The 57671-nt window shown below is 69.9% G+C and carries 54 protein-coding genes and 4 tRNA genes (2 of these 58 running past the window's edge); 43 read left to right on the forward strand and 15 right to left on the reverse strand.

Translation table 11 applies throughout. The features are described 5' to 3' along the window. Nucleotides 1-528 carry the 3' end of an alkaline phosphatase family protein gene (locus IFT51_RS06435; RefSeq protein WP_192060268.1) on the forward strand. It extends 612 nt beyond the left edge of the window, so the window shows 528 of its 1140 coding nt (coding positions 613-1140); the start codon falls outside the window, past its left edge; its stop codon occupies nt 526-528. A gap of 22 nt (nt 529-550) precedes the next feature. Here the strand turns inward: IFT51_RS06435 and sepH are convergent, their stop codons facing one another. After that, entirely contained in the window at nt 551-1717 is a 1167-nt protein-coding gene (gene sepH / locus IFT51_RS06440) for a septation protein SepH (protein ID WP_192060269.1), read from the reverse strand. Between the two features lie 197 nt (nt 1718-1914). On the opposite strand from sepH, the gene IFT51_RS06445 reads away from it, so the two are divergent. Continuing rightward, a complete protein-coding gene (locus IFT51_RS06445) occupies nt 1915-2205 on the forward strand; it encodes a DUF4193 domain-containing protein (protein ID WP_192060270.1) in 291 nt (96 codons plus the stop codon). On the opposite strand, the gene IFT51_RS06450 is transcribed toward IFT51_RS06445, so the two are convergent. After that, complete coding sequence (locus IFT51_RS06450; RefSeq protein WP_192060271.1) at nt 2180-2635, reverse strand: DUF3093 domain-containing protein; 456 nt, start codon at nt 2633-2635, stop codon at nt 2180-2182. The two genes, IFT51_RS06445 and IFT51_RS06450, sit on opposite strands and share 26 nt — an antisense overlap. Before the next feature lie 38 nt (nt 2636-2673). Here IFT51_RS06450 and dut point away from each other — a divergent pair, with 38 nt between their 5' ends. The 5 genes from dut to dxs all read left to right on the forward strand — a co-directional run bounded on the left by dut (nt 2674) and on the right by dxs (nt 9683). After that, entirely contained in the window at nt 2674-3150 is a 477-nt protein-coding gene (gene dut / locus IFT51_RS06455) for a dUTP diphosphatase (protein WP_192060272.1), read from the forward strand. Further along, on the forward strand, nt 3147-3857 hold the full coding sequence (locus IFT51_RS06460) for a DUF3710 domain-containing protein (protein WP_192060273.1): 711 nt from the start codon (nt 3147-3149) through the stop codon (nt 3855-3857). Before dut ends, IFT51_RS06460 begins: the two co-directional genes overlap by 4 nt. 7 nt (nt 3858-3864) lie before the next feature. Beyond that, nucleotides 3865-4617 (forward strand): DUF3159 domain-containing protein, encoded by a 753-nt coding sequence (locus IFT51_RS06465; protein ID WP_192060274.1) that lies wholly within the window; start codon nt 3865-3867, stop codon nt 4615-4617. Nucleotides 4618-4775: 158 nt separating this feature from the next. After that, entirely contained in the window at nt 4776-7604 is a 2829-nt protein-coding gene (gene acnA / locus IFT51_RS06470) for an aconitate hydratase AcnA (RefSeq protein ID WP_192060275.1), read from the forward strand. Nucleotides 7605-7730: 126 nt separating this feature from the next. Beyond that, nucleotides 7731-9683, forward strand: a complete 1953-nt coding sequence (dxs, locus tag IFT51_RS06475) for a 1-deoxy-D-xylulose-5-phosphate synthase (protein WP_192060276.1) — start codon at nt 7731-7733, stop codon at nt 9681-9683. Between the two features lie 82 nt (nt 9684-9765). On the opposite strand, the gene IFT51_RS06480 is transcribed toward dxs, so the two are convergent. The 4 genes from IFT51_RS06480 to IFT51_RS06495 form a co-directional block, all read right to left on the reverse strand. Then, nucleotides 9766-11892: a 3-hydroxyacyl-CoA dehydrogenase NAD-binding domain-containing protein gene (locus IFT51_RS06480; protein WP_192060277.1), complete on the reverse strand. Its 2127-nt coding sequence runs from the start codon at nt 11890-11892 to the stop codon at nt 9766-9768. After that, the gene (locus IFT51_RS06485) at nt 11889-13094 is read right to left on the reverse strand and encodes an acetyl-CoA C-acyltransferase (RefSeq protein ID WP_192060278.1); all 1206 of its coding nucleotides are present in this window, start codon (nt 13092-13094) and stop codon (nt 11889-11891) included. The genes IFT51_RS06480 and IFT51_RS06485 overlap by 4 nt, the downstream gene beginning before the upstream one ends. A 73-nt stretch (nt 13095-13167) precedes the next feature. After that, nucleotides 13168-14496, reverse strand: coding sequence for an HRDC domain-containing protein (locus tag IFT51_RS06490; protein ID WP_192060279.1), 1329 nt, complete (start codon nt 14494-14496; stop codon nt 13168-13170). Nucleotides 14497-14513: 17 nt separating this feature from the next. After that, a complete protein-coding gene (locus tag IFT51_RS06495; RefSeq protein ID WP_192060280.1) occupies nt 14514-15110 on the reverse strand; it encodes a DUF3000 domain-containing protein in 597 nt (198 codons plus the stop codon). A 121-nt stretch (nt 15111-15231) separates the two neighbouring features. Here IFT51_RS06495 and IFT51_RS06500 point away from each other — a divergent pair, with 121 nt between their 5' ends. Next, nucleotides 15232-16470, forward strand: coding sequence for an alpha/beta hydrolase family protein (locus tag IFT51_RS06500; protein WP_371740718.1), 1239 nt, complete (start codon nt 15232-15234; stop codon nt 16468-16470). Here the strand turns inward: IFT51_RS06500 and IFT51_RS06505 are convergent. Genes IFT51_RS06505 through IFT51_RS06515 form a run of 3 tightly spaced genes read right to left on the reverse strand, consistent with a single transcriptional unit; the run spans nt 16391 to nt 18485 of the window. Next, nucleotides 16391-17149 carry a dihydrofolate reductase family protein gene (locus IFT51_RS06505; RefSeq protein ID WP_192060281.1) on the reverse strand — a complete coding sequence of 253 codons (759 nt, stop codon included), beginning with the start codon at nt 17147-17149 and terminating at the stop codon, nt 16391-16393. The genes IFT51_RS06500 and IFT51_RS06505 overlap by 80 nt on opposite strands. Beyond that, on the reverse strand, nt 17146-17589 hold the full coding sequence (locus IFT51_RS06510) for a SufE family protein (RefSeq protein WP_243215059.1): 444 nt from the start codon (nt 17587-17589) through the stop codon (nt 17146-17148). Before IFT51_RS06510 ends, IFT51_RS06505 begins: the two co-directional genes overlap by 4 nt. Beyond that, entirely contained in the window at nt 17586-18485 is a 900-nt protein-coding gene (locus IFT51_RS06515) for a sulfurtransferase (protein ID WP_192060283.1), read from the reverse strand. Before IFT51_RS06515 ends, IFT51_RS06510 begins: the two co-directional genes overlap by 4 nt. Nucleotides 18486-18708: 223 nt before the next feature. On the opposite strand from IFT51_RS06515, the gene zapE reads away from it, so the two are divergent. After that, on the forward strand, nt 18709-19725 hold the full coding sequence (gene zapE / locus IFT51_RS06520; protein WP_192060284.1) for a cell division protein ZapE: 1017 nt from the start codon (nt 18709-18711) through the stop codon (nt 19723-19725). A 234-nt stretch (nt 19726-19959) separates the two neighbouring features. Further along, nucleotides 19960-21243, forward strand: a complete 1284-nt coding sequence (locus IFT51_RS06525; protein WP_192060285.1) for an ammonium transporter — start codon at nt 19960-19962, stop codon at nt 21241-21243. A 180-nt stretch (nt 21244-21423) separates the two neighbouring features. Here the strand turns inward: IFT51_RS06525 and IFT51_RS06530 are convergent. Continuing rightward, a tRNA-Val gene (locus tag IFT51_RS06530) sits at nt 21424-21499 on the reverse strand. Nucleotides 21500-21673: 174 nt separating this feature from the next. Here IFT51_RS06530 and IFT51_RS06535 point away from each other — a divergent pair. The 3 genes from IFT51_RS06535 to IFT51_RS06545 all read left to right on the forward strand — a co-directional run bounded on the left by IFT51_RS06535 (nt 21674) and on the right by IFT51_RS06545 (nt 22019). Next, nucleotides 21674-21745 (forward strand) — tRNA-Gly (locus IFT51_RS06535). Between the two features lie 66 nt (nt 21746-21811). Further along, nucleotides 21812-21885 (forward strand) — tRNA-Cys (locus IFT51_RS06540). Nucleotides 21886-21947: 62 nt separating this feature from the next. Further along, nucleotides 21948-22019, forward strand: a tRNA-Val gene (locus IFT51_RS06545). Between the two features lie 208 nt (nt 22020-22227). On the opposite strand, the gene coaBC is transcribed toward IFT51_RS06545, so the two are convergent. Beyond that, nucleotides 22228-23481 carry a bifunctional phosphopantothenoylcysteine decarboxylase/phosphopantothenate--cysteine ligase CoaBC gene (gene coaBC / locus IFT51_RS06550; RefSeq protein WP_192060578.1) on the reverse strand — a complete coding sequence of 418 codons (1254 nt, stop codon included), beginning with the start codon at nt 23479-23481 and terminating at the stop codon, nt 22228-22230. A gap of 242 nt (nt 23482-23723) precedes the next feature. Between coaBC and IFT51_RS06555 the strand changes: the two genes are divergently transcribed. From IFT51_RS06555 to IFT51_RS06570, 4 genes are all read left to right on the forward strand, one after another. Continuing rightward, complete coding sequence (locus tag IFT51_RS06555) at nt 23724-24482, forward strand: NRDE family protein (RefSeq protein ID WP_192060286.1); 759 nt, start codon at nt 23724-23726, stop codon at nt 24480-24482. A gap of 158 nt (nt 24483-24640) precedes the next feature. Continuing rightward, nucleotides 24641-25501 (forward strand): transporter substrate-binding domain-containing protein, encoded by an 861-nt coding sequence (locus tag IFT51_RS06560; protein ID WP_371740719.1) that lies wholly within the window; start codon nt 24641-24643, stop codon nt 25499-25501. A 2-nt stretch (nt 25502-25503) separates the two neighbouring features. Continuing rightward, nucleotides 25504-26169, forward strand: coding sequence for an ABC transporter permease subunit (locus IFT51_RS06565; protein ID WP_192060287.1), 666 nt, complete (start codon nt 25504-25506; stop codon nt 26167-26169). Then, nucleotides 26159-26959 (forward strand): amino acid ABC transporter ATP-binding protein, encoded by an 801-nt coding sequence (locus IFT51_RS06570; protein ID WP_192060288.1) that lies wholly within the window; start codon nt 26159-26161, stop codon nt 26957-26959. The genes IFT51_RS06565 and IFT51_RS06570 overlap by 11 nt, the downstream gene beginning before the upstream one ends. A gap of 80 nt (nt 26960-27039) precedes the next feature. Here IFT51_RS06570 and IFT51_RS06575 read toward each other — a convergent pair whose 3' ends face one another. Next, entirely contained in the window at nt 27040-28260 is a 1221-nt protein-coding gene (locus IFT51_RS06575) for a cobalamin-independent methionine synthase II family protein (RefSeq protein ID WP_192060289.1), read from the reverse strand. A gap of 290 nt (nt 28261-28550) precedes the next feature. On the opposite strand from IFT51_RS06575, the gene IFT51_RS06580 reads away from it, so the two are divergent. From IFT51_RS06580 to IFT51_RS06650, 15 genes are all read left to right on the forward strand, one after another. Continuing rightward, nucleotides 28551-29816 carry an aminotransferase class V-fold PLP-dependent enzyme gene (locus tag IFT51_RS06580; RefSeq protein ID WP_371740740.1) on the forward strand — a complete coding sequence of 422 codons (1266 nt, stop codon included), beginning with the start codon at nt 28551-28553 and terminating at the stop codon, nt 29814-29816. After that, nucleotides 29813-30319: a Fe-S cluster assembly sulfur transfer protein SufU gene (sufU, locus tag IFT51_RS06585; protein WP_192060291.1), complete on the forward strand. Its 507-nt coding sequence runs from the start codon at nt 29813-29815 to the stop codon at nt 30317-30319. The genes IFT51_RS06580 and sufU overlap by 4 nt, the downstream gene beginning before the upstream one ends. 95 nt (nt 30320-30414) lie before the next feature. After that, nucleotides 30415-32379, forward strand: a complete 1965-nt coding sequence (gene thrS / locus IFT51_RS06590) for a threonine--tRNA ligase (RefSeq protein ID WP_371740741.1) — start codon at nt 30415-30417, stop codon at nt 32377-32379. 2 nt (nt 32380-32381) lie between these two features. Continuing rightward, nucleotides 32382-32960, forward strand: coding sequence for an HIT domain-containing protein (locus IFT51_RS06595; RefSeq protein ID WP_371740720.1), 579 nt, complete (start codon nt 32382-32384; stop codon nt 32958-32960). A gap of 23 nt (nt 32961-32983) precedes the next feature. Next, a complete protein-coding gene (gene pdxS, locus IFT51_RS06600) occupies nt 32984-33898 on the forward strand; it encodes a pyridoxal 5'-phosphate synthase lyase subunit PdxS (RefSeq protein ID WP_192060292.1) in 915 nt (304 codons plus the stop codon). Next, a complete protein-coding gene (gene pdxT / locus IFT51_RS06605; RefSeq protein ID WP_371740721.1) occupies nt 33888-34514 on the forward strand; it encodes a pyridoxal 5'-phosphate synthase glutaminase subunit PdxT in 627 nt (208 codons plus the stop codon). The genes pdxS and pdxT overlap by 11 nt, the downstream gene beginning before the upstream one ends. Nucleotides 34515-34551: 37 nt before the next feature. Next, the gene (locus IFT51_RS06610; protein WP_192060293.1) at nt 34552-35316 is read left to right on the forward strand and encodes a YebC/PmpR family DNA-binding transcriptional regulator; all 765 of its coding nucleotides are present in this window, start codon (nt 34552-34554) and stop codon (nt 35314-35316) included. A gap of 9 nt (nt 35317-35325) precedes the next feature. After that, nucleotides 35326-35925, forward strand: a complete 600-nt coding sequence (gene ruvC, locus IFT51_RS06615) for a crossover junction endodeoxyribonuclease RuvC (RefSeq protein ID WP_192060294.1) — start codon at nt 35326-35328, stop codon at nt 35923-35925. Beyond that, the gene (gene ruvA / locus IFT51_RS06620) at nt 35922-36536 is read left to right on the forward strand and encodes a Holliday junction branch migration protein RuvA (RefSeq protein ID WP_192060295.1); all 615 of its coding nucleotides are present in this window, start codon (nt 35922-35924) and stop codon (nt 36534-36536) included. Before ruvC ends, ruvA begins: the two co-directional genes overlap by 4 nt. Beyond that, nucleotides 36533-37558, forward strand: coding sequence for a Holliday junction branch migration DNA helicase RuvB (ruvB, locus tag IFT51_RS06625; protein WP_192060296.1), 1026 nt, complete (start codon nt 36533-36535; stop codon nt 37556-37558). The genes ruvA and ruvB overlap by 4 nt, the downstream gene beginning before the upstream one ends. A gap of 79 nt (nt 37559-37637) precedes the next feature. Beyond that, on the forward strand, nt 37638-38066 hold the full coding sequence (yajC, locus tag IFT51_RS06630) for a preprotein translocase subunit YajC (RefSeq protein WP_192060297.1): 429 nt from the start codon (nt 37638-37640) through the stop codon (nt 38064-38066). A 90-nt stretch (nt 38067-38156) separates the two neighbouring features. Continuing rightward, nucleotides 38157-39932 (forward strand): protein translocase subunit SecD, encoded by a 1776-nt coding sequence (secD, locus tag IFT51_RS06635; protein WP_192060298.1) that lies wholly within the window; start codon nt 38157-38159, stop codon nt 39930-39932. Continuing rightward, on the forward strand, nt 39932-40927 hold the full coding sequence (gene secF, locus IFT51_RS06640) for a protein translocase subunit SecF (RefSeq protein ID WP_192060299.1): 996 nt from the start codon (nt 39932-39934) through the stop codon (nt 40925-40927). Before secD ends, secF begins: the two co-directional genes overlap by 1 nt. Next, the gene (locus IFT51_RS06645) at nt 40924-41271 is read left to right on the forward strand and encodes a rhodanese-like domain-containing protein (protein WP_192060300.1); all 348 of its coding nucleotides are present in this window, start codon (nt 40924-40926) and stop codon (nt 41269-41271) included. The genes secF and IFT51_RS06645 overlap by 4 nt, the downstream gene beginning before the upstream one ends. A gap of 90 nt (nt 41272-41361) precedes the next feature. Next, nucleotides 41362-43650, forward strand: a complete 2289-nt coding sequence (locus tag IFT51_RS06650) for a bifunctional (p)ppGpp synthetase/guanosine-3',5'-bis(diphosphate) 3'-pyrophosphohydrolase (protein ID WP_371740722.1) — start codon at nt 41362-41364, stop codon at nt 43648-43650. A 4-nt stretch (nt 43651-43654) separates the two neighbouring features. Here the strand turns inward: IFT51_RS06650 and IFT51_RS06655 are convergent, their stop codons facing one another. From IFT51_RS06655 to IFT51_RS06665, 3 genes are all read right to left on the reverse strand, one after another. Beyond that, a complete protein-coding gene (locus IFT51_RS06655) occupies nt 43655-44209 on the reverse strand; it encodes a type IV toxin-antitoxin system AbiEi family antitoxin (protein ID WP_192060301.1) in 555 nt (184 codons plus the stop codon). Between the two features lie 93 nt (nt 44210-44302). Continuing rightward, a complete protein-coding gene (locus IFT51_RS06660) occupies nt 44303-45535 on the reverse strand; it encodes a DUF349 domain-containing protein (RefSeq protein WP_192060302.1) in 1233 nt (410 codons plus the stop codon). A 90-nt stretch (nt 45536-45625) separates the two neighbouring features. Beyond that, on the reverse strand, nt 45626-46414 hold the full coding sequence (locus tag IFT51_RS06665; RefSeq protein WP_192060303.1) for a peptidylprolyl isomerase: 789 nt from the start codon (nt 46412-46414) through the stop codon (nt 45626-45628). A gap of 91 nt (nt 46415-46505) precedes the next feature. Between IFT51_RS06665 and IFT51_RS06670 the strand changes: the two genes are divergently transcribed. The 11 genes from IFT51_RS06670 to nusB all read left to right on the forward strand — a co-directional run. Beyond that, complete coding sequence (locus IFT51_RS06670; RefSeq protein ID WP_192060304.1) at nt 46506-47909, forward strand: replication-associated recombination protein A; 1404 nt, start codon at nt 46506-46508, stop codon at nt 47907-47909. Between the two features lie 236 nt (nt 47910-48145). Next, complete coding sequence (gene rpsD / locus IFT51_RS06675; protein WP_192060305.1) at nt 48146-48775, forward strand: 30S ribosomal protein S4; 630 nt, start codon at nt 48146-48148, stop codon at nt 48773-48775. 141 nt (nt 48776-48916) lie between these two features. Next, nucleotides 48917-49105: a hypothetical protein gene (locus IFT51_RS06680; RefSeq protein WP_192060306.1), complete on the forward strand. Its 189-nt coding sequence runs from the start codon at nt 48917-48919 to the stop codon at nt 49103-49105. 65 nt (nt 49106-49170) lie between these two features. Continuing rightward, nucleotides 49171-51840: an alanine--tRNA ligase gene (gene alaS, locus IFT51_RS06685; RefSeq protein WP_192060307.1), complete on the forward strand. Its 2670-nt coding sequence runs from the start codon at nt 49171-49173 to the stop codon at nt 51838-51840. Between the two features lie 9 nt (nt 51841-51849). Next, a complete protein-coding gene (gene ruvX / locus IFT51_RS06690) occupies nt 51850-52359 on the forward strand; it encodes a Holliday junction resolvase RuvX (protein WP_192060308.1) in 510 nt (169 codons plus the stop codon). A gap of 3 nt (nt 52360-52362) precedes the next feature. Next, nucleotides 52363-53793: an endolytic transglycosylase MltG gene (mltG, locus tag IFT51_RS15545; protein ID WP_192060309.1), complete on the forward strand. Its 1431-nt coding sequence runs from the start codon at nt 52363-52365 to the stop codon at nt 53791-53793. A gap of 73 nt (nt 53794-53866) precedes the next feature. Beyond that, the gene (aroC, locus tag IFT51_RS06700; RefSeq protein ID WP_192060310.1) at nt 53867-55087 is read left to right on the forward strand and encodes a chorismate synthase; all 1221 of its coding nucleotides are present in this window, start codon (nt 53867-53869) and stop codon (nt 55085-55087) included. After that, on the forward strand, nt 55084-55596 hold the full coding sequence (locus IFT51_RS06705) for a shikimate kinase (protein WP_320477173.1): 513 nt from the start codon (nt 55084-55086) through the stop codon (nt 55594-55596). The genes aroC and IFT51_RS06705 overlap by 4 nt, the downstream gene beginning before the upstream one ends. Further along, nucleotides 55593-56681 (forward strand): 3-dehydroquinate synthase, encoded by a 1089-nt coding sequence (gene aroB / locus IFT51_RS06710; protein WP_192060311.1) that lies wholly within the window; start codon nt 55593-55595, stop codon nt 56679-56681. The genes IFT51_RS06705 and aroB overlap by 4 nt, the downstream gene beginning before the upstream one ends. Before the next feature lie 103 nt (nt 56682-56784). Continuing rightward, on the forward strand, nt 56785-57345 hold the full coding sequence (gene efp, locus IFT51_RS06715) for an elongation factor P (RefSeq protein WP_055797347.1): 561 nt from the start codon (nt 56785-56787) through the stop codon (nt 57343-57345). An 18-nt stretch (nt 57346-57363) separates the two neighbouring features. Then, nucleotides 57364-57671: the 5' portion of a transcription antitermination factor NusB gene (gene nusB, locus IFT51_RS06720; protein ID WP_192060312.1), read on the forward strand. It continues 103 nt past the right edge of the window; the window shows 308 of its 411 coding nt (coding positions 1-308); the start codon lies at nt 57364-57366; its stop codon lies beyond the right edge, outside the window.

Raw genomic sequence — 57671 nt, forward strand, 5'->3', positions numbered from 1 at the left:
CGCGCCGGCTGGGAGTCGCCGGAGTGGACGACGGCGCTCGAGCAGGTGGACGCCGAGATCCGCCGCCTCGACGCCGGGCTCGGGCACGACACCGGGCTGCTCGTCACGGCGGACCACGGGGTGCTCGACATCGGCGAACGCCGTCGCATCGTCTTCGGCGGGAGACCCGAGCTCGTCGACGGTGTGCGGCACGTGGCGGGCGAGCCGCGCTGCCTGCAGCTGCATTTCGGCGACGAGGTGACGGACGACCGGCGAGCGGCCACACTCGCGGCCTGGCGCGAGGCGGAGGGCGAACGGGCCTGGGTGATCACGCGCGAGGAGGCCGTCGAGGCGGGCTGGTTCGGACCGGTCGACGCCGAGGTGCTGCCCCGGATCGGCGACATCCTCGTCGCCGCGCGTCGCGGCGTCGTCTACTACGACGGGCGCGGTACCGGCGGTCTGGCCGGCTCGATGATCGGGCAGCACGGCAGCTGGTCGACGGACGAGACGCAGGTCCCGCTCAGACGATTCGGCGCCTACGCGCGCTGACGCCCCCCGGTGGTCGGACCACTCACTTGTCGTCGTCCGAACGCGCTCCGAAGACGATGTCGTCCCAGCTCGGCATCGACGCCCGGCCGCGGCCCTTCTTGCCGCTCGACGAGAGCGGCGTGACCACGGGGGGCATCGGGTTGGCACGGCGGGGTCGGCCGGTGCGGGCTGCGCCCGACAGGGGATGCGCAGCAGCCGACGAGTCGTCGTCGCGGCCCTGCTCGGCGTCGGGTCGGGCGGCGGTCGTGTCCGTCGAGCCCTCGGGCAGTCCGAAGTCGTCGAGAGGCACGTCGATGACGCGGATGGATCCCGCGGCCGGGTGCTGCGGGGCGTCGTCGTCTGAGAAGCGCGCGGACTCCCGCTCGCCCCGTCGGCGACGGAGGGCCTCGAGCAGATCGGCCGTCTGGTTGTGCGAGGTGGCCGGGTCGGGCGAGCGGTTCGTGGCCGCGAGCGAGGCGGCCGAGCGGGCTTCGCTTCGATGACGCTCGGGCTCGACGACCCGGGGGGCCTCGATCTCCACGTCGGCCTCGGGGGTCGTGTCGACCATGAACGCGCCACTGTCGAAGCGACCCGGGGTCGATCCCGAGTCGCGGTCGACGGCCCGGAGGCGCGGTGCGAGAGGGCCGACGTCCTCGCGATGCTGAGAGAGGGTGTTGGCGTCTCCGCCGGCGGGGGCGAGGAGGAGCTTCTTGGGGTCGAACCGCCAGGTCGCGTCTCGCGAGACCTCGCGGGTCACGTACGAGACGTGGACCAGCCAGCCCTGCTCGACGTCCTTGTAGCTGGTCCACGAGCGGTCCGATGCCTCCGCCGTGTCCAGGCGGGCTTCGATCACCCCTCCGAAGGTGGACGGGCCCGAGTCGCCGTCGTCGTCGCCGGCCACCGTCACCGGGACGGCCATCGCGGTCTCGAGCACGAACGCGCGCTCGGCGAGGACGGGACCCTCGAATCGACGGATGTAGTCGAGGTCGGCTCCGGTGACCGCGGAGGTCTGCTCGGACGAGAGGCCGGCGCGGATGTGCGCCTGGATCTCGCGAGGTGGCGCCTTGCGCTGGGCGGGGGAGCCGTCGGGCGCGGCGGCGCGCAGATGCGTGTGGAGCGAATGCGTGACCGGGAGGCGGTACTCGCTTCCGCCGTCGGTCGCCACGAGCAGCGCACCGCTCTCGACTCCGATGACCCTCAGATCCTGCATGTAGCACGCCTTTCGCCGTCGTGATTCGCCCGTAAGACTCGCACGTCGAGGGCCTCCGACCGGGGAATAGAACGGGCGTGCCGCCAGTTCTTTCGAGGCGCCCGGGAGGCCCTGCCGACCGGTTTGCTATTCGGGAACGAGTCATGCAAACTGTGCGCGCCGAATTGGGTACACGAACGTAATAGAACTGGATGGGCATGGCAACCGACTACGACGCACCTCGCAAGAACGACGACGACTCGGAGTCGATCGAGGGGCTCAAAGAGCGGGTCCCCGACAAGATGACCGGTGTCGTCGACGACGACGCCGACAACCCGGGCTCGTTCGAGCTCGCCGGTCAGGATCTCTCCGACCTCGATCTCGACGTCGTCGTCCTGCCCCCGCAGCTCGACGAGTTCACCTGCGTCGAGTGCTTCCTGGTCAAGCACCGTTCGCAGCTCGACCACGAGACCAAGCTCGGGGCTATCTGCCGGGAGTGCGCCGCCTGACGGCCGTCAGCCGGTCGACGATCTCGTCGGGCCGACGGGTCGAGACCAGCCAGTAGGGAGCCGGGTCCGACACGTCGGTCAATTCGATCCTGACGACCGGCTTCACCCATCCCCGGAAGAGGGTCCATGCTCGTGCATCGAGCAGGGGCCCTCTTTGTGCTGTGGCGGCGGCCCCGCGGTAGGCGGTCACGTCTCCGATCTCGTGGGCGTGGAGGCGCGCGCGACCCGCCGAGAACCCCTCGTCGTCGATGGTCAGCACGGGCGAGCCGAGGAGCAGCGCCAGCACGGCCGCCACGTAGAAGACGATCGCCATGACCACGCCCACCCCGACATTGATGGGCAGGAAGACCAGGAGCGTCGCCGGCAGCAGGAGCGCCGAGGCCAGGAAGACGGTGACCGGCGGCGACAGCCGCTCGCGGTAGTTGTGCATGGGTCCATTCGACCAGACTTCTGGACTACCCTCGACACGTGACTCAGACCCTCGACGTCCAGATCGCGGTCGACGGGGCCCTCGGCTCCGCGTTCGTCCCGCGCTATTCGCACCCCGGCGACGCCGGCGCGGACCTCCTGTCCACCGAGGCGATCACCCTCCGGGCCGGTCGCCGGGCTGTCGTCGGAACGGGGGTCCGGATCGCCCTCCCCGACGGCCACGCCGCCTTCGTCGTCCCGCGCAGCGGCCTCGCGGCCAAGCACGGCATCACGGTGGTGAACAGCCCCGGAACGGTCGACGCCGGCTACCGCGGCGAGATCAAGGTCGCTCTGCTCAACACGGATCTCGACGCCGATCACGAGATAGCGGTCGGCGACAAGATCGCCCAGCTCGTGATCGTGCCGGTCGTCCGAGCGGACTTCCTCACGGTCGAGACCCTCCCGGAGAGCGTCAGGGGCGACGGCGGCTTCGGATCCACGGGATACGCACACGAGACAGGAACGGCATCAGCATGAGGAAGTCCAAGCGCGCGCAGCAGGCCGCCGAGGTCGCCATCGACATCGAGCAGGTCGACGGAGACGACGTCGAGATCGATGTGAGCGGTCTCGACGAGGTCGAGGTCTTCGACGACTCGAAGTCCGCACCGGCCGATCGCGCCGAAGAGGGTCCGCTCGACGAGACCGAGGCGAATCCGGTCAGGCCCTACGTCGATCTCGGCGGTGTCAAGATCGTGCCCCGTGAGGGCCTCCACCTCCGCCTCGAGGTCGAGGAGGGCAGCAAGCGGGTCGTGGCCGTCGGGCTCGACTTCGCGAAGTCGACCCTGCAGGTGCAGCCGTTCGCGGCCCCGCGCAGCGCAGGTCTCTGGAACGAGATCCGCGGTCAGATCTCCGAGCAGATCCAACGCCAAGGAGGCGCGACCACCGAGATCGACGGACCCTTCGGTCCCGAGGTGCGCGCCGAGATCCCGGTCATGGGCGGCGACGCCGGGCACACGCGTCTCGCGCGCTTCGTCGGGGTCGACGGCCCCCGCTGGTTCCTCCGAGGGGTCATCGCCGGCGAAGCGACCGTCGACGACGACGCCGCGGCCAAGATCGAAGAGCTCTTCCGCAGCATCGTCGTGGTGCGCGGCTCGAACCCGATGGCGCCCCGCGACCTCATCCCGTTGTCGATGCCCAAGGCCGGGCCGACCGACGCACCGGGCACCACGCCCTCCCAGGTCTGAGGCCGGCATGACCGACGACGACCGCACCGGGATCGGCGCGGAGTCCCCGTCCGACGATCCCCGCGTCTCCCTCGCCGCGCAGCTGCGGGCGGCGGCGAGCAAGGCCGGCATCGGCCAGGTCGCGCCGGGCGAGGTCCCCACGGCTGGAGCCCTGCTCTCGGCCATCGGAGGCGTCCGCGGGCTCGCCGAGTCGATCCTGCCGGGTCTCGGATTCGTGGTCGTCTACACGCTGACGGGGAGCCTCGTACCCTCCGTGCTCATCCCGGTCGGCGTCGCGGTCCTGTTCGTCGTCGCCCGCATCGTGCAGCGCGGCCCCGTGGCCCAGGCTCTGGCCGGCGTGTTCGGGATCGCGATCTCGGCCGCCATCGCCCTCCTCAGCGGACGGGCCGAGGGCAACTTCATCCCCGGTCTCGTCGTGAACGTCGTGTCCCTCCTGGCATTGCTGGTGAGCATCGCGGTGCGGTGGCCCGTCATCGGCGTGATCGTCGGGCTGCTGACGAACGAGGGGAGCGCCTGGCGAGACGACAAGGCCAAGCGCCGGGTCCTGGTGCTGACCACGTGGCTCTGGTGCGGGCTGTTCGCGGCACGACTCGCCGTGCAGCTGCCCCTCTTCTTCGCCGGGCAGATCACCGCCCTGGCGACGACGAAGCTCGTCATGGGCGTCCCGCTGTACGCGGCGGTCCTCTGGGTCACCTGGCTGCTCGTGCGGACGGTCTACCGGGCGCGTCTCGAGGCCGACGCGGCCCCGGGCAGGCTCTGAGCGCCGGCCGCTCAGCTACTCGGTGGTAGCTTTATCTTGACATCGAGATAAATCGACGACGTCGGTCATCGGACGGTCCGCGGACTTAGGCTTGCCTCGCTGGTGCGGTATCAGCCCAGCGACCATGATGACGACGGAGTCAGCAAGGGAGACGGCACGTGTCTGCAATCAACAGTTTCGGTTCGAAGGATTCACTGAGGGTCGGCGACACCGACTACGAGGTCTACCGCATCGACGCGGTCGACGGGGCCGACAAGCTCCCGTTCAGCCTCAAGGTCCTTCTCGAGAACCTGCTCCGCACCGAAGACGGTGCCAACGTCACAGGCGACCAGATCCGCGCCCTGGGCTCGTGGCAGCCCTCGGCCGAGCCCGACACGGAGATCCAGTTCTCACCCGCACGCGTGGTGATGCAGGACTTCACCGGGGTCCCCTGCATCGTCGACCTCGCGACCATGCGCGAGGCCGTGTCGGCTCTCGGCGGTGATCCGACCAAGATCAACCCCCTCGCTCCGGCCGAGCTCGTGATCGACCACTCGGTCATCGCCGACCTCTTCGGCAGCGAGAACGCCCTCGAGCGCAACGTCGAGATCGAGTACGAGCGCAACGGCGAGCGGTACCAGTTCCTCCGCTGGGGGCAGACGGCGTTCGACGACTTCAAGGTCGTCCCGCCCGGAACGGGCATCGTCCACCAGGTCAACATCGAGTACCTGGCCCGTGTCACCTACAGCCGCACGGTCTCCACGGCGGACGGCGGCAGCGTGCTGCAGGCCTACCCCGACACGCTCGTCGGAACCGACTCGCACACCACCATGGTCAACGGCCTCGGCGTGCTCGGCTGGGGCGTCGGTGGCATCGAGGCCGAGGCCGCGATGCTGGGTCAGCCGGTGTCGATGCTCATCCCGCGCGTCGTCGGCTTCAAGCTGAGCGGCTCGATCCCCACCGGCGTCACCGCGACGGACGTCGTCCTCACCATCACGCAGCAGCTGCGGAAGCACGGGGTCGTCGGCAAGTTCGTCGAGTTCTACGGCGAAGGGGTCGCGCAGGTGCCCCTGGCCAACCGAGCCACGATCGGCAACATGAGCCCCGAGTTCGGCTCGACCGCGGCCATCTTCCCGATCGACGACGTGACGCTCGACTACCTGCGTCTCACCGGTCGCAGCGAGGAGCAGATCGAACTCGTCGAGAAGTACGCCAAGCTGCAGGGGCTCTGGCACGACCCGTCGACCGAGCCCGTCTTCAGCGAGTACCTCGAGCTGGATCTCGCGACCGTGGTCCCGTCGATCGCCGGGCCGAAGCGCCCCCAGGACCGCATCGAGCTGACCGAGTCGAAGTCGCAGTTCGAGATCGACCTGGGCTCGTACGCGACCACCGACCACACGAGCGTCGACGCCGCGGTCGAGGGCACCTTCCCGGCCTCCGACCCGGTCGGTCTCACGGCGGAGGACGACGCGACGGAGCCCCCGACGCACATCCACACCTCGCACGCCCCCGCCAAGACCTCGAAGCCCACGCCGGTGACGCTCGAAGACGGTCGCGAGTTCACCCTCGATCACGGCGCCGTCGCGATCGCGGCCATCACGTCGTGCACGAACACGTCGAACCCCTCCGTCATGCTGGCCGCGGGTCTCCTGGCACGCAACGCAAGCCAGAAGGGCCTGAAGGCGAAGCCGTGGGTCAAGACCACCCTCGCACCGGGTTCGAAGGTCGTCACCGACTACTACGAGAAGGCCGGTCTCACGACCTACCTCGAAGACCTCGGCTTCTACACGGTCGGCTACGGCTGCACGACCTGCATCGGCAACTCGGGCCCCCTGATCGACGAGATCTCGTCGGCCGTGCAAGACAACGACCTCGCCGTGACGGCGGTCCTGTCGGGCAACCGCAACTTCGAGGGGCGGATCAACCCCGATGTGAAGATGAACTACCTGGCGAGCCCGCCGCTCGTCATCGCCTACGCGCTGGCCGGGTCGATGAACTTCGACTTCGAGAACGACGCCCTCGGCACCGACGAGGCCGGCGGAGACGTCTTCCTCCGAGACATCTGGCCCGATGCCGCCGAGGTCCAGAAGACCATCGACGAGTCGATCGACACCGACATGTTCACCCACGAGTACTCCGGGGTCTTCGACGGGGACGAGCGCTGGCGTTCGCTTCCGACGCCCACCGGCGCCACGTTCGAGTGGGACGACGAGTCGACCTACGTGCGGAAGCCCCCGTACTTCGACGGCATGACGATCGAGACCACGCCGGTCACCGACATCGTCGATGCTCGCGTCCTCGCCAAGCTCGGCGACTCGGTCACGACCGATCACATCAGCCCGGCGGGCTCGATCAAGGTCGACAGCCCGGCGGGTCACTACCTCGCGGAGCACGGCGTCGACCGCAAGGACTTCAACTCCTACGGATCGCGTCGTGGCAACCACGAGGTGATGATCCGCGGCACCTTCGCCAACATCCGTCTGAAGAACCAGCTGCTCGACGGCGTCGAGGGCGGGTACACGCGCGACTTCACGCAGCCCGACGCCCCGCAGTCGTTCATCTACGACGCGAGCGCCCGCTACCAGGATGCCGGCACGCCGCTCGTCATCCTGGGCGGCAAGGAGTACGGCTCGGGTTCGTCGCGCGACTGGGCGGCGAAGGGCACGAGCCTCCTGGGCGTCAAGGCCGTCATCACCGAGAGCTTCGAGCGCATCCACCGCTCGAACCTGATCGGCATGGGTGTCGTCCCCCTGCAGTTCCCGGCGGGTGAGAGCTGGGAGTCCCTCGGGCTCGACGGCACGGAGTCGATCAGCATCTCGGGGCTCACCGAGCTCAACGAGGGCACGACGCCCAAGACCGTCCACGTGGTCGCGACGCCGAGCGACCACTCGCCCGAGGGCAAGTCGGTCGTCGAGTTCGACGCCGTCGTCCGGATCGACACCCCCGGCGAGGCGGACTACTACCGCAACGGCGGCATCCTGCAGTACGTGCTGCGCAGTCTGGTCTGATCCCTCGCCCCGCGAGACCCCCGGGCCGCCGCCGATCCGCGGCGGCCCGGGGGTCTTTCCACGCTCCGCACACCCCTCGTGCCTAGACTGGACCGATGCCCTCCGGGGCGTGGAAGGGAAGCCGGTATGAGCCTGCTCGAAACGATCAGAGGACCTCGCGACCTCGACCGCTTGACCGACGACGAGATGATCGAGCTCGCGGGCGAGATCCGCAGATTCCTCGTCGCAGAGGTCTCCAAGACCGGCGGTCATCTCGGCCCCAACCTCGGGGTCGTCGAGCTCACGTTGGCTCTGCACCGGGTCTTCCACTCGCCGCATGACGCCATCGTCTTCGACACCGGCCACCAGTCGTACGTGCACAAGCTCCTCACCGGGCGCCAGGACTTCAGCATGCTGCGCCTCCGGGGCGGTCTCGCGGGCTATCCGCAGCGCTCCGAGTCCGAGCACGACATCGTCGAGAGCTCGCACGCCTCCAGCTCGCTCTCGTGGGCGGACGGCATCTCGCGCGCCTTCCAGCTCACCGGGCAGTCCGATCGTCACGTCGTCGCCGTCGTCGGCGACGGCGCTCTGACCGGAGGCATGACGTGGGAGGCCCTCAACAACATCTCCGACGACAACGACCGCCGTCTGATCATCGTCGTGAACGACAACGGCCGGTCGTACGCGCCCACCATCGGCGGCATGGCGCGGTTCCTCAACACGGTGCGGACGAGGAGCACGTATCGCGACATGCATCGGGGCAGCCGTGCCGTCTTCGATCACCTCGGGCACCCCGGTCGCGCGTTCTACCGCGGGGTGAGGGGCGGGCTGCACGGATTCCTCAGCCGGTTCACCAACAACGAGGCGCTGTACTCGAACCTCGACATCAAGTACGTCGGCCCGGTCGACGGACACGACCAGTCGGCGATGGAGGAGGCCCTCCAGCAGGCCAAGAACTACGGCACCCCGGTGATCGTGCATGCCATCACCGAGAAGGGCCGGGGCTACGATCCCGCGCGGGCCGACGTGGCCGACCAGTTCCACGCGGTGGGGCAGATCGACCCCGAGACGGGTGAGCCGCTCGCTTCGACGGGCGCCCCGTCGTGGACGTCCGTCTTCGCCGAGGAGATCGTCTCGATCGCCGAGCGGGACGAGACGGTGGTGGGCATCACGGCGGCCATGCTCCGACCGGTGGGTCTGCATCTCCTCGCCGAGCGGTTCCCCGGCCGGGTGCTCGACGTCGGCATCGCCGAGCAGCACGCGGTCACCAGCGCCGCCGGGCTCGCGTTCGGCGGGCTGCACCCGGTGGTCGCGCTCTACGCGACCTTCGTCAACCGGGCGTTCGACCAGATCCTCATGGACGTCGGGCTGCACCAGGCCGGCGTCACGTTCGTCCTCGATCGGGCGGGTGTCACGGGCCCCGATGGGCCGAGCCACCACGGCATGTGGGATCTCGCGCTGCTGCAGATCGTGCCGCACATCCGTCTGGCGGCCCCGAGAGATGCGACGCGCCTCCGCGAAGAGCTCCGCGAGGCCGTGGCCGTCACCGACGCGCCCACCGTGGTCCGTTTCTCCAAGGGCAGCGTCGGCACCGAGCACGACGCGATCGAACGACTCCACGACGGTGTCGACGTGCTGCATCGCGGTGATCGGGCCGACGTCCTGCTCGTCTGCGTCGGCCCGATGGCCTCCGTCGGTCTCGACGTCGCCGCGCGCCTCGCCGATCAGGGAATCGGCGCCACGGTCGTCGACCCGCGGTGGGTCGTCCCCGTGGCGCGTTCGGTGATCGATCTCGCGGCGGAGCATCGACTCGTCGTGACCATCGAGGACGGCGTGCGCGTCGGCGGCATCGGGACGCGCATCCGACAGGATCTCCGTCAGGCAGGCGTCGACACTGCGGTCACCGAGCTGGGTCTCCCCGACGAGTTCCTGGCGCACGGTTCACGAGCCGAGATCCTCGAGGAGGTGGGGCTCACCCCGCAGGCCATCGCCCGCGACGTGGTGGCTCAGGTCCTCGGGAGCAAGATCCCCGTGGCCCGACCGCTGACGGACGGTGCGCAGGCCGACGCCACCGGTTCCGGTCGCCTCCGCGACCAGTAAGCGACACGCGGGCGTCCCCGCCTCGACCGACGACGGCCCCGCTGCTCGAGAGCAGCGGGGCCGTCGTCGTCGACGCGGAGGCTCAGCCGGCCACGCCGCGGATCACGGGTGAGTGGAACGTCGTGCCCCGGACGCGCTCGGTGGCGCCGACCCGGTCGAGGTACGGCGTGAGCCCGCCCATCTGGAACGGGTAGCCCGCCCCGAGGATCAGACACAGATCGATGTCCTCGGCTGCGGAGACCACGCCGTCGTCGAGCATGCGCCCGACCTCGTCGGCCAGGCCGTCCTCGATGCGGATCCGGAGCTCGTCGGCGGACAGCGCTGTGCCCTTCCCCGCTGTCAGCGCGACGGCCTTCTTGTCGAACCCCTGGCGTCGGCCCTTGGAATCGCGGTCGAGGATCCGCCCGTGGTCCGCCAGCCGGTGGAGGGCCTCGCTGGCGTGGAACCTGTCCGGGAACGCGGCGTGATGGGTGTCGAGCACGTGCGCGCCGACGGTCAGCCCGACGAGCTCGAGCAGCTCGAACGGGGTCATCGGGAGCCCGAAGGGATCCATCGACCGGTCGACGACCTCGAAGGGGGTGCCCGTCTCGACCGCGTGCATGGCCTCGCCGAGGACCTTCGCGAGTATGCGGTTCACGACGAACCCCGGGGTGTCCGCCGTGATGACAGCGTTCTTGCGGAGGGCCTTGGCCGTCACCATCGCGGTGCTGAGCGTCGCCTCGTCGGTCTTCGGGGTCTTGACGACCTCGATGAGCGGCATGACGGCGACCGGGTTGAAGAAGTGGAAGCCGACCAGACGCTCGGGGTGCTGCAGCTCGGCGCCGATGGCCTCGACGCTCAACGACGACGTGTTCGTCGCGAGGATCGTCGTGTCGGAGACGATCGCCTCGACGTCGGCGAAGACCTTCTGCTTGACGGAGAGCTCTTCGAAGACGGCCTCGATGACCCAGTCGCAGTCGGCGAAGTCGCGGAGGTCGGTGGTGCCGGTGACCAGCGCCTCCAACCGGTTCGACTCATCGCTCGTGATCCGGCCCTTCGTCGCCAACTCGGCGATGTCGGCTCGGATCCGTGCTACACCGGCGTCGACGCGCCCCTGGTCGAGGTCGGTGATGACGACGGGCACGCGCAGACGTCGGACGAAGAGGAGGGCGAACTGGCTGGCCATGAGCCCCGCACCCACGACCCCGACCTTCCCGATCGCGCGGGCGACCTCGGGGGAGGGGGCCCCGGCGGGCTTCTTCGCGCGCTTCTGGACGAGGTCGAACGCGTACATGCTCGCCTGGAACTGATCGCCCGAGACGAGATCGGCCAGCGCCTCGTCCTCCGCCGCGAAGCCGGTCGCCCGGTCGGTGTTCTTGGCGGCCTTGAGCAGGTCGAGGGCCGCGTAGGGCGAGGCCGCCACGGTGCCGATCTTCGACTGCAGCGACTTGCGGGCGATCGAGATGGCGGCATCCCATTTGACGGCCCTCTCGAGCCGCCCGGGGGCGTTCGGACGCTTGACCGCGATGCGCCCGGTCACCACGCCGTCGGCCCAGCGGATGCTGTCTTCGAGGAACGACGCGGGTCCGAACATCTCGTCGACGATGCCGAGCTCGAGAGCCTGCGCGGGCTTGAGGGTGCGGTTGTTCTTGAGGGGGTTCTCGACGATCACGCGCAGGGCGTTCTCGATCCCGATGAGGTTGGGCAGGAGCCACGCGCCGCCCCAGCCGGGGATGAGCCCCAGGAACACCTCGGGCAGCGCGATCGCCGCCGCCGACGAGTCGACGGTGCGGTAGTCGGCATGCAGCGCGATCTCCACCCCGCCGCCGAGCGCCAGTCCGTTCACGAACACGAACGTGGGCACGCCAGCGTCGTGCAGCTTGCCGAGCACCGCGTGGCCCTGCCGGGCCAGCTCGAGCCCGACCTCGCGGCTCGGGATCTGCCCGACCTTGCTGAGGTCCGCCCCCGCGGCGAGGAAGTACGGCTTGCCGGTCACGGCGATGGCGGCGATCTCACCCCGGGAGGCGCGGGCCCGGAGGGCGTCGAGGGTCGCGCCGTACTCGGCCAGCGTCGCCGGTCCGAGGGTGCTCGGTCGGGTGTGGTCGCGGCCGTTGTCGAGGGTGACGAGGGCCAGCACGCCACCGGACGGCATCGGCACGTCGCGGACGTGCGAGTGCGTCACGACCTCGTCGGCGGACAGGGCTGTCAGGGTCTCGAGGGCCGTCGTCATGCGCGGGCCGCCTTTCGCGAGTAGTGCGGGTTCTCCCAGATGACGCTGCCGCCCTGACCGAGACCCACGCACATGGCCGTCAGGCCGTAGCGGACGTCGGGTCGCTGCTCGAACTGGCGCGCGAGCTGGATCATCAGGCGGACCCCGCTGGAGGCCAACGGGTGCCCCACCGCGATCGCACCGCCCCACGGGTTGACCCGCGGGTCGTCGTCGTCGATGCCGAAGTGGTCGAGGAGCGACAGCACCTGCACCGCGAAGGCCTCGTTCAGTTCGAAGAGCCCGATGTCGTCGATCGACAGGCCCGCCTTGCGGAGGGCCTTCTCGGTGGAGGGGACGGGTCCGATGCCCATGATCTCGGGTTCGACGCCGGCGTAGGCGAAGCTCACGAGTCGCATCTTGGGGGTGAGGTCGAGCTCGTCGGCCGCCTGCTGCGAGGCGAGGAGGCTGACGGTCGCTCCGTCGTTCAGCCCGGAGGAGTTGCCGGCGGTGACGCGGCCGTGCGGCCGGAACGGCGTGCGGAGCGCGGCGAGACCCTCGAGGGTCGTCTCGGGGCGAGGCGCCTCGTCACGGGTGGCGAGACCCCAGCCCTCGTCGGTGGCCACGGCCACGGGCACGAGGTCGGGTTGGATGTGGCCGGCGTCGTAGGCCGCGGCCAGCTTCTGCTGAGACCGCATGGCGTAGCGGTCCGACCGCTCCTTCGTCAGCTGCGGGAACCGATCGTGGATCCGCTCAGCCGTGTTTCCCATGTTGAGGGCCTCGCCGCTGACGATCCTCTCGGCGACGAACCGCGGGTTCGGGTCGGCGTTGAAGCCCATCGGGTGGCGGCCCATGTGCTCGACGCCCCCGGCGATGGCGACGTCGTAGGCGCCGAACGCGATGCCCCCGGCGAGAGTCGTGACGCTCGTCATGGCCCCGGCGCACATCCGGTCGATCGCGAAACCGGGGACGGACTTCGGCAGACCGGCCAGGAGCGCGGTCGTCCGCCCGAGGGTCAGACCCTGATCGCCCTGCTGGGTCGTCGCCGCGATGGCGACGTCGTCGACGCGGTCGAGCGGCAGGGACGGGTTGCGTTCGAGCAGACCCCTCATCGCCTTGACGACGAGATCGTCCGCCCGGGTCTTCCAGTACATGCCTTTGTCGCCGGCCCGCCCGAACGGGGTGCGTACCCCGTCGACGAAGACGACATCTGTTCTCTCGGCCACATTGCCTCCAGTGCTCGGATCTGGTCCGATCCTAGGGACGACGCCTGCCGGGCGGAGAATCCTTCGCGGATGTCTACGAAGTCGCGCCGTCGCCGTCCTCGGGCTCTTGGTGGGCGTCGACAAAGGCCTCGGCGAGCGGTTCGGCCACGGCGTCGATCTGCCAGCGTCGGGCGCCGAGCGCCTCGAGCGCCGCCGCGACGGCGTCGGTCTCGAACGGGATGGGCGGCTCCCAGGCGAGACGCCGCAGGTGCTCGGGGGTCAGCAGGTTCTCGACGGGCATGTCGAACGTCTCGGCGATCTCGGCGATGCGCGGGCGCGCGAACCGGTAGCGGGCGTCGGCCATCGGGTTCTTGTCGGCCCAGCTGCGGGGCGGCGGCAGCGTCTCCGCCGCGGGACCGCGGGTCGACGGGAGGTCGGTCGTCGCGAGGCCGCGCTCGATGGCGCCCCACCAGCGGTCGAGCTCGCTCCGGCTCGCGCGTCCGACGAACTCCCGCAGACCCGCCAGGGCGCGCTTGTCGGCGGGCATCGCCTTGGTCGCCGCCACCAGCGACGAGTCGGGCACGAGTCGACCGGGTGCGGTGTCGATCTGCCGCGCGTACTCGTCGCGGGCCAGCCACAGCTCCCGGGCGACGGCCAGACCGCGCGTGCCCCGCACGGTGTGCAGTCCGGTGAGACGACGCCAGGGGTCGACCTTCGGCGGCTTCGCCTCGCGCGCGACCGTGGCGGCGAACTCCTCACGCGCGATCTCGAGCTTGCCGGCGTCGACGAGCCGCGCCTCCATGGCGTCCCGCAGGTCGACGAGCAGCTCGACGTCGAGGGCGGCGTAGACGAGCCAGCTCTGCGGAAGCGGACGCGTCGACCAGTCGGCGGCGGAGTGCTCCTTCGCCAGGTGGATGCCCAGCAGCTGCTCGACCACGGCACCGAGCCCCACCTTGGGCAGCCCCGCGATCCGGGCCCCGAGCTCGGTGTCGAAGACGGTCGCGGGGTCGAGCCCCACCTCGCGGAGGCACGCGAGGTCCTGGCTGGCGGCGTGCAGCACCCACTCCTCGTGGCCGATGACCTCCTGCAGCTCGGCGAACGAGCCGATCGCGGGCGGGTCGAAGAGGAAGACCCCGGCGCCGCGACGGAACACCTGGATGAGATAGGCCCGCTGCGAGTACCGGAAGCCGGAGGCGCGCTCGGCGTCGATCGACACCGGCCCCGTGCCGGAGCGGATCGCCTCGACCGCTGCGAGGTACCCCGGCCGGTCGGCGATGACGTCGACCCTGCCGTGGAGGTCGTCGGCGGTCGTCAGGACGCTCGGCGACACGGAGACCACGGGCTGATCGCCCCCGGACGGGTCGCCTGCGCTGCCGACGACGCCGGAGTCGACGCTGCGGGATTCGGATGCGGCGGGGTTCATGGTCGTGTCCTTCTGGTTCAGTCCCGACCGACACGCCGCGACGCGAGGAGGGTGACGCCCTCGACGGTCGGCGGGAGGCCCGCGAGCGTGCAGATCAGTTCGCCCCAGGCCTCGATGTGGGGGCCGAGGTCGGTGCTGGTGGGGCTCCACGAGGCGCGCAGCTCGAGCAGGGCGCCGTCGCCGTGACGGGCCAGCTCGCCGTAGCCGGTCGAGAGCAGCTTCGTGGCAGTGCCCGAGGCCGAATCGTAGGCGGCGCCGCGGGCGTCGAGCGAGTCGACCAGCCACGACCAGGCGACGTCGGCGACGAAGGGGTCGAGGGCGAGGTCGGTCTCGAGGGGAGCCTGGGCGAAGCAGACGACCCGGAAGGGCCCGCCCCAGGCCTCCGGTTCGGACGCGTCGTGGAGGAGGGTGAAGCGTCCGGTGCCGAGGTCGGAGTCGGCCCGGCCGTTCGCCCCGACCACGTCGCCGGCGAGAGCCAGCGAGTTCGGAGCGATGCCGCCGGGTGCGGGGATCTCGGTCACGGCGAGGTCGTCGCGGGTGGCTGCTCGACGCACCGCGTCGACGGCGTCGAGGAACGCGGGCGCAGGCGACGGCGTCGAGGGATTGTCGGACACGTGTGCAGACTAGGCTCCGAGCAGACCGTCAGGCAGACGGCACGCCGCGTCGGGCTGCACGACGGGCGTCGGCCGTCCGCGCCGGTCGCCCCGTGCCCGCGTCGAGTGTCCGGAGTCCGTCGTGACCAGCAGAGCGTCCCGTCCACCCGCCGGGGGATCGAGGGCCGCCCTGGCCGTCACCGCGATCGTGGTCGGTTCGTCCGTCACGCTCTCTCTCGTCGCCATCGGCGGGGGCGTCGTGGCCGTGATGCGCAAGATCGTCACGCCCGAGCGCCGGCGCCGCGACGACCTGCGCATCGTCGGTCACGATGCCGCCTCGTCGACCGTGAGCCTGACCTCGACGGCCGACACGCGCCTCCCGGGCCGCTACAGCCTCTGGTTCGACGGCGGTCGTGGTCATGCGCGTCTGGGCGAGGTGCTGAGCGACGACGGGCGGGTCGTCGTCCGGCGGGTCGAGCAGGCGACCGCCGGCTCGCTCGACGGGGCCCGTTCGGGGCGCATCGGCGGCTGGCTGTGGTCGGACCCCGGCGAGGCCGGTCTCGAAGCCGAGGAGGTGCGGGTCGACACCGAGGTCGGCCCGGCCCCCGCCTGGCTGGTGCCGGCCGAGGGCGGGGAACCGGGCCCCTGGATGATCGGCGTGCACGGTCGCGGCGTCACCCGCGCCGAGACGATCCGGTCGGTGCCCGTGTTCCGCCGGCACGGCTACACGTCGTTGCTCGTCTCGTACCGGAACGACGGCGACGCGCCCCGATCGCTTGATGGCCGCTACGCCCTGGGCGACGACGAGTGGGCGGACGTCGAGTCGGCGATGGCCTACGCCCTGCTGCACGGGGCGACGTCGCTGGTGCTGATGGGCTGGTCGATGGGCGGGGCGCTCGTGCTGCAGGCGGCCACGCGGTCGACGCTGGCCGGTCGGGTGTCGGGCGTCGTGCTCGAGTCACCGGTCGTCGACTGGCGCACCACCCTCCGATTCCAAGGGGCGGCCATGCACGTGCCGCGGGTCGTCCAGGATCTCGTGCTGCGCCTCCTGATGTCTCCCGCGCTCTCGCGTCTGAGCGGGCGGCGCGGCCCGATCGATCTCGATCGACTCGACCTGGTGGCCGGCGCCGACGCCCTCGACGTGCCCGTCCTGCTGCTGCACAGCGACGACGACGGGTTCGTCCCGTCGACGGCGTCGCACGCCCTCGCGGATGCACGACCCGATCTCGTGCGTCTCGAGGTGTTCCGCACCGCTCGCCACACGAAGCTCTACAACTTCGACCCGCAGCGCTTCGAGGGGGTCATCGACGGGTGGCTGGGCCGTCTTCCACGAGCCAGCGGGCGTACAGCGCGCTCTGCTCGTCCATCAGCAGCTGACTGAGCGTCAGACGCGACGGGTCGAAGCGCTCGCGTCCGAAGACCGGCAGACCGCTGCCGATCACGATCGGCGAGGTGGAGAGGCAGAGCTCGTCGACCAGTCCGTCGTGCAGGAACTGCCCCGCGAGCGACGGCCCGCCCTCGCAGACGAGCGACAGCAGGCCGTGGGCGTGCAGCCGGTCGAGCACCGCGGCGGGCTCGAGGCGGCGGGACTCGTCGGCGCAGGTCAGGACGGTCGCGGCGCGGGCGACCTCGCCGCCGAGCGTGCGCCGGACCTCCGCCACCGCGGCCTCGGGGCAGACGACGACGACACGCTCGGCGGCCTCAGGGTCCATCCGGTGCCCGGAGAGGTCGCCCGAAGACGTCACGACGACGAGCCGGGAGGTCTTGGGCACCCGGTAGCCTTCGGCACGGACGCTGGCCGCCCCGACGACGACCCCGTCGGCGACCGCTCGGATCGCCGCGAGGATGGTGCGGTCCGTCGGATTGCTGAGCGTCTCGGAGGTGCCGTCCGACCCGGCGGCGTCGCCGCTGACCGCGGTGATGAGGTTGAGGCGGGTCCAGGTCGCGGCCGGAGGCGCGTACAGGTCGCGCAGGCGACCGGGCGTCGCCTCGTGCTCGATGTCGAGCTCGAGACCGGTCTCGAGGGGACGCCCGGTCGTGTGCAGCACGCGCAGGGTCACGCGGTGGCGATCCTGTCGCGGATCTGACGCTTGGCGCGCGCGAGGAGGGCGGTCATGCCCCGGATGCGCAGCGGGCTGACGGCCTCGGTCAGGCCGATCGTCTGCGGGTAGTCGTCGGGCACGGCGTCGAGCACCTCGTCGACGGTCAGGCCGTCGAGACCCTGAGCGAGGATCGAGGCGAAGCCGCGGGTCGTCGGGGCCTCCCGCGGGGCGGTGGCGTGCAGGTGGACGCGACCGTCGACGACCTCGACGAAGAGGTAGACGGGGCTCTGGCACTCCACCACCCGTTCGAGCAGGTCGGGGTGGTCGGCGAAGCGGGCCGGCAGGTCGGGCAGTTCGTTCGAGAACTCGAGCAGCAGCTGCAGGCGGTCGCGCACCTCCAGCGCCGTGAACTCCTCGCGGATCTCGACGAGCGCGGCGGGCAGCGTCGTCCCGGTCACCGGGCGGGGACCTCTCCGGGTTCGCTGCCCTGCACGATGGGCACACGGACGGCGCTGCCCCATTCGGTCCACGAGCCGTCGTAGTTGCGGACGTTCTCGAAGCCCATCAGGTGGTGCAGCACGAACCAGGTGTGGCTCGACCGCTCGCCGATGCGGCAGTAGGCGACGACCTCGTCGCCGGTCTCGAGGCCGGCGCCGTCGCGGTAGATGGCGTCGAGCTCGGCGACGGGACGGAACCGCCCGTCCTCCGCCGCGGCCTTGCCCCAGGGGACGTTCGCGGCCGAGGGGATGTGCCCGGCGCGGAGGGCTCCCTCGTCGGGGTAGGCGGGGGCGGTGGTCCGCTCGCCCGAGTACTCCTCGGGGGAACGGACGTCGATCAGGGGCTTGCCGAGGTGCTCGAGCACGTCGTCCTTGTAGGCGCGGATGACCGTGTCGTCGCGCTCCACGACCGGGTAGTCGCTCGTCTCGGGCTCGGGGGAGTCCGTCGTGTACTCGCGTCCCTCGGCCTCCCAGGCGGCGCGGCCGCCGTCGAGCAGCCGCACGTCGTCGTGACCGAACAGCGAGAACACCCAGAGCGCGTAGGCGGCCCACCAGTTGTTCTTGTCGCCGTAGACGACGATCGTCGTGTCGCGTCCGATGCCCTTCGACGACATCAGCCGGGCGAATCCCTCGCCGTCGATGTAGTCGCGGCGGACGGGGTCGTTGAGGTCGAGGTGCCAGTCGATCTTGACGGCGCCCGGGATGTGGCCCGTCTCGTAGAGCAGGACGTCCTCGTCGGACTCGACGACGACGAGACCGGGGGAGCCGAGGTGCTGCGCCAGCCAGTCGGTGCTCACCAGGCGTTCGGGGTGCGCGTAGTCGCTGAAACGGGCGGACGTGTCGTGCTCGACGACCATGGACTTACCTCCGGGTGTGTGTCTCCGCCTGCTGCGGAGCGCCGCGTGAGCGGCTGATGTTCGGGTTGCCGGTGAGCACTAAACTCAGGGGCAGTACGACCCCGTCGAGGCTACGCACCGCGCTTTGGCCTCGCACAGGGACTCCAGAGACTCTTCCACACATCGCTCGGCGGACGCCGGGCGCCACCGCGCTCCGTGCCCGATCGACCGTGAGGCCGCCCCGATGTCACCCGATCCCACCGCCAGCGTCGTCTCGCTGGTCGACCGCACCCCCTCGATCACGGGTGCCGAGATCGTCACCGCGCTCGTGCCTCCTCGGCAGTTCGTCGACGCGTCGCTCGAGAACTACCGCCCCGACGACGCGTTCCCCTCGCAGCACGAGGCCGTCGAGGCCGTGCGCTCGTTCGACGCGGCACCCGCGGGCGGCGCCCGACGAGGCCTGTTCAGGAGGCGCGCCGAGGCTCCGGCCGTGCTGCCCGGCCTCTATCTCGACGGCGGGTTCGGCGTCGGCAAGACGCATCTGCTCGCCGCGCTCTTCAACCGCAGCGGCGGACGCCGCTACTTCGGCACGTTCATCGAGTACACGGCGCTGGTCGGGGCGGTCGGCTACGCCGGTGCGGCTGCCCAGCTGAAGGGCGCGTCGCTCGTCTGCATCGACGAGTTCGAGCTCGACGACCCGGGCGACACGATGATGATGACGCGTCTGCTCGGCGATCTCGCCGACGACGGCACCCGGATCGCCGCGACCTCGAACACGCCGCCGAACGCCCTGGGCGAGGGGCGCTTCGCCGCCGCGGACTTCCTGCGCGAGATCCAGGGGCTCGCCGACCGGTTCCGCACGCTGCGGATCGACGGCGACGACTACCGGCGCCGCGAGGTCGAGGCGTCCGCCTCCGTGACCGACGACGTCGACGCCGCGCTCGCCACCGTGACCGGGCCGGTCTCCGTCGACGACTTCGGCGCGGTCGTGGCCCACCTGTCGACGGTCCACCCGAGCCGGTACGTCAAGCTCGTCGCCGGGCTCGAGGCCGTCGGGCTCCGCGACGTCTCGCCGCTCACGAGTCAGACCGACGCTCTGCGCTTCGTCGCCTTCGTCGACCGGCTGTACGACGGTCAGGTGCGCGTGGTCGCCTCCGGCACCCCCCTCGACTCGGTCTTCGGCGAGGAGATGCTGGCCGGCGGGTACCGCAAGAAGTACCTGCGGGCCGTCTCGCGGCTGGTGGCGCTGACGTCCCTCTGACGTCGGCCCGATCGCCTCCACAGCCCCTGAGCGGTCGTTTCGGGCCGGTGTGAAACACGTTGTTTACACGCGCCCGAATCGCGTTACATTCCCGAAACATCGGTGCACACGCAACGAAACCTCACCCCACGACACTGAGAGCCGCACCCCGGTCCCGCCCCCGCAGCCCGTGAACCCTCACGGTCGGGCGGCCGACCGTTGCCCCTGGCTCCCGAATCGAGAGGTGACTCACAGATGGATCAAGGCAATACCGCCTTCATGCTGATCACAGCAGCACTAGTGCTGCTCATGACCCCCGGCCTGGCGTTCTTCTACGGCGGCCTGGTCAAGGCCAAGAGCGTCATCAGCATGATGATGCTGAGCTTCGGGGCCATGGGCCTCATCGCCGTCCTCTGGGTCCTGTTCGGCTACTCGATCGCCTTCTCGAACGGACCCGAGGGGCCCGCCGGCACCGACACCTACATCGGCTGGGACGGCGTCTTCGGCTTCGACCCCTCGATGTTCAGCCTGAACTCGCTGTTCGTCGACAGCCTGGACCCGGCCGGCGCCTACCCGACCATCGCGTTCGCGGCGTTCCAGGCGACCTTCGCGATCATCACGGTCGCCCTCATCTCGGGTGCCATCGCCGACCGCGCCAAGTTCGGCGCCTGGATGATCTTCGCCGGGGTCTGGGTCACCATCGTCTACTTCCCGGTCGCCAGCTGGGTCTTCAACTTCACGCTCGGTGAGGACGGCTCGGTGGTCGACGGCGGCTGGATCGCCAGCATGGGCGTGATCGACTTCGCGGGCGGCACGGCGGTCCACATCAACGCGGGAGCCGCGGCCCTCGCCCTGGCCCTCGTGCTCGGCAAGCGGGTCGGATTCGCCAAGGGCGCCGACAAGCCGCACAACCCGCCCTTCGTGCTGCTGGGCGCCGGTCTGCTCTGGTTCGGCTGGTTCGGCTTCAACGCGGGCTCCGAGCTCGCGGCCGACGGCGTTGCCGCCCTCGCCTTCCTGAACACGATCGCCGCGCCGGCGGCAGCCATCCTCGGCTGGCTCGTCGTCGAGAAGATCAAGGACGGCAAGGCGACCTCCATCGGCGCCGCCTCGGGTGCCGTAGCCGGTCTCGTCGCGATCACCCCCGCCTGCGCCGCGCTCACGCCGTTCTGGGCCATGGTGCTCGGCGTCGTCGCCGGTGCGGTCTGCGCCCTCGCGATCGACCTCAAGTTCAAGCTCGGCTTCGACGACTCGCTCGACGTCGTCGGCATCCACCTCGTCGGCGGTCTGATCGGAACCCTCTACCTCGGCTTCTTCGCCAACGGCAGCGGTCTGATCTTCTCGGGTTCGCTCGACCAGCTGGGCATCCAGGCCGTCTCGGCCCTGGCCGTCATGGTCTACTCGTTCGTTCTCGCCTACCTGATCGGCTTCGTCATCGAGAAGACCATCGGGTTCCGCGTCAAGAACGAGGACGAGGTGGCCGGCATCGACCTCGCCATCCACGGCGAAGAGGGCTACGTCCTCGAGAACTCGCGCCAGTAGGCGCACCCCACCAGCACCACACGCACCACGAGGACGGCCCCGGTCAGACGACCGGGGCCGTTCCGCGTCCCCCAGCTCGCTCGTCTGTGCGGACACGCCCGTGCACCGCACTCGAGCCGGGTCGAAGCGACCGGAACGAGAACAGGGCCCCGCATCTGCGGGGCCCTGCACTCGTCTGCCTGGTGGGCGATACCGGACTCGAACCGATGACCTCTTCCGTGTGAAGGAAGCGCGCTACCAACTGCGCCAATCGCCCCTGCGGGACTCGTCGATGCTAGTGCATACGGGTGCCGGAGCGCCATTCGACACGGCCCCGAAGGAGGCGCGGTGCGGCCGGATGGGCCCCAGCAAGACACGAGGGTGACTCGATTTGGTATCTGGTCCGGGGTGTGGGTATTGTTCTTTTGCACGCAGAAATGCAAAGCGAAATGCGGATGTGGCGCAGTGGTAGCGCATCACCTTGCCAAGGTGAGGGTCGCGAGTTCGAATCTCGTCATCCGCTCGAGTGTCAAGCTCACCAGAGGGTGGTCCACCGACTGGTGGCCTCCTTCTGGGGGGCTGCTCGTATGGTGGAGTGGCCGAGAGGCGAGGCACCGGCCTGCAAAGCCGTTCACGCGGGTTCAAATCCCGTCTCCACCTCCAATCGATGCAGACCCAGGTCTACACTCGATGCAGTAATCCGCAACAGATGTGAACACAGTTTTGAGCGATTGGCGCAGCGGTAGCGCGCTTCCCTGACACGGAAGAGGTCGCTGGTTCGATCCCAGTATCGCTCACACACCGAAAGCCCCGGCATCCGCCGGGGCTTTCGTCATGTCCGGGTGTGGTCGGCCCGTCGGGCTGTCCGCGCGGCGGCCCATCGGGCTGTCCCTGCGCAGGCCGCCCATGCGGGCGTGTCCGGTCGAAGCGGGCGGCTCGCGACGACCGTCTCGGCCGCACTCGCCCGGACTCGGCGCCGATCTCCCCACGCCTCGCCGTCACGCACTACCCGACCAGGCGCTCCGCCACCGCGTCGAGCAGGGCGTCGGCGACCTCCCGCTTCGACCCGCGGGCCTCGGCGACCTCCGCACCCTCACGGTCGATGACGATCACCGAGGTGTCGTCGGCGCCGAAGCCGGTCGTCCATCCCACCGAGTTCAGCACGAGCAGGTCGGCGCCCTTCCGCAGCTGCTTCGTCCGACCCAGCGCCACGAGCTCGTCGCGGTCCTCCGTCGTCTCGGCGGCGAACCCCACCACGACCTGACCGTCGCGGCGAGCGGCGACGAGACCCGCGAGCACGTCGGGGTTCCGGACGAGTCGCACGGTCATCTCGTCGCCGGTGTCGTCCTTCTTGATCTTGCCGGGGGCGACCTCGGCCGGCCGGTAGTCGGCCACCGCGGCGGTCATCACGACGACGTCGTGCGCGGCCGCCTCGGCGCCCATGGCGGTCTCCAGCTCGAGCGCGGACGAGACCGGGACGACGCGGATCGTCGGTGCTGCGGCCAGCGACTGCAGCACGGCCCCGTCCAACTCGGCAGCGACGACGGTCACGTCGGCGCCTCGTCGAGCCGCGGCGAGGGCGATGGCCGCACCCTGCTTGCCTGTCGAGCGGTTTCCGATGAACCGCACCGGGTCGAGGGGTTCGCGGGTGCCGCCTGCCGACACGACCAGGCGGACGCCGGCGAGGTCGGCGACCCGCGCCTCCTCGGCTCCCGACGGATCAGCCGAGGAGGCGCGGGTCGCCACCGCGAGGGCCGCCGCGACGATCTCGTCCGGCTCGCTCAGTCGACCCGGCCCCGAATCGCCGCCGGTGAGCGGTCCGTCGGCGGGTCCGACCACCGTCACCCCGCGTGCGCGCAGCAGCTCGATGTTGGCGACGGTCGCCGCGTTGCGCCACATCTCGGTGTGCATCGCGGGGGCGACGACGAGCGGCGCGGTGCTGGCGAGGATCGTCGTGCCGAGCAGGTCGTCCGAGAGACCGTGCGCGATCTTGGCGAGGGTGTGAGCCGTGGCGGGGGCGACGACGATCAGGTCGGCCTGCTGCCCGAGCGCGACGTGCCGCACCTGCGCCACGTCGTCGAAGACCGAGGTGCGCACGGGGTTGCGGCTGATCGCCTCGAGGGTCGGTGCGCCGACGAATCGCAGGGCCGCCTCGGTCGGCACGACGTGCACGTCGTGACCCTGCAGCACGAGCCCGCGGACGACGCCGACGGCCTTGTACGCCGCGATCCCGCCGGAGATGCCGACCACGACGTTCAGCCGCCGCGACGATCCGGTCGAGTCGGTCGCGACGGTCGAGTCGGTCGGGTCGGCGGGGGAGTGCGGGGAGGGGTCGTGCGTCACGGGAGTGCCCTGTCGATCGGTGCGGACGGTCGGCCGACCCGGGGCCCCGGTCGGTAGCGTTGCACTCCCACGATGCCGCATCTCGTGGCCGCCCGTCTGATCGCCGTGCGCGTCGCCGCACGGCGACCCCACGCGAGACACCCACCCGGAGGACCCTCATGTGCACCGTCGTCGTCTCGATCGCACCCGACTCCGACTGGCCCGTGGTGTTCTTCGGGCTGCGCGACGAATCCCCCGACCGCCCGTGGGACGAGCCCGGCGCCTGGTGGCCCGAGCTCGGCGACCGGGTCACGGGCGTGCACGACCGTGAGGCCGGGGGCGCCTGGCTGGCCGTCGCCACGCGGCCGAGCCGGGCGAGCGTCGTGCTGAACCGCCACGAGGAGCCGCCCGCGCCCGAGGGCGGCTGGGCCACGCGGGGTTCCCTCCCTCTGCGGGCCGCGGCCGACGGCGCCCTGCCCGTCGGACCGCAACGGACGCGGACCTTCAACCTGCTGACCGCGGACCGAGGAGGCGCGACCCACTCCATCTGGGACGGCTCGGCCACCCGGTCCATCCGTCTCGACCCCGGCGTCCACATGCTGACCCACGCCGCACCCGACGATCGGAGCGTGCCCCGCGTCGATCGCTGGCTGCCCCGGTTCCGCGACGTCGCGCCTCCTTCAGGGCCTCTCGCATCGGCCGCCGCTGCCGACGCCGGCGGCGAGGGCGACTGGGCTCCGTGGCTCGATCTGATCCGCGAGAGCAGCGCCCTCGCGGCGGACGACGACGACGCGCTCATCCGCTCCGACCTGGTCGACGGGAAGCTCTTCTCGTCCCTGTCGCTGAGTGCCGTCGCGGTCTCGGCGACGAGCGTCGCCCACCGGCACATCCGGCTCGACGGCGCCCCGTCGGTGACCGAGGCGCTGGCCCGCCGCTGACCCCCCCCGAGCTCACCACCGGGCCCACCACCGGTCCCGCCCGGAGAGTCCGATCGCAGCCGTCCCGAGGTCACGAAAGGACATCGGGAATCCCACCGCCGCCGTCGGCGTTAGGGTCGGGTGGCTCGTCCGACCCCGAGTCTCCGCAAAGGAACCCCGTGAAGATCACCGCCCCCCGCTCCGTCCGTCGCCTCTCCGTCGCCGGCGTCGTCGCCGCTGCAGCCCTCGCGCTGACGGCCTGCGCCCCCGCCTCGACCGACGGCGTCGTCACGCAGACCGGCGATGCGACCGCCGACACGAGCGCGGCGAAGAGCCTCGACGACATCCAGGAGTCCGGCGAGCTCGTCATCGGCACCGAGGGCACGTACCAGCCCTTCACCTACCACGAGGGCGGCTCCGGGGCGCTCACGGGCTACGACGTCGACGTCGCCACGGCCGTCGCCGAGAAGCTCGACCTGACTCCGACCTTCGAGGAGACCCAGTTCGACGCCCTGCTGGCCGGGCTCGACGCGGGGCGGTTCGACATCGTCGCCAACCAGATCTCGATCACCGACGAGCGTGAGGCCGGCTTCGACTTCTCGACGCCGTACACGGTGAGTCGCGGTGCGGTCATCACGGCCGCCGACAACACCGACATCACCTCGCTGGCCGACCTCGAGGGCAAGACCACCGCGCAGTCGCAGTCGAGCAACTTCTACACGACGGCCAAGGACGCCGGCGCCGACGTGCAGGTCGTCGAGGGCTGGGCCCAGTCGGTCGCCCTGCTCGAGCAGGGCCGCATCGACGCGACGGTGAACGACGAGCTGACGTTCCTCGACTACGTCAAGACGAACCCCGACAAGGCGGCCGCGATCAAGATCGCGGCGACGACCGACGACGTCTCGAACTCGGCGCTGGTCACCACCAAGGGCAGCGACGACCTCGTCGCGGCCATCGACGACGCCCTCGCCGAGCTGAAGGCCGACGGCACTCTCGCGGAGATCTCCGACCAGTACTTCGGCCAGGACGTCAGCGAGTAGTCGTGCAGTCCACCCTCGACCTCTTCGCGCGGTCGCTCTGGCCGATCGTGTCGGGAGCGCTCGTGGCGTCGATCCCGCTGGCGCTGATCTCGATGGCCCTGGGCCTCGTGATCGCCATCGTGATCGCGTTGATGCGACTGTCGGGGCGGATCTGGCTGGCCGGCGTCGCCCGGTTCTACACCTCGGTCATCCGCGGAACCCCGCTGCTGGTCCAGCTGTTCGTCGTCTTCTACGGTCTGCCGTCGCTCGGCATCCGACTCGACCCGTGGCCCAGCGCCATCATCGCGTTCTCGTTGAACGTGGGCGGGTACGCCGCAGAGGTCATCCGCGCGGCCATCCTCTCGGTGCCGAAGGGCCAGTGGGAGGCCGCGCACACGATCGGCATGTCGCGGGGGCTGGCGCTCCGGCGGATCATCCTGCCGCAGGCGGCCCGGGTGTCGGTGCCGCCGCTGTCGAACACGTTCATCAGCCTCGTCAAGGACACCTCGCTCGCGAGCGTCATCCTCGTCGTCGAGCTGTTCCGTCAGGCGCAGCAGATCGCTTCGGTCTCGAACGAGTTCCTCCTGATCTACCTCGAGGCAGCCCTGGTCTACTGGGTCATCTGCCTCATCCTGTCGTTCGGACAGGACGCCCTCGAGAAGAGATTGGACCGCCACGTTGCCCGCTGACGTCACCCCGCCTCCGGCATCGGGCGCCGATGCGACCGTCCTGACCGTCCGTGGTCTGCGCAAGAGCTTCGGCGAGAACGAGGTCCTCCGCGGCATCGACCTCGACGTCCGTCGTGGTCGGGTCGTCGCCATCATCGGGCCCTCCGGCTCGGGCAAGACGACCGTCCTGCGGTCGCTGAACAGCCTCGAGGTCCCCGACGCCGGCACGGTGACCCTCTCCGACGGCCGATCGATCGACTTCGGCGCCAAGGTCGGCAAGCGAGACCTCACGGCCCTCCGCGACCGCTCGTCGATGGTCTTCCAGCACTTCAACCTGTTCCCGCACCTGACCGTGCTGCAGAACGTCGTCGAGGGTCCGGTGCGCGTGCAGAAGCGCGACCAGGAGGAGGCGCGGGCCGAGGCCGGAACGCTCCTCGCCCGGGTGGGCCTCGCCGAGAAGGCCGACGCCTACCCCGCCGAGCTGTCCGGCGGGCAGCAGCAGCGCGTGGGCATCGTCCGCGCCCTGGCGCTCCGCCCCGAGCTGCTGCTCTTCGACGAGCCCACCTCGGCCCTCGACCCCGAGCTGGTCGGTGACGTCCTGACCGTCGTCAAGGAGCTGGCCGACGACGGCTGGACGATGATCGTCGTCACGCACGAGCTCGAGTTCGCCCGGCGCGTCGCCGACGAGCTCGTCTTCATGGACGCCGGCGTGGTCGTCGAGCGCGGACGCCCGGCCGACGTGCTGAGCCGCCCGCGCGAGGCCCGCACGCAGCAGTTCCTCCGGCGCGTGCTGAAGCCGCTCGACGACTGAGGCGACCGCCCGGTTACGACGACCCGCGCCTCCTCGGCCCTGTGACCGCAGGAGGCGCGGGTCGTTCCGGTCGAGCGGCCTCAGCCGAACAGACGGTGCGACGCGATGCGGGCGCCCTCCCCGAGGGCCGCGAGCTTCGCCACGGCGATCTGCGGGTGGATGCGTCCGCCGAGACCGCAGTCCGTCGAGGCGACGACCCGGTCGGGGCCGACCGTCGACGCGAACGCCTCGATGCGGTCGGCGACGAGCTCGGGATGCTCGACGACGTTGGTCGCGTGACTCACGACCCCGGGGGCGATCGTCTTGCCGGCGGGCAGCTCGACGTCGCGCCAGATCTTCCACTCGTGCTCGTGGCGCACGTTCGCGGCCTCGAACGAGTACGAGCCCGCGTCGATCTCGAGCATGAGGTCGACGATGTGCCGGAACTCGATGTCCGTGGTGTGCGGGCCGTGCCAGGAGCCCCAGCAGAGGTGGAATCGAACCAGCTCGGGCGGGATGCCGCGGAGGGCGTGATTCAGCGCCTCGACCCGGATGCGGGTGAACGCCCGGTAGTCGTCGATGCTCGGCTCGGGGTTGATCTGGTCCCAGTTCTCCGCGATCGAGGGGTCGTCGATCTGCACGACGAGGCCCGCGCCGGTGATGGCGAGGTACTCCTCCCGCAGCACCTCGGCCCAGGCCCAGATGTGCTCCTCCTCGGTGGCGTAGAAGTCGTTCGCGATGCGTGCTCCGCTGCCCGGCGACAGCGAGGTGATGAAGGCCGACGTGGCGTGGCCGGCCGCGACGCCGGTCGTGAGGTTGGCGATGTCGGAGGCGATGGCGCTCTGTCCGACGTAGGTCAGCGGCCCGGTCGTGCTGGGGAAGGGCGTCGCCCCCGAGCCCGTGCCGATGCCCGACGTCGGGTCGGTGTACGCGTCGTGGAACCTCTGCCAGTCGCGCCGGTCGGGGAACGACGTCAGGCGCACGTCGCCGGGGCCCGAGCGCACCGGCTGCTGGCTGAAGATGTCCGAGCCGGTCAGCGACAGCCCGCCGACCCGCTGGAACGAGTACGACCACCAGGCGCCGTAGTCGACGGCGCTCGTCATGGCCTTGCCGTACTCGCCGTCTCCGACGATCGTGATGCCGAGATCCTCCTGCCGGCGGACGAGGTCGGCGACGGCCGCGGTCAGCAGTTCGTCGAACTCGGGGGTCCGTTCGAGCGTGAAGCCGTCGGGCCCGAGGGCACGGGCGTCGTTGGCGGCGATGAGTTCGGGGGTGCGCGGCAGACTGCCGGCGTGACTGGTCTCGATGCGGTCAGGGCTCATGCCCTCATGCTGGCCGGGCTGCGGACCCGGCGCCACCCCCTCCGCGGCGCGCGTCACACGGCGTCATGCGCCGGAGTGGTGGGAACACGCGGGGCGGCCGGGCCGTTGGGTCGTCGTACCGTCGGCGACGATCAATAGGATCGACGGGAAAGGACACCGTGACCCAGATCTCCGCAAGGCCCAGCCCGTCCGACGTGACCGGCCCATCCGACTCGACCGGCGCTGCCGACGCGATCGGCGCTGTCGACGCGACCCGCGCCTCCTTCGCTTCGGGGCTCTCCGAGTCCGAGGTGCAGCGTCTCCGTGCCGACTTCCCGCTGCTCGACCAGACGGTGAACGACGAGCCGCTCGCCTACCTCGACTCGGGGGCCACGGCGCAGCGACCGTCGAGCGTGCTCGACGCGGAGCGGGTGTTCCTCGAGACGATCAACTCGGCCGTGCACCGCGGCGCGCACACCCTGGCCGGTCTCGCGACCGAGGCCTTCGAAGACGCCCGGGCCACCGTCGCCGGGTTCGTCGGCGCCTCCGTCGACGAGATCGTCTGGACGGCGAACGCGACCGACGCCCTGAACCTCGTCGCCTACGGCTTCGCGAACGCGACGCACGGTCGCGGGGGAGCACCGGCCCGCCGGTTCGCCCTCCGTCCCGGCGACGAGATCGTGCTCACCGAGGCCGAGCACCACGCGAACCTGGTGCCCTGGCAGGAGCTCGCGGCGACGACCGGCGCCGTGCTCCGGTTCGTCCCCGTCGACGACGACGGCGTCTGGTCGGCCGACGACCTGATCGCGCTGCTCGGCGACCGCACCCGGATCGTGGCGTTCGCGCACGTGTCGAACGTCACCGGGCAGATCGCCGAGGTCGAGCGCCTCGTCGAGGCCGCGCACGCCGTCGACGCCCTCGTCGTGCTCGACGCCTGTCAGTCGGCGCCGCACCGACCGCTCGACCTCCCGGCCCTGGGGGTCGACTTCGCCGCCTTCTCGGGGCACAAGATGCTCGGTCCGACCGGGATCGGCGTCCTCTACGGGCGGGCCGAGCTGCTCGACGCGCTGCCGCCGTTCAAGACGGGCGGATCGATGATCACCACCGTGACGCTCGAGGGCTCCGAGTACCTGCCCTCGCCGCAGCGCTTCGAGGCGGGCACCCAGCCGGTGTCGCAGGCCGTGGCGCTGGCCGAAGCCGTCCGTTACCTCGAGGCCGTCGGTCTCGATCGCATCCGCGTGCACGAAGAGACGCTCGCCGAGCGACTCGTCGCGGGTCTCGCCGCCGTCCCCGGCGTCCGCGTCGTCGGACCGCCCGCGGGCGTGGCCCGCTCCGGTCTGGCGTCATTCGTCGTCGACGGGGTGCACGCGCACGACGTCGGGCAGTACCTCGACGCCTCGGGCATCGCGGTCCGCGTGGGGCACCACTGCGCGCAGCCGCTGCACCGGCGCCTCGGCGTCGCCGCGACCACCCGCGCCAGCACGTACCTGTTCAGCACCGAGGCCGAGGTGGACCGCCTCCTCGACGGCGTCGCCGGAGTCCGGGCGTACTTCGGGGTCGAGGGGTCCGAGCGATGAGCGCCTCCCTCGACTCCCTCTACCAGCAGGTCATCCTCGATCACGCGAAGCGACGGCACGGCGACGGCGAGCTGCTCGGCGCGCAGGCCGAGCACTTCGAGCGGAACCCCACCTGCGGCGACGAGATCACCGTCCGGCTCTCGGTCGACGAGGCCACCGGGCGCATCGACGGGTTCGCCTGGCAGGGCGCCGGCTGCTCCATCTCGATGGCGTCCGCCTCGGTCCTCAGCGAGCTGGCCCCCGGCCGCACCCTGCCCGAGCTGCGGCTGCTGATCGACGAGTACCGCTCGATGATGCGCTCCCGCGGGGCGGGCGAGCCCGACGACGAGGTGCTCGGCGACGCGGTCGCGTTCCACGGCGTCTCGAAGTTCGTCATGCGCGTCAAATGCGGGATGCTCGCCTGGGTGGCCGCCGAGGCGTGCGCGACCGAGCTCGCGGTCGTCCCGACCGGGAGGGCCGAGGAGGCGCGGGGCACGATCGATCCCGGCTCCGCGCCCGTCTAAACTGGCGTGGTCCCTCCCACTTAAGGAACCTCACGACCGTGACAGATCAGACCGTCCCCGCCGCCCCCGCCTCGACCGACCTGCAGCCCGTCGAGGTGTCCGAGACGACGACGGGCTTCGAGATCTTCACGGACCGCTCGGTGGTGGCCCTGCGGGTCGACGGCGAGCTGCGCGATCTGGCGACCGAGCTCCACGCGGGCGACGTCGCCGAGCCGGTCCTGATCGGGTCGAACGACGGGCTCGCCATCCTCCGGCACTCGGCCGCGCACGTCATGGCGCAGGCCGTCCAGGCGATCAACCCGTCGGCCAAGCTCGGCATCGGCCCGCCCGTCACCGACGGCTTCTACTACGACTTCGACGTGGCCGAGCCCTTCACCCCCGACGACCTCAAGGCGATCGAGAAGGGCATGGAGCGCATCATCAAGCAGGGCCAGCGCTTCCGTCGCCGGGTCGTCACCGACGCCGAGGCCCGCGAGCTGCTGGCGGCCGAGCCGTTCAAGCTCGAGCTGATCGGCCTCAAGGGCGGGTCGAGCGACGAGATCGGCGACGACGGCGAGTCCGTCGAGGTCGGTGGCGCCGAGCTCACCGTCTACGACAACGTCGACCCCAAGACCGGCGACGTGATCTGGTACGACCTCTGCCGCGGTCCCCACCTGCCGAGCACGCGCCTCCTCGGCAATGCCACGAAGCTGATGCGGGTGGCGGCGGCCTACTGGCGGGGCTCCGAGAAGAACCCGCAGCTGCAGCGCATCTACGGCACCGCCTGGCCCACCAAAGACGAGCTGCGCGCGTACCAGTCGCGACTAGAGGAGGCCGCGAAGCGCGACCACCGCAAGCTCGGCGTCGAACTCGACCTGTTCTCGTTCCCCGACGAGATCGGCTCCGGTCTCGCGATCTTCCACCCGAAGGGCGGCATCATCCGTCGCGAGATGGAGGACTACTCCAGGCGACGTCACGAGGCCGCCGGGTACGACTTCGTCTACACGCCGCACATCACCAAGGCGAGCCTGTTCGAGACCTCGGGTCACCTGGGCTGGTACAAGGACGGCATGTTCCCGGCCATGAAGCTCGACGAGGCCCGGAACGACGAGGGCGAGATCACCCGTCAGGGCGCCGACTACTACCTCAAGCCCATGAACTGCCCGATGCACATCCTCGCCTACCGGTCGCAGCCCCGGTCGTACCGCGACCTGCCGCTCCGCCTGTTCGAGTTCGGCACGGTGTACCGCAACGAGAAGTCCGGCGTCATCCACGGGCTGACCAGGGTCCGGGGCATGACCCAGGACGACGCGCACATCTTCACGACCCGCGACAAGATGAAAGACGAGCTGACCGGCACGCTGAACTTCGTGCTCTCGCTGCTCCGCGACTACGGCCTGACCGACTTCTACCTCGAGCTCTCGACCAAAGACCCGGAGAAGTACGTCGGCGACGACGACATCTGGGAGACCGCGACGGCGACCCTCCGCGAGGTCGCGGAGGAGTCCGGTCTCGACCTCGTGCCCGACCCCGGCGGGGCCGCGTTCTACGGGCCCAAGATCTCCGTCCAGGCACGCGACGCCATCGGGCGCACCTGGCAGATGTCGACCGTCCAGCTCGACTTCAACCTGCCCGAGCGCTTCGACCTCGAGTACGCGGCGGCGGACGGCACGCGCCAGCGCCCGGTCATGATCCACCGCGCCCTCTTCGGCACGATCGAGCGCTTCTTCGGTGTGCTGACCGAGCACTACGCCGGTGCGTTCCCCGTCTGGCTCTCGCCCGAGCAGGTCGTCGCCGTGCCCGTGGCCGACGAGTACGGCGAGTACCTCGACGGCGTGGTCGCGCGTCTCCGAGCCGAGGGCGTCCGCGCCCGGGTCGACCACGGCGACGACCGGTTCCCGAAGAAGATCCGCACGCACACGAAGTCCAAGGTGCCGTACCAGCTGATCGCCGGAGAAGAGGACCGCGCCGCGGGCGCCGTGAGCTTCCGTTACCGCGACGGAACGCAGGAGAACGGCGTCCCGATCGACGACGCGATCGCGAAGATCCTCACGGCGATCCAGACCAAGGCCCAGGTCTGACCGTGTCCGATCCTGCGGCCACCGAGGCCTCGGGCGACTTCGCCGCCGTTCCCGACGCCTTCCAACGTCTGTGGACCCCGCACCGTGCGGTCTACGTCGGGCAGGGGCAGGGCGCGCACGACGACTGCCCGTTCTGCGAGGCGCCGTCGAAGTCCGACGACGACGCGCTCATCGTCGCGCGGGGTGAGCACGCGTACGTCGTGCTCAACCTCTTCCCCTACAACCCGGGGCACCTCCTGGTGTGCCCGTATCGCCACGTCGCGACCTACGACCTGGCGACCGTCGACGAGGTGACCGAGATCGCCGCCCTCACGCAGATCGCGATGCGGGTGCTCACCGTCGTATCGCGTGCCCAGGGGTTCAACATCGGGATGAACCAGGGCCAGGTCGGGGGAGCGGGCATCGCCGAGCACCTCCACCAGCACATCGTGCCGCGGTACGGCGGCGACTCGAACTTCTTCCCGATCATCGCCGAGACCAAGGCTGTCACCCGACTTCTGGGCGACGTCCGCGCCGCCGTCGCCGAGGCCTGGCCCGCGACCGATCGGGCGTCGGACCCGTCGACGACCCGAGAGTCCTGAACAGCCCTAGAATGGAAGGCATCATGAGCGACACGACCCCCGCCTCCACCTCGTCCGCCACAACCGGTTCGGACCGCGTCAAGCGCGGTCTCGCCGAGATGCTCAAGGGCGGCGTCATCATGGACGTCGTCAACGTCGAGCAGGCCAAGATCGCCGAAGACGCGGGGGCCGTCGCCGTCATGGCCCTCGAGCGCGTCCCCGCCGACATCCGCTCGCAGGGCGGCGTGGCGCGGATGAGCGACCCCGACATGATCGACGAGATCGTCGCAGCCGTCTCGATCCCCGTCATGGCCAAGGCCCGCATCGGCCACTTCGTCGAGGCTCAGATCCTGCAGACCCTCGGTGTCGACTACATCGACGAGTCCGAGGTGCTGAGCCCCGCCGACTACGTCAACCACATCGACAAGTGGAACTTCACCGTGCCGTTCGTGTGCGGAGCGACCAATCTCGGCGAGGCGCTCCGCCGCATCACCGAGGGTGCGGCCATGATCCGCTCCAAGGGCGAGGCCGGCACGGGCGACGTCTCCGAGGCCACCAAGCACATCCGCACCATCTCGAAGGAGATCGCGCAGCTGCAGGGCCTCAAGACCGACGAGCTCTACGTCGCCGCGAAAGAGCTCCAGGCCCCCTACGAGCTCGTCAAGGAGATCGCGGAGACGGGCAAGCTGCCGGTCGTTCTCTTCACCGCGGGCGGGGTCGCGACGCCCGCCGACGCCGCGCTGATGATGCAGCTCGGCGCCGACGGCGTCTTCGTGGGCTCCGGCATCTTCAAGTCGGGCAACCCGGCCGAGCGTGCCCGGGCCATCGTCAAGGCGACCACCTTCTTCGACGACCCGCAGGTCGTGGCCGACGCGTCGCGCGGTCTGGGCGAGGCCATGGTCGGCATCAACGTGCCCGACCTGCCGGCGCCCCACCGTCTCGCCGAGCGTGGCTGGTAACAGCACGCAGGTGGGTCGGCGGTCACCTCGCGTCGGTGTCCTGGCGCTCCAGGGCGATTTCCGTGAGCACATCGGCGTCCTGACGTCACTCGGCGCAGAAGCGGTGCCGGTTCGCCGGGCATCCGAGCTGGCATCCGTCGACGGTCTCGTGATTCCCGGGGGCGAGTCGGGCGTGATGGATAAACTGACCCGCCTGTTCGATCTCGCCGGCCCTCTCCGCGCCGCGATCGATGACGGCCTGCCGGTGTACGGCACCTGCGCCGGGCTCATCATGCTCTCCGACCGCATCGTGGACGGCATCGCCGGGCAGAAGAGCCTCGGCGGTCTCGACGTCGCCGTCCGGCGCAACGCGTTCGGCAGTCAGACCGACTCCTTCGAGACCGATGTCGACGTCCCCGTCATCGGGGCGCCGCCCGTGCACGCCGTCTTCATCCGGGCCCCGGTGGTCACCGAGGTCGGGCCGCTGGCCACGGCGATCGGCGTCCTCGACGACGGCCGTGTCGTCGCCGTCGAGCAGGGCAACCTGCTCGGCACCTCGTTCCACCCCGAGGTGACCGACGACTACCGGTTCCACGCGTACTTCCTCGACAAGGCCCGTGCCCGGGCATCGCGGTAGACTCGTCCCGATTTCCGCCAGCAGTTGAAGGAGCACCGTGTCCGGGCATTCCAAGTGGGCAACGACCAAGCACAAGAAGGCCGTCATCGACAGCCGCCGTGCCAAGTCGTTCGCCAAGCTCATCAAGAACATCGAGGTCGCAGCCAAGCAGGGCGGGGCCGACATGTCGGGCAACCCGACGCTGGTCGACGCCGTGCAGAAGGCGAAGAAGACCTCCGTCCCGAACGACAACATCGACAGGGCGATCAAGCGCGGTGCCGGTCTCAGCGGTGAGAGCGTCGACTACCAGACGATCATGTACGAGGGCTACGGCCCGAACGGCGTCGCCCTCCTGATCGAGTGCCTCACCGACAACAAGAATCGTGCAGCGGCGAACGTGCGGACCGTGATGTCCCGCAACGGCGGAACGATGGCCGACCCGGGCAGCGTCGCCTACAACTTCAGCCGAAAGGGCGTCATCGCGGTCATGAAGAACGGCGACCTCACCGAGGACGACGTGCTGACGGCGGTCCTCGATGCCGGCGCCGAAGAGGTCACGGACCGCGGCGAGGGCTTCGAGATCGTCACGGAGGCCTCCGATCTCGTGCCGGCCCGCTCCGCATTGCAAGAGGCCGGCATCGACTACGACTCGGCCGACATCGAGTTCGTCCCCGGTCTCAAGATCGAGGTCGACCTCGAGACGGCACGCAAGGTCTTCCGGCTCATCGACGCCCTCGACGACGACGACGACGTCCAGAACGTCTACGCGAACCACGATGTCCCCGCCGACGTCCAGTCGGCGCTTGACGACGACGACGAGTAGCAGCCCCCGGTGACGCTCCGGGTGCTCGGCATCGACCCGGGGCTCACCCGGTGCGGCGTGGGTGTGATCGAGGTGTCGGCGACCCGGCGGCCTTCCCTGGTGGCGGTGCACGTCATCCGATCGGCTGCCGACTCTCCCCTCGAGCAGCGACTGCTGACCATCGGCCGGGGCATCGAAGCGCTCGTCGACGAGCACCGGCCCGACGCGATGGCGATCGAGCGCGTCTTCGCGCAGAACAACCTGCGCACGGTGATGGGCACCGCTCAGGTCAGCGGCCTGGCTCTCCGGGCTGCCGCCGAGCGCTCGATCCCGGTCGCGCTCCACACCCCTTCCGAGGTGAAGGCTGCGGTGACGGGCTACGGTTCGGCCGACAAGGCCCAGGTGGGGGCGATGGTCGCGCGCCTCCTGGGGTTGACCGAGGCGCCGAAGCCCGCCGATGCAGCCGACGCCCTGGCTCTGGCCATCTGCCATGCCTGGCGTCGCGACGGTTTGGGCGGCGGGGCGGGCGGCACCGCGACCGCGCCCGCCGGCGCCAGCACGCTCACTCCCGCGCAACGGGCGTGGCGGGACGCCGAGAAGACCCTGCGAACTCCTAGGCTGGGCGCATGATCTCGAGTGTCCGCGGCACCGTCCTGTCTGCTTCCGGGGCGTCCGTCGTCGTCGAGGTCGGGGGAGTGGGCCTCCGGGTGGGTGTCACCCCTCAGGTCGCTCTGACCGTCCACCCCGGCGACACGGCGCGCCTCTTCACCACGCTCATCGTCCGAGAAGACGATCTCTCGCTGTTCGGATTCCTCGAGCTGGAAGAGCTCGAGGTGTTCGACCTCCTGCGTGGCGTGACGGGCGTCGGCCCCAAGTCCGCCCAGGGTGTCCTCGCGACCCTCACCCCGAACCAGATCGCGCAGGCCGTCCTCGACGAGGACGACGCCGCGTTCCGTCGGGTCTCCGGCATCGGCCCCAAGACCGCGAAGCTCATCGTGCTCTCGCTGGCAGGCAAGCTCGACGTCGCGCCGTCCGCCCCGAGCGTCACCGCGGCCTCGACCACGGCGTCCGATGTGCTCGTGGCCCTCGTCGGTCTCGGCTGGGCCGAGCGCGAGGCTCAGGCGGCCATCGACGCCGTCGTGACCGAGACCGGTCAGGACTCCGGGCTCGCCGTGCCGCAGCTGCTGCGTGCGGCGCTCGGTCGACTGGGTCCGCAGAAGTCCCCGGCGTCGCGCGCATGAGCGACGACGACGTCACCCGACCGACCATCGAGTCCGAGACGGAGCTCGCCTTCGAGGGGGCCCTCCGCCCGTCGTCTCTCGCCGAGTTCGTCGGCCAGACGAAGGTCAGAGGACAGCTGCAGCTGCTCCTCCGAGCGGCCGAGATGCAGAACCGGTCTCCGGACCACATCCTCCTGGCCGGCCCGCCCGGTCTCGGCAAGACGACGCTCGCGATGATCGTCGCCCATGAGAGCTCCCGACCGCTCCGCATGTCGTCCGGTCCGGCCATCCAGCACGCCGGGGACCTCGCCGCCATCCTCTCGGCGCTCGTCCCGGGCGAGGTGCTCTTCATCGACGAGATCCACCGCATGGCCCGTTCGGCGGAGGAGATGCTCTACCTCGCCATGGAGGATTACCGGATCGACATCATGGTCGGCAAGGGAGCAGGGGCCACGAGCATCCCCCTCGAGCTGTCGCCCTTCACCCTCGTCGGGGCGACCACCCGGAGCGGCATGCTCCCGAATCCCCTCCGCGACCGCTTCGGTTTCACGGCCCATCTCGAGTTCTACGACGAGGCCGAGCTCACCGAGGTGCTGCGCCGGGCCGCGTCGCTGCTCGGCGTCGACGTCGACGCCCGGGCTCTGGCCGAGATCGCCGGCCGCTGCCGAGGCACCCCTCGAATCGCCAACCGCCTCCTCCGACGGGTCCGCGACTACGCGCTCGTGCACGAGCGACCCGCCGACCTCGCGACGGTGCGCGAGGCTCTGGCTCTCTACGACGTCGACGACCTGGGTCTCGACCGACTCGACCGCGAGGTGCTGTCGACGATCCTGAAGCGCTTCGGCGGAGGTCCCGTCGGGCTGAACACCCTCGCGGTCTCCGTCGGCGAGGAGGCCGACACCATCGAGTCGGTGGTCGAGCCGTTCCTCGTCCGGGCGGGTCTCGTCACGCGGACCCCGAGGGGCCGGATCGCGACGCCGGAGGCCTGGCGGCACTTCGGCCTCGCCCGCGACTCAGGGGGCCTCTTCGCCGATGATCTATAATTCCACCAGGTCGGTCGGCGCACAGAGCTAACCGGGTCGCCGACGCCCACACCCCACGAGCTTCGAAAGGCAGTTCCGCATGGACGCCACAACCCTGATCATGGTCCTCCTCCTGGTGGTCCTCGTCTTCTTCATGTTCCGCAACAAGAAGAAGCGGGACAATCAGCAGGCCGACCTCCAGCGCAAGATGGTCCCCGGCGTCGAGGTCATGCTCACGTTCGGGCTCTACGGCACGGTCGTCTCGATCGACGACGAGACCAACGTCGCCGAGGTCGAGGTCGCACCCGGCACGATCGTCAAGGTGCACCGTCAGACCCTGGGCCGCGTCGTCGAGCCCGTCGTCGTCGAGACGAGCAGCGAGACCGACGGCGACGACGCCCTCGACCGCCCCGTGATCGACTCGACCTCCACGGGCTCCCTCGACGAGTCGCCCACATACGGCGAGCGTGCCGACGAGCCGCGCATCGACACGACCCCGTCGAAAGACTCCGACAAGCCCACTGCCTGATCCGTCCGCCCGGTCGTGTCCTGACGACCGGGCCCGACACGCGCGCGCTCCGACCGGGCGCGCGTTCCCATGAGAAAGCTGAGTTCCTCCGTGGCACGTTCGACGCCGGTGAAGAAAGCCATCCGATCGCTGACCTGGCTCCTGGTCATCATCGCCGGGTTGACGGCCCTGAACGGCACGGCGACCGTGCTGAACGACTCCGGTCGAGACGGTTGGTGGAACGGCGCGAGCTGGGTCCCCGAACTGGCGCTCGATCTGCAGGGTGGCACGCAGATCACGCTGGCCGCCCAGCTGCAGAACGGCGAGACGGTGTCGAGTCAGCAGCTCGACCAGGCGGTGACGATCATCCGTCAGCGCATTGACTCCGCGGGCGTCTCCGAGTCGGAGATCACCAAGCAGGGCAGCCAGAACATCGTCGTCTCGATCCCCGGTCGACCCGACAACGCGACTCTCGAGCGCATCGAGGCCTCGGCCAAGCTGTCCTTCCGCCCGGTCCTGTTCACCGGGGCGGCGTCCAGCGCCGAGGTGGGCGGCGAGGCCGACGGCGCGAGCGCCAGTCCGAGCGCCGGCTCGACCACCGCGCCCTACACGCCGAACCCCGACCTCGAGAGCACACCGACGGCGTCGCCGACCAACGGCTCCGACCTCGCGTGGATCACACCCCAGCTCGCAGACGTCTACGAGAACTACAACTGCGCGGCCGACAACGACCTCGCGACGGCGCCCGACGACGAGCCCCTCGTGACCTGCTCGACCGACGGCACGGCCAAGTACATCCTCGGCCCCGTCGAGGTGGCGGGCAGCGACATCAGCGACGCCACGAACGGGCTGGCCACCGACGCGCAGGGCAACTCGACCAACACCTGGGCCGTCAACCTCGAGTTCGACGGTCAGGGCACCGACCAGTTCGCCGACGTCACGTCGCGACTCGTCACCCTCCAGGCCCCGCAGAACCAGTTCGCGGTCACCCTCGACAACCAGGTGATCACGGCTCCGTCCGCCAACGCCGCCATCACCGACGGTCGCGCGCAGATCACCGGCCAGTTCACGCAAGACAGCTCGAAGGCACTCGCAGACCAGCTGAAGTTCGGCGCTCTGCCGCTCAGCTTCTCCGTCCAGAGCAACGAGACGATCACCGCGACGCTGGGGCAGACCCAGCTGGTCAGCGGGCTCATCGCCGGTCTGATCGGCCTCATCCTCGTGGTGATCTACTCGCTGATCCAGTACCGGGCGCTGGCGTTCGTGACCGTGCTGTCGCTGATCATCGCCGCCGTGCTCACCTACCTCGTGATCGCGATCCTGTCGTGGCGCGAGGGGTACCGCCTGTCGCTCGCGGGGGTGACGGGGCTGATCGTCGCCATCGGCATCACCGCGGACTCCTTCATCGTCTACTTCGAGCGGATCCGAGACGAGCTGCGCGACGGGCGGATCCTCGAGAACGCCGTCGAGTCCGGCTGGAAGCGCGCGATCCGCACGATCATCGCCTCCGACACGGTCAACTTCCTCGCGGCCATCACCCTCTTCATCCTCGCCGTCGGTAACGTCAAGGGCTTCGCCCTGACTCTGGGGATCACGACGGTGATCGACCTGATCGTGGTGTCGCTCTTCACGCATCCGATGCTGCAGCTCATCGCCCGCACTCGGTTCTTCGGCGAGGGGCACTCGTTCAGCGGCCTCAATCCGAGAGCGCTGGGTGCCGTCTACCGGGGCAGGGCGCAGTTCCGCGAACCCGTCGTGGCCCGTGGCCGGAAGAGGGCGGGCGGTCGTGAGGCCGTCATCCGCCAGACCATCGCCGAGCGTAAAGCCGCCGAGAAGAACACCCGTCCGGGCGACAACGCGTCCGGCGACGAAGGGACCAACTCCTGATGGCCAGCTTCTCGAAGTTCGGTAACGACCTCTACACCGGCTCGCGATCGTTCGACATCGTCGGTCGACGCAAGACCTGGTACTGGATCGCCGCGCTGATGATCCTCATCTCCGTCACCGTCCCGTTCCTCCGCGGCGGATTCCACTTCGGCATCGAGTTCACCGGCGGCTCCGAGTTCCAGATCGCCCAGCCCGCCGAACTCGATCAGGACATCGCCGCCGAGACGGTCGACGAGGTCGTCCCGAACTCCAACCCGCGGGTGACGCAGGTCGGCACCGACACGATCCGAGTCCAGACCTCCCAGCTCGAGGCGGCCCAGACCAACGACCTCGCCGCGGCGCTGGCGACGGCGTACGACGTCCCCGACGACCGCGTGACCTCGTCGTTCATCGGCGCGTCGTGGGGCGCTGACATCACGGGTCAGGCGATCAAGGGCCTGGTGATCTTCCTGATCCTCGCCGCCATCGGCATGACGCTCTACTTCCGCACCTGGAAGATGTCGCTCGCGGCGATGACCGCCCTGCTGCACGACCTCGTGCTGACGGCCGGCATCTACGGCATCGTCGGCTTCGAGGTCACCCCGGCCGCCGTGATCGGGTTCCTGACCATCCTCGGCTACTCGCTCTACGACACCGTCGTGGTGTTCGACAAGATCCGGGAGAACACCTCCGAAGACGGCGAGGGTTCGCGGCGCACGTTCGGTCAGTCGATCAACCTGGCGGTCAACCAGACGCTGGTCCGGTCGATCAACACCTCGGTGGTCGCCCTGCTCCCGGTCGCGGCCATCCTCTTCATCGGTGCATTCGTCCTCGGTGCGGGCACGCTGCGTGACATCTCACTGGCGCTGTTCATCGGCATCCTGGTGGGCACGTACTCGACGATCTTCATCGCGTCGCCTCTGTACGCCACCCTCCGGATGCGCGAGCCCGAGATCGCCAAGCGAGACGCCCGCAAGGTGGAAGCCTCCGACGCGACCCTGGTGGAGGCACCGTGAGCCCCGTCGACGACCTCCCCGGGGTCAGCGCCGCCGAGGCCATCGAACGCGCCCGAGCGGGCACGCCCTTGATCGACGTCCGCGAGCAGTCCGAATGGGACGCCGGGCACGCCCCCGAGGCGCGACTCGTCCCGCTCTCCGAACTCGGCGATCGTCTCGATGACGTCCCCGCCGATCAGCAGGTGCTCGTGGTCTGCCACGCGGGCATGCGCTCACTCCGGGCGACGGCGGCACTGCGGCGTGCCGGCATCGACGCGGTCAACGTCGAGGGCGGGATGCTCGCGTGGCGAGATGCCGACGGAGACCTCACCTCCGAGAACGGCGCCCCGGCGTCGGTCGACTGAACCAGAGCGAGTAGCGTTGCCCTGCCGGACCCTCTGCACATCGCGGGCCGTCCGCATCGGCGTCCGTGACCACGAGAGCGAGGGTCGTCCGTGACCGAGATCACCACCAGTCAGAGTGCGCCCTCGTCCGAGCCCGCCGGAGGCACGGCGTCGCTCCGTACCCTCCTCCCGCGTCTCTTCTCGCGCAGTCAGCCCGCGGGCGCCGTCGACCGCCTCGTCAAGACGGTGCGGATGCACCACCCCAAGGCCGACCTGGTCATCATCGAGCGGGCCTACTCGGTGGCAGAGAAGGCCCACCGCGGCCAGCTGCGCAAGAGCGGCGAGCCGTACATCACCCACCCCGTCGCGGTGGCGCAGATCCTCGCCGATCTCGGCATCGGCTCGAAGACCATCGCGGCAGCCCTGCTCCACGACACCGTCGAAGACACCGACTACACGCTGGCGATGCTCCAGAACGACTTCGGTGACGAGATCACGATGCTCGTCGACGGCGTCACGAAGCTCGACAAGCTGAAGTACGGCGACAGCGCGCAGGCCGAGACGGTCCGCAAGATGGTCGTGGCGATGTCGAAGGACATCCGCGTGCTGGTGATCAAGCTCGCCGACCGTCTGCACAACGCCCGCACCTGGGGCTTCGTCGAGAGCGCCTCCGCGACGCGCAAGGCCACCGAGACGCTCGAGATCTACGCGCCGCTGGCCCATCGTCTCGGGATCCAGACCATCAAGTGGGAGCTGGAAGACCTCTCGTTCGCCGTGCTCCACCCCAAGCTCTATGTCGAGATCGACAACCTCGTGAAGCAGCGGACGCCGCAGCGGGAGCAGTTCGTCCAGAACGTCATCAACGCCGTCAAATCCGATCTCAAGTCGACGAAGATCCGCGGCGACGTGGTCGGCCGACCGAAGCAGTACTACTCGATCTACCAGAAGATGATCGTGAGAGGCCGCGAATTCGACGAGATCTACGACCTCGTCGGCATCCGAGTGCTGGTCAACTCGCTGCGTGACTGCTACGCCGTGCTGGGGTCCATCCACGCCAGATGGAACCCGATCCCCGGTCGTTTCAAGGACTACATCGCGACACCCAAGTTCAACCTCTACCAGTCGCTGCACACCACCGTCATCGGCCCCAAGGGACGTCCGGTCGAGATCCAGATCCGCACGCACGAGATGCATCAGCGTGCCGAGTTCGGCGTCGCCGCACACTGGAAGTACAAGCAGCGGATGAACGGCGGGCGCGACGAGTCCGCCACCGGCACCCGGACCGACACCGACATGGCCTGGCTCGCGCACATCTCCGACTGGCAGGCCGAGACGGCCGACCCGGGGGAGTTCCTCGACAGCCTCCGCTTCGAGATCGGTGCGAAGGAGGTCTACGTCTTCACGCCTCAGGGAAAGGTCATCGGTCTGCCCTCCGGTGCGACGCCGGTCGACTTCGCCTACGCCGTGCACACCGAGGTCGGTCACCGCACCATGGGCGCCAAGGTCAACGGTCGGCTGGTCCCCCTCGAGAGCGCGCTGTCCAGCGGCGACGTCGTCGAGGTGTTCACCTCGAAGAACCCGGACTCCGGGCCGAGCCAGGACTGGCTCATGTTCGTCAAGAGCCCCCGCGCCCGCAACAAGATCCGGCAGTGGTTCACCAAAGAACGCCGCGACGAGGCGATCGAGCAGGGCAAGGACGCCATCGCCCGGGCCATGCGCAAGCAGAACCTGCCGCTGCAGAAGCTGATGAACCAGGACAGCATCGCCGAGGTCGCCGCCCTGCTGCGATATGACGACGTGTCGAGTCTCTACGCGGCCGTCGGCGAGGGTCACCTGTCGACCCAGTCCGTCATCGAGAAGATCCTGTCGGCCGTCCAGCAGCAGACCGAGGTCGAGGAGGGCGAGTTCGAGTTCCCGAGCAAGGGCGCCACCCGTCCCCTCCGCAACAGCGACTCGGGGGTGCTCGTCCGGGGTGCTCCTGACATCCTCGTCAAGCTCGCCAAATGCTGCACGCCGGTGCCGGGAGACCAGATCGTCGGCTTCGTGACACGCGGGCAGGGGGTGAGCGTGCATCAGGCGACGTGCCACAACGTCCAGAGCCTGATGAACGAGCCCGAGCGGATGATCGAGGTCGAGTGGGCACCGTCGTCGAAGAGCGTGTTCCTCGTCCAGATCCAGATCGAGGCCCTTGATCGGAGCGGCCTGCTCAGCGACGTCACCCGGGTGCTCAGCGAACACCACGTGAACATCCTGTCGGCGAGCGTCTCGACATCCGACGAGCGTCTCGCCCTCAGTCGGTTCGTCTTCGAGATGGGTGACACGACCCACCTCGACCGGGTGCTGAACGCCGTGCGCCGCATCGACGCCGTCTACGACGTGTACCGGGTCAGCGCCGGCTGACCGATCAGGCCCCGAGCGGATCCAGGAGGGATCGCAGCCGGGCTTCGGCGCGCTGCCGGTGGGGGAGCCGTCCGCGTCGATCGATGAGACGGGCGACCTGCACCGACGTGACCCCATACAGCCGGCAGAGGTCGCCGACGCGTCTCTCGTCGGCCGGAGTCCAGACCGAGGCTCGGGCGAGGTCCAGTGCCGTGCGCGCCGGTGCGGTGACGCGCAGTCCCGCGACCTCGGCGATCTCGTCCCGATCGATGGTCATCTCACGGATCGAGACCCGTCCGCTCGTGTCTCGGTGCCGAGCATCCGGGGGCACGATGCCGTCGTGCCTCCATGGTGGGGACACCGCAGCCATCCAGATCCATGCGGCGGTCTCCCCAGCGGCGATCACCTGCCGTCCGAACAGCCCGACGACCGAGGAGGCGCGGATCCAGGGAGTGTCGACGGTCGCGATCTCGGCCCAGCCGTCCCCGACGGCGTACAACTCGCCGTCCAGGGCGGCAGCGCGCAGTTCGACCTCGGGCAGCTGAGCCGTCGTCAGGAGGCGGGGAAGGGGTGGTGGCATTCCGCCAGCCTGCCCGACCATCGACCGGACGACGAACCGCCCGGCCCCTCCTTGTGGAGAGAGAGCCGGGCGGTGCGGGCGGTGGTGGAGAGGTCAGGAGCCGAGGGCGTCGAGCCAGACCTTGCGCGCGTCGAGAGCCTCGCGAGCGTCTTTCACCTTGCGGAAGTCCCCACTGGCCTCGGCCGTGGCGAGCTCCTCCTCGAGCTTCGAGATCGCGTCCTGGAGCTGGCTCGCCAGACCCTCGGATCGCGCCTTGCGCTCGGGATTGTTCTTCTGCCAGAACTCCTCGTCGAGGGTGCGGACGTGCGATTCGACCTTGCGGAGTCGGTCTTCGACGACACGGACCTGCTCGCGTGGAACACGGCCGATCTCGTCCCAGCGGAGCTGGATCGAGGTGAGCGCCTCGCGGGCCGCGACCCGCTCGGTGACCGTGAGGATCTTCTCGGCCTCGTCGAGGAGCGCGAGCTTCGCCGCGAGGTTGCCCTCGTACTCGACGTTGTCTTGAGCGACGACCTCCCCCTTGGCGGCGTACAGGACGTCGCCGGCCCGCTTGAAGCGAGCCCAGAGCGCGTCGTCGTACTTCTTGCCCGCGCGACCGGCGCGCTTCCAGTCGTCGAGCAGGTGACGGTACTCGGGGATGCCGTCGGCGCCCTTGCCGGCCAGCGCGTCGGCGGCCTCGACGAGAGCCTGCTTGCGCTGTCGCGCCTCACGGTGCGTCGCGTCCAGCTCGGCGTAGAACGACTTGCGGTTCTGGTCGATGGTCGACCGGGCCGTGCGGAAGCGCTTCCAGAGGTCGTTGCCCTCGCCCTTGGGGATCCGCGGGCCGTCCTGCTGGTGCTTCTGCCACCTCGCGAAGATCTCGTCGATCGTCGCCGTGACCTGCTTCCACTGCACCCGGGCGGGGTCCTGTGCGGCGAGCGTCTCGGCCTCGACGACCAGGGCGGTGCGAACGGCGACCGCCTCGGCCAGAGCCTCCTGGGCCTCCGCGCTCTGCTTCTGAGTGAGCTCGCCGACCGTGCTGTCGAGAGCCGTCACGCGAGTGCGGAGCGCCTCGAGGTCGCCCACGGCGCTCGGCTCGACGAGGAGCGCCTTCAGCTGCTTGACGGTCTTGCCGACGTCGGACGCCGAGGCGCCGCGGGCCACCCGCTGCTCGAGCAGGGTGACCTGCCCGTTCAACTCGGTGTACTTGCGTTCGTAGTAGGCGAGCGCCTCGGCGGCGGTCGCATCGGGGTACTGGCCGACGGCGCGTTCGCCTTCTGCCTCCCGGACGTAGACGGTGCCGTCGTCGTCGACGCGGCCCCAGGGTGCCTGATCGTCAGTAGCCACTGTTGTCCCTTGCTGGATGTGCTCGTCACGGAGCCCAGGACGGGTCTCGATGATGGGACTCCAGCCTATTGCACCGTCGACGACCGTGGTCTATTCGATGGTCGCCGACGTGATCGTGGTCGCGACGACGGGGGAGCCGTCCGTCGACTCCTGACCCTCGGCGACCGGTCGGACGCCCTCGGCGGCGATCGAGGAGACGAGGTCGTCGAGACCGTCCGTGACGGAACCGACCACCGTGTATCCGCCCGTCGAGGCGTCCAATGTCGTCTCGCCGTAGGTGATGAAGAACTGGGTCGACTGCGAGTTCGGGTCCTCGCCCCGGGCCATGGCGATGGTGCCCGCCGGGTAGACGCCGTCGGCGGGGACGTTCTCGAGCGGTCCGAAGGTGAAACCGGCGTCACCCGTCCCGTCGCCGTTCGCCGAGCCGCACTGGAGGAACTCCGCCGACGGGGCGTCGCTCAGGCGGTGACACGCGGTGCCGTCGTAGAAGCCCTGCTGGATGAGGTCGACCAGCACCGACGTCGCCTGCGGGGCCCGTGCGCCGTCGAGGCTGATCGCCAGCGGGACGTCGTCGTTCAGCACGAGATCGCCTGTCCAGACGCGATCCTCCGCGATGTCCGAGCTGGGCACGTCCCCGGTCGAGGTGGCGGTCGGCGTCGGAGTCGCCGTGGCGGCGGGCGGATCGTCGACGGCACCGGGCCCCGAGGTCGTGTAGAGCACCTGCGAGACGACTGCGGCGGAGACGACGACGAGGGCGATGAGGGATGCGCGGATGTCGTCCCGACGGCGACGGGCGACCTGCCCGGCGTGGATGCTCTTCCGAGCCGTGTAGCGCCGGAGCCTCTCGCGGTTCTCGCGGTCGTCCTTGTTCGCTGCCACGTGTCCTCCATGCCGTGTCGATGGTCGCCCCGCACTGTATCGGAGCCGTGCCGGGCGTCGCTGTCGGCGGCCCGGTCTAGCATGAGTGCCCATGAGCCCGCTCCCGCAGAGCTCGACCCCACTCGCGGTCCGCATGCGTCCCACCAGCCTCGACGAGGTCGCCGGTCAACGGCATCTGCTCCGGCCGGGCTCGCCCCTCGTGACGCTGGCCTCCGACGCGACCGGAGAGCAGGGCGCCGTCTCGGTCATCCTGTGGGGGCCGCCCGGCACGGGCAAGACGACTCTCGCCCAGGCCATCGCGCACACCTCCGGTCGGCAGTTCATCGAACTCTCCGCGGTGACGGCCGGCGTGAAGGACGTCCGCCAGGTGATGGAGAAGGCCCTCACCAATCGCGACCTGTACGGCACGACGACCGTGCTGTTCCTCGACGAGATCCATCGGTTCACCAAGGCCCAGCAGGACGCCCTCCTCCCCGGCGTCGAGAACGGCTGGGTGATCCTCATCGCCGCGACCACGGAGAACCCCTCGTTCTCGGTCATCACACCGCTGCTGTCGCGATCGCTGCTCCTCACCCTCGAGCAGCTGAGCGACGACGACCTCGGCGATCTCGTGCGACGCGCCGTGCACGACCCTCGCGGGCTGGCGGACACCGTCATCCTCGACGACGAGGCCCTCGCGACGATCGTCCGACTCGCATCGGGTGACGCACGACGAGCGCTGACGGCCCTCGAGGCGTCCGCCCAGTCGGCGGCCGCCTCGAGTCTCGAGGCTCCCGGCGCGACGGAGGCCGCCGGTGCGGACCCGGGGGCCGACTTCGATCCCGACGCCGACTACGACGACGACCCCGACGACACCCGACCGGTGATCACGGCGGACACCGTCGCCCAGTCCGTCGACCGTGCGCTGCTGCGCTACGACCGCAACGGCGACGAGCACTACGACGTGATCAGCGCCTTCATCAAGTCGATCCGCGGCTCCGACGTGGACGCCGCCCTGCATTACCTGGCGCGCATGATCGAGGCCGGCGAGGATCCGCGCTTCATCTGCCGACGCATCATCGTCTCCGCGGGTGAGGACATCGGGATGGCCGACCCGAACGCCCTCACCGTGGCGGTGTCGGCGGCGACGGCGGTCCAGATGATCGGCATGCCCGAGGGCCGCATCCCGATGGCCGAGGCCGTCGTCTACCTGGCCACCGCGCCCAAGTCGAACAGGTCGTACAGCGCACTGGACGCCGCCATAGCCGACGTCCGGGCCGGCCGGGCGGGGCGTGTGCCCAAGCACCTCCGAGACGCCCACTACCCGGGGGCCAGACGACTCGGGCACGGCAAGGGGTACCGGTACTCGCACGACTCCGAACTCGGCGTCGTCAAGCAGCAGTACCTGCCCGACGAGCTGGTCGGCACCGTCTACTACGATCCGACCGGTCATGGCAACGAGAACGCCGTCACGACACGCCTCGAGAAACTGCGCCGCATCATTCGCGGAGAATGACCCGCCCGTGTTAAGCTGATCGCTGCCTGGTATCGGTCTGTCACGCACGGCTGCAGTGACGACATTCGATCAAGGGTCCTGGTCTTTAGCCGATCGGTTCCCGTGGCACCATCCCTCGTGTTTCGTCGAGTACTCGACCCGACCCGGTGTCCTCTCACGAGGTCCTGGTCGGAACGGCGCTTCCTGCGCCCGAGCATCCTCGGCCGTCAGCTTTCACACGATCAGAGAGAAGAACCGTGTCGACCAAGTCACGTACCCGTAGCAAGACCCGTCTGTCGCGTGCCCTCGGCATCGCGCTGACCCCGAAGGCCGCCCGCTACCTCGAGAAGCGTCCTTACGCTCCCGGTGAGCACGGCCGCACCAAGCGCAAGACCGACAGCGACTACGCCGTCCGTCTGCGTGAGAAGCAGCGTCTGCGTGCCCAGTACGGCATCCGCGAGGCGCAGCTGAAGATCGTCTTCAACGAGGCCCGCAAGTCCGCCGGTCTGACCGGTGAGAACCTGGTCGAGCTGCTCGAGACGCGTCTCGACGCGCTCATCGTGCGTTCGGGCTTCGCCCGCACCACGGCTCAGGCTCGCCAGATGGTCGTGCACCGTCACATCCTCGTCGACGGCAAGCTCGTCGACCGTCCCTCGTTCCGCGTCAAGCCGGGTCAGATGATCCACGTCGCGCCGAAGAGCGAGAAGATGGAGCCCTTCCAGGTCGCAGCCGCCGGCGGTCACGTCGACGTCCTGCCCAAGGTCCCGGGTTACCTCGAGGTCGAGATCGACAAGCTGCAGGCCCGCCTCGTGCGTCGCCCGAAGCGCGTCGAGGTCCCCGTGACCTGCGAGGTCCAGCTGGTCGTCGAGTACTACGCCGCCCGCTGACACCCGTCACGACAGCACCCTGAGGGAGCGCGCCACGAACCGTGGCGCGCTCCCTTCGTCGTCGGCGGTCTCCTCCTGCGCGACGGGTAAGCTCGTGTGTCGTCCCGTGCGTCGTCCGCACGACCGTCGTGAGGAGTCCCCGTGAAGAGCCTGTTCCTGCTGACCATCGGCGTCGTCGCCGGCTTCACTCTGGCGCATCTGTACAACAAGACGCCTCGCGGCAGCCGACTGTTCGGCGAGCTCGACGGCAGCCTCACGAATTTCCGCGCAGCACTCGTCGACGGCTACCGCGCCCGCGACGCCGAGCTGCGCTCCGACGGCGAGAGCTGATCCACCCACTCGACCCGCGCCTCCTCGACGCCCCCGACACACCGATCACCCCACACCGGAGAACCATGCAGACCGCCGAGATCCGCCGCCGTTGGCTCGACTACTTCGGAGACCGGGGCCACACCGTCGTCCCCTCCGCATCCCTCGTCAGCGACGACCCGAGCCTGCTGTTCACCGTGGCGGGCATGGTCCCCTTCATCCCGTATCTCACGGGTCTCGTGCCGACGCCGTACCCCCGGGCCACGAGCGTCCAGAAGTGCATCCGCACCAATGACATCGAAGAGGTCGGCAAGACGCCGCGTCACGGCACGTTCTTCCAGATGAACGGCAACTTCTCCTTCGGCGACTACTTCAAGGAGGACGCCATCGGCTACGCCTGGGAGCTCCTCACCTCGAGCGAGGCCGACGGCGGACTGGCCTTCGACCCGGCCGACCTGTGGGTCACCGTGTACGAGGAGGACGACGAGGCCATCGCCCTCTGGAAGAAGATCGCCGGTCTGCCCGACGAGAAGATCCAGCGCCTCGGCAAAGACACGAACTACTGGCACACGGGTCAGCCCGGGCCGGCGGGCCCCTGCTCGGAGATCTTCTTCGACCGCGGCCCGGCCTACGGCGCCGACGGCGGTCCCGCCACCGACGACGACCGTTACGTCGAGATCTGGAACCTCGTGTTCATGCAGTACCAGATCGAGAACGTCCGCTCGAAGGTCGACTTCGACATCGTGCGCGAACTGCCGAACAAGAACATCGACACCGGGATGGGTCTCGAACGGGTCGCGTTCCTCAAGCAGGGCGTCGACAACATGTACGAGATCGACCAGGTCCGCCCGGTGCTCGACAAGGCCGCCGAGCTGTCGGGCCGTCGCTACGGCGCCGTCCTCGAAGACGACGTCCGCATGAGGGTCATCGCCGACCACGTCCGCAGCTCGTTGATGCTGATGTCCGACGGAGTCCGACCGTCGAACGAGGGGCGGGGCTACATCCTCCGCCGTCTCCTTCGTCGCACCGTCCGCTCGATGCGGCTCCTGGGCGTCGAGGGCGCGACCTTCCCCCAGCTGTTCCCCGAATCCCGTGACGCGATGAAGTCGGCGTACCCCGAGGTGGAGAGCGACTTCGGCCGCATCTCGCGCCTCGCCTACGCCGAAGAGGAGACCTTCCTCCGCACCCTCGCCGCCGGTACGGCGATCCTCGACGACGCGGTCGTAGACACCCGCGCGGCCAGCTCCGAGAAGACCCCGCGCCTCGCCGGCGACACGGCGTTCCTGCTGCACGACACGTTCGGGTTCCCGATCGACCTGACCCTCGAGATCGCCGAGGAGAACGGCCTGACGGTCGACCGTGCGGCCTTCGATTCGCTCATGTCCGAGCAGCGGGCACGGGCCAAGGCGGATGCGAAGTCCCGCAAGGTGGCTCTGGCCGACCTCAGCGTCTACAGCGCCTTCCGGGCCGGCGGCGAGACCGTCTTCACGGGCTACGACATGCTCGACACGCCGACGCGCGTGCTGGGGCTCATCGTCGACGGGGCCTCCGTCGACCGGGCCGTCGCAGGCGACATCGCCGAGGTCATCCTCGCAGAGACCTCCCTCTACGCCGAGTCCGGTGGACAGGAGGCCGACGCCGGGACGATCGTGGGTGCGGGCTTCGACCTCGAGGTGCTCGACGTGCAGAAGCCGGTCAAGGGTCTGATCAGCCACCGCGTGCAGGTCCGCTCGGGCGAGGTCGGCGTCGGCGATGCGGCCACCAGCGTCGTCGACCCGGTCTACCGGCGAGGAGCCACCCAGGCCCACTCCGCCACGCACCTCATCCACGCGGCGCTCCGCGAGGTCCTTGGGCCGGAGGCGCACCAGGCCGGTTCGTACAACAAGGCCGGTTACATGCGCCTCGACTTCAACTGGAACCAGGCCCTGAGCCCGGCGACGCGCAGCGAGATCGAGGAGGTGGCGAACGGCGCCATCCGCGACGACCTGCAGGTCGTCACCCGCGAGCTCCCGCTCGACGAGGCGCGATCGCTCGGAGCGATGGCGCTGTTCGGCGAGAAGTACGGCGAGACGGTCCGCATGGTCGACATCGGCGGGCCCTGGTCGCGCGAGCTCTGCGCCGGTACCCACGTTGCCTCCAGCGCCCAGGTGGGTCTGATCAACCTCGTCAGCGAGACCTCCGTCGGCTCCACGAACCGCCGGGTCGAGTCGCTGGTCGGTCTCGACGCGTTCCGTGAATTCGCCGCGGAGCGGGCCATCGTGTCCCAGCTCACCTCCTCGCTCCGGGCGCCGCGGGAGCAGCTCGCCGACCGCGTCGGCGACCTGGTCTCCAGTCTCAAGTCGGCCGAGAAGCGCATCGCCGAGTTCGAGCGCGCTCAGCTGGCGACGAAGATCCCGGCCCTGGCGGAGTCCGCGACCGACGTCGGCGACTTCACGGTCGTGGCCGACTCCGTCGGCTCGCTCCGGTCGACCGACGAACTGCGCTCTCTCGTGACGTCGGTCCGAGAGCGTCTCGGGTCGCAGTCGAGCTCCGTCGTGGCCCTCGCCGCCGATGTGGCCGGCAAGCCCGCGGTCATCGTCGCCACCAGCGAGCCGGCTCGCCGATCGGGAGCCAAGGCGGGCGTGCTCGCCAAGGGCGCCGCGACCGTCCTCGGCGGAGGCGGCGGCGGCAAGGACGACCTCGCCCAGGGGGGCGGCTCCGACGTGTCGGCGATCCCTCGGGCGCTGTCGGGCATCGTCGACGCGCTCCGCGGCTGAGCGGCCGACGTGCGTCACGGAGTCCGACTGGGCGTCGATGTGGGCAAGGCCCGCATCGGCGTCGCACGGACCGATCCGCACGGGATGATCGCGACGCCCGTCGAGACGGTGCCCCGCGCCTCCTCGGGCACGGCGGACGTCGAGGCGATCATGAAGCACGCGGCGGAGCTCGACGCGGTGGAGATCGTGGTCGGACTGCCGTTGTCGCTCGCCGGGCGCGACACCGCGTCGACCGCCGATGCTCGGCTCTTCGCCGGAGCCCTCGCCGCAGCGTCCGATCTGCCGGTCCGTCTCGTCGACGAGCGTCTCTCGACCGTCAGTGCACAGAGCGCACTTCGTTCCTCCGGGCGCAAGGGGCGGACACAACGATCCGTGATCGATCAAGTCGCCGCTGTTATCATCGTCCAGCATGCGCTCGATCTCGAGCGATCGAGCGGGAGACCGCCCGGTCAGCTCGTCGACGCCCCCGGCTCCGATGAGGGCGCCGGGACCGAACCCGACACCGACGAAGGACGTTGACTCGTGGCCGACGACCCCCGATGGGACGACATCTTCACGTCGCAGCCCACTCCCGCCGATCCCCCCCGACGAGACGGGGCCGAGCGGCCGACCGACGGCTCCCCATCCGGTGACGACCACGATCGGCCGGCGACGCCCAGCTCACCGCCCGCTCCGGGCTCGCGGCGGGCGCAGCGCGAGCAGGAGCGCCAGGCCTCGGCCGCCGAGGCCTCACCCGCGGGCGATGCCGGCGGGTCCGCGGCAGCCGACGAGTCGATCGAGTCGGCGCAGGCGTCCGAGCCACGTCGTCCCGCCGAACAGTCGCGTCGCGAGCGGACGCCCCGCGAGCGCACGCCCCGGGATCGTCGCGGCTCCGAGCCGCGAGAGCGCGGTCGGCATCGCGGCACGATCATCCTCGTCTCGATCCTCGTCATCGTCCTCGCCGGCGGCACGGCGGGTGTGTTCGCGGCTTGGAACGCCATCTCTCCGATCGTCGCGCGCATTACCGGCGACGACGCGCCCGCCGACTACACGGGCGCCGGCAACGGCGAGGAGGTCGACTTCGCGATCGTGGACGGCCAGGTCGGCTCCGACATCGCCGCCTCCCTCGCCGACAGCGGGGTCACGAAGAGCTACGAGGCCGCCTACTCGATCCTGCTGGCCGACACGACGGTGACCTTCCAGCCCGGCACCTACTCGCTGCAGAAGGAGATGAGCGCGCAGGCCGCCATCGACGCCCTCCAGGACGACGCCAACCGGATCGTCAACCGCCTGGTGATCCCCGAGGGCACCGCGGCGGTGGACATCTACAGCCTGCTGTCCGAGGCGACCGAGATCCCGCTCGACCAGGTGACGGCAGCGGCCGGCGACGTGGCGTCGTTCGGTCTGCCCGCCGGTGTGACCTCGCTCGAGGGGTATCTGTTCCCGGCGACCTACGATCTGGATCCCGCGCTCGACGCTCACGGCTACCTGCAGCTGATGGTCGACACCCAGGTGGCGCGATTGACGGCTCTGGGCGTTCAGCCCGCCGATTACCAGCGTGTCATCACACTCGCCTCCATCGTGCAGCGGGAGGCGGGGCTCGCCGCCGACTACCCCAAGGTCTCACGGGTGTTCCTCAACCGCCTCGACGACGGCATGCTGCTGCAGTCCGACGCGACGGTCGCCTACGGCACCGGCAACACGCATCTCGTCACCACCACCGACGAAGAGCGCGGCGACGCCTCGAACCTCTACAACACCTACGTGCACGAGGGGCTGCCGGTCGGCCCGATCTCGAACCCGGGCGATCTGGCCCTCGACGCGGCGGTCAAGCCCGCCGACGGCCCCTGGCGCTACTTCGTCACGGTCAATCTCGACTCGGGCGAGACGACGTTCTCGACCACGTTCGCCGAGCACGAGGTCGCCGTCGCGCAGTGGCAGGCGTGGATGCGCGAGCACCCCGAGTACCAGTAGCGGCACGACGTGTCTCGGAGCGCCCCCGGTCGACGGACCGGGGGCGCTCTCGTGCTGTGGGAGGATTGCTCCCATGCTTCGTTGGTTGACCGCAGGGGAATCTCACGGCCCCGAGCTCATCGCCGTCCTCGAGGGCCTCCCCGCGGGGGTGCCCGTCTCGTCGAGCGCGATCAAGGCCGATCTGGCCCGTCGACGTCTCGGCTACGGCCGCGGCTCGCGCATGAAGTTCGAACAGGACGAGCTGCACATCTCCGGCGGCGTCCGTCACGGCCTCACGATGGGCGGCCCGGTGGCGTTGCGCGTCGGCAACACCGAGTGGCCCAAGTGGGTCGAGGTGATGAACCCCGAGCCGGTCGAGATCGGTGACGCGTCGCGCGGGCGCAGTGCGCCTCTGACGCGGCCGCGTCCCGGTCACGCCGACCTCGTCGGCATGCAGAAGTACGACTTCGACGAGGCCCGACCGATCCTCGAGCGCGCCAGCGCCCGCGAGACGGCCGCGCGAGTGGCCCTCGGCGCCGTCGCCCGCTCGTTCCTGTCCGAACTCGGCATCGAACTCGTCAGCCACACCCTCTCGATCGGGCCGGTCCGCGTGCCCGACGGCTCACCGCTGCCGCTGCCGTCCGACCTCGACCGTCTCGACGACGACCCCCTGCGCTGCTTCGACGAGGCGACCAGCGCGGCCATGGTCGACGAGGTCGAGTCCGCCAAGCGCGACGGCGACACCCTCGGCGGCGTCGTCGAGGTGCTCGCCTACGGCGTCCCTCCTGGTCTCGGCTCGCACGTCCACTGGGACCGCCGTCTCGACTCCCAGCTCGCCGCCGCCCTGATGGGCATCCAGGCCATCAAGGGAGTCGAGGTGGGCGACGGCTTCGAGACCACCAGGAGGCGCGGGTCGGTCGCGCACGACGAGCTGCACCGCTCCGGCGGAGTCATCTCGCGAGACACCGACCGTGCAGGCGGCACCGAGGGCGGCATGAGCACGGGAACGGTGCTCCGGGTCCGCGCCGGCATGAAGCCCATCGCGACCGTGCCGCGTGCTCTCGCCACGATCGACGTGACGAGCGGCGAGGAGTCCAAGGCGCACCACCAGCGCTCCGACGTCTGCGCGGTCCCCGCGGCAGGCGTGGTGGCCGAGTCGATGGTCGCGCTCGTGCTCGCCAACTCGGTGCTCGAGAAGTTCGGCGGCGACTCGCTGGGCGAGACCGCCCGCAACCTCCGGGGCTACCTCGACGCCATCCCCGAGAACCTCCGCACCGGGTCCGCCCCCGAGCAGCCCGAGTCCGCCGGCCTGTGAGGCGCCGTCCTGTCGTGCTGATCGGCCCGATGGGTGCGGGCAAGACGAGCATCGGCAAGAAGCTCGCCCGCCGACTCGGCGCCGGGTTCGCCGACAGCGACCGGGTCGTCGTGCAGCGTCACGGTGCCATCGCCGACATCTTCGACGCCGAGGGCGAGTCCGCCTTCAGAGCGAAGGAGCGCGAGGTCGTCTCCGAGCTGCTGGCGTCCGACGGGGTCGTGTCGCTCGGCGGGGGAGCCGTCCTCGACCTGTCGACCCGCGCCTCCCTGGCGGACCTCCCGGTCGTGATGCTCTCCGTGAGCGAGTCCGCGGTCGAGTCCCGCCTGTCGGGAAGCCACCGTCCACTGCTCAGCCGAGGGGGCATGGACGCCTGGCGCCTCATCGCGGCCGAGCGCGAGCCCTTGTACCGCGACCTCGCGTCCGTGGTCGTCGACACGTCCCATCGCCCGGTCTCGAGGGTCGTCGACGACATCGTGACCTGGCTCGACCCCGAAAGAGGAAACCCGTGACCGATCCGCAGCCCACCACCACCATCCGGGTCGGCGGCGACGCGCCGTACGACGTGCTCGTCGGGCGGGGCCTCGTGGCCGGTCTGCCCGGGCTCCTCCCGCCGCAGGCGAAGAAGGTGCTGATCGTGCACGCGCCGACCCTCGGTCGGAAGGCCAACGAGGTCCGCGAGACGCTGGTCGAGGCGGGCTACGAGGCGCTCATCGCCGAGGTGCCCGATGCTGAAGACGCGAAGCGCGTCGAGGTGGCCGCCTTCTGCTGGCAGGTGCTCGGCCAGGCGGACTTCACCCGGACGGACGTCGTCCTCGGGCTCGGCGGCGGCGCGATCACCGATCTCGCCGGCTTCGTCGCCGCGACCTGGCTGCGCGGCGTCGCTCTCGTCCAGGTGCCGACGAGCGTGCTGGGGATGGTCGACGCGAGCGTCGGCGGCAAGACGGGCATCAACACGGCGGAGGGGAAGAACCTCGTCGGCGCGTTCCACCCGCCGATCGCCGTCCTGGCGGACCTCGACATGCTCGACACCCTGTCGAAGAACGAGATCCTCGCCGGTTTCGCCGAGATCGTGAAGGCGGGGTTCATCGCCGAACCCGAGATCCTCGACATCGTCGAGGCCGACGTCGACCGCGCGACCGACCCGACGACGCCGGAGTTCCGGCGGGTGGTCGAGCTGTCGATCGCCCTCAAGGCGCGGGTCGTCGGAGAGGACCTCACCGAGCAGGGTCTCCGCGAGATCCTGAACTACGGTCACACCCTGGGGCATGCGGTCGAGCACGCCGAGCGCTACCAGTGGCGTCACGGCGCCGCCGTCTCGGTCGGCATGGTCTTCGCCGCCGAGCTCGCCCGATTGACCGGCCGGCTGTCCGACGACGCCGTCGACCGTCACCGCCGCATCCTCGAGTCCCTGACCCTGCCCGTGAGCTACCCGCTGGGTCGCTGGAACACCCTCCTCGCGACGATGCAGCGCGACAAGAAGGCCCGTGCGGGCATGCTCCGATTCATCGTCCTCGACGGGATCGGCAAGCCGACGGTCATCCAGGGCCCCGATCAGAGCCTCCTCTTCGCGGCCTACCAGGAGATCGGGTCCTGACCCGGGCGGGGTTCCGCTCCGAGTCCGCGCTCGACGGGTCCGCTACACTCGTCGATGGCCTCATCCGGCCGACACCCACCGACTCCGAACGGACCCCGCGCGCATGGCGACTACAAACGACATCAAGAACGGTGCCGTCCTCAACCTCGACGGCCAGCTCTGGAACGTGATCGAGTTCCAGCACGTCAAGCCGGGCAAGGGTGGCGCGTTCGTCCGCACGAAGATGAAGAACGTCATGTCGGGCAAGGTCGTCGACAAGACGTTCAACGCCGGCACGAAGATCGACTTCGCCAACGTCGACCGTCGCGAGTTCACCTACCTCTACGCCGAGGCCGACGGCTACGTGTTCATGGACACCAGCGACTACGACCAGATCAACGTCCCCGCGACGGTGGTCGGCGACGCGAAGAACTTCATGCTCGAGAACCAGAACGTGCAGATGGCCCTCCACGACGGCACGCCGCTCTACATCGAGCTGCCCGCGTCGGTCATCCTCGAGGTCACGTACACCGAGCCGGGTCTGCAGGGCGACCGCTCCACGGGCGGCACCAAGTCGGCGACGGTCGAGACCGGCTACGAGATCCAGGTCCCGCTGTTCCTCGAGAACGGCACCAAGGTCAAGGTCGACACCCGCGACGGCAGCTACCTCGGCCGCGTCAGCTAGTCCGGGTCGTCCACAGCAGTGAGTGCCCGCACCAAGGCGCGCAAGCGCGCCCTCGACGTCCTGTACGTCGCCGACATCCGCGAGATCAGCATGACCGACGCCCTCGTCATGGAGACCACCCGGGCCATGGGTCAACCCGAGCGCAGTTCGAGCTGGGGTTACGCCCGCGAGATCGTCCAGGGGGTCATCGACCACCGCTCGGAGATCGACGAGCTCATCGAGACGTACTCGCAGGGCTGGTCCCTCAACCGGATGCCCACGCTCGACCGGGCCATCCTCCGCATCGGCATCTGGGAGCTCGGTCACAACGACGAGATCCCCGACCA

The organism is Frigoribacterium sp. CFBP 13712 (assembly GCF_014842255.1).
GTDB lineage: Bacteria > Actinomycetota > Actinomycetes > Actinomycetales > Microbacteriaceae > Frigoribacterium.

Excerpts from the sequence above, each read along its gene's own strand:
- IFT51_RS06465 (WP_192060274.1), top strand. The coding sequence starts at position 3,865 with ATGACCGACGACGACCGCACCGGGATCGGCGCGGAGTCCCCGTCCGAC.
- IFT51_RS06450 (WP_192060271.1), bottom strand. The coding sequence starts at position 2,635 with ATGCACAACTACCGCGAGCGGCTGTCGCCGCCGGTCACCGTCTTCCTG.
- IFT51_RS06460 (WP_192060273.1), top strand. The coding sequence starts at position 3,147 with ATGAGGAAGTCCAAGCGCGCGCAGCAGGCCGCCGAGGTCGCCATCGAC.
- IFT51_RS06490 (WP_192060279.1), bottom strand. The coding sequence starts at position 14,496 with ATGAACCCCGCCGCATCCGAATCCCGCAGCGTCGACTCCGGCGTCGTC.
- IFT51_RS06480 (WP_192060277.1), bottom strand. The coding sequence starts at position 11,892 with ATGACGACGGCCCTCGAGACCCTGACAGCCCTGTCCGCCGACGAGGTC.
- sufU (WP_192060291.1), top strand. The coding sequence starts at position 29,813 with ATGAGCGCCTCCCTCGACTCCCTCTACCAGCAGGTCATCCTCGATCAC.
- ruvB (WP_192060296.1), top strand. The coding sequence starts at position 36,533 with ATGAGCGACGACGACGTCACCCGACCGACCATCGAGTCCGAGACGGAG.
- aroC (WP_192060310.1), top strand. The coding sequence starts at position 53,867 with ATGCTTCGTTGGTTGACCGCAGGGGAATCTCACGGCCCCGAGCTCATC.
- IFT51_RS06655 (WP_192060301.1), bottom strand. The coding sequence starts at position 44,209 with ATGCCACCACCCCTTCCCCGCCTCCTGACGACGGCTCAGCTGCCCGAG.
- IFT51_RS06670 (WP_192060304.1), top strand. The coding sequence starts at position 46,506 with ATGAGCCCGCTCCCGCAGAGCTCGACCCCACTCGCGGTCCGCATGCGT.
- efp (WP_055797347.1), top strand. The coding sequence starts at position 56,785 with ATGGCGACTACAAACGACATCAAGAACGGTGCCGTCCTCAACCTCGAC.
- IFT51_RS06445 (WP_192060270.1), top strand. The coding sequence starts at position 1,915 with ATGGCAACCGACTACGACGCACCTCGCAAGAACGACGACGACTCGGAG.
- alaS (WP_192060307.1), top strand. The coding sequence starts at position 49,171 with ATGCAGACCGCCGAGATCCGCCGCCGTTGGCTCGACTACTTCGGAGAC.
- secF (WP_192060299.1), top strand. The coding sequence starts at position 39,932 with ATGGCCAGCTTCTCGAAGTTCGGTAACGACCTCTACACCGGCTCGCGA.
- IFT51_RS06555 (WP_192060286.1), top strand. The coding sequence starts at position 23,724 with ATGTGCACCGTCGTCGTCTCGATCGCACCCGACTCCGACTGGCCCGTG.
- IFT51_RS06575 (WP_192060289.1), bottom strand. The coding sequence starts at position 28,260 with ATGAGCCCTGACCGCATCGAGACCAGTCACGCCGGCAGTCTGCCGCGC.
- IFT51_RS06515 (WP_192060283.1), bottom strand. The coding sequence starts at position 18,485 with ATGGTCGTCGAGCACGACACGTCCGCCCGTTTCAGCGACTACGCGCAC.
- IFT51_RS06525 (WP_192060285.1), top strand. The coding sequence starts at position 19,960 with ATGGATCAAGGCAATACCGCCTTCATGCTGATCACAGCAGCACTAGTG.
- pdxS (WP_192060292.1), top strand. The coding sequence starts at position 32,984 with ATGAGCGACACGACCCCCGCCTCCACCTCGTCCGCCACAACCGGTTCG.
- dxs (WP_192060276.1), top strand. The coding sequence starts at position 7,731 with ATGAGCCTGCTCGAAACGATCAGAGGACCTCGCGACCTCGACCGCTTG.
- zapE (WP_192060284.1), top strand. The coding sequence starts at position 18,709 with ATGTCACCCGATCCCACCGCCAGCGTCGTCTCGCTGGTCGACCGCACC.
- ruvA (WP_192060295.1), top strand. The coding sequence starts at position 35,922 with ATGATCTCGAGTGTCCGCGGCACCGTCCTGTCTGCTTCCGGGGCGTCC.
- sepH (WP_192060269.1), bottom strand. The coding sequence starts at position 1,717 with ATGCAGGATCTGAGGGTCATCGGAGTCGAGAGCGGTGCGCTGCTCGTG.
- yajC (WP_192060297.1), top strand. The coding sequence starts at position 37,638 with ATGGACGCCACAACCCTGATCATGGTCCTCCTCCTGGTGGTCCTCGTC.